The sequence below is a fragment of the Streptomyces sp. NPDC026377 genome, assembly GCF_055567715.1.
In genome coordinates, this window is record NZ_JBVHPV010000010.1 from 53,046 (window position 1) to 107,931 (window position 54,886).

Consider the following 54,886-nt stretch of genomic DNA (forward strand, 5'->3'; position numbering starts at 1 on the left):
AGGTGCCCCGCCGCCTCCAGGAGCTGCGTCTGCGGCTGGCCGGGGCCGTGGAATCGCTCGGCCAGGAGCTGGGGCGCCCGCCGACCACCGCCGAGCTCGCCGACCGGCTCGGGGTGCCGGAGGCCGAGGTCGTCGAGGGAGAGAAGGCGGCCAACGGCTACATGACGCGGTCGCTGGACTTCCCCGACGACGACAGCGGGGCGGCCACCGGCGCCTCGCGCAGGCTGGCGGAGGAGGAGGGTGCCTTCGAGGTCATCGACTCGCTGGAGTCCCTCAAGCCGCTCATCGCGGGCCTCACGGACCGCGAGCGCACCCTGCTGTCGCTGCGTTTCGGCGAAGAGCTGACGCAGGCGGAGATCGGCGCCAGGGTGGGGCTGTCCCAGATGCACGTCTCGCGGCTGCTGGCCCAGATCCTGGACCGGCTGCGCACGGGCCTGCTGGAGGACGCGCCCGCGCCGGACGACGGTGGATAGCCCGCCGGGTTCGCGGACGACTGCGGGTGGCCCGGGTGCGGCGGTGCGCGCGAATCGGGTGGTCCAGGTGCGGTGGGGCACGTGAATCGGGTGGTCCGGGTCCGGCGGTGTGCGTCAGTCGGGTGGTCCGGGGCCGGCGGTGTGCGTAAATGCGGTGCGATCCCGGTGGCTCGGTGGTCCGGCCGGCAGTGGCTTCCCGGCGCCGCCCTGACCTAGGGCGCGGGCGACCCTTCCGCCCACGACGGCAGCGCGACCTCCAGCCACACCACCTTCCCCGCCCCCAGCGGTGTCGAGCCCCACTCCTGGGCCAGGCGGTCCAGCACCATCAGACCGTGGCCACCGGGCAGCGAGGGCGCCCGGGGGCGGCGCGCGGGGGCGAGGGGACTGCCGTCGGCGACCTCCACCCGCAGATGGCCGCCCTCGTGGCGCAGCACCAGTTCTTTCGGGCCCCCCGCGTGCAGGCAGGCGTTGGTGACCACCTCGGAGACCAGCAGGAGCACGTCGTCCACGCGCTCGCGGTTCCCCTCCGGCTCCGCCGTGGTCCACCCCCAGTCGGCCAGGGCCCGCGCGGTGAAGTCGCGGCAGCGCGTCACCACCCCCTTCGTCCCGAAGAGTTCGAGGCGGCGGATCTGGCTCCGCCCGGTCCGGCTCGTGTCGCCCATCCACTCCTCCGCTACCCGGGCGGCCGGCCCGCGAGCGCCTCGTCCAAGTCGGCGTGGACGCGGAACACCGCGGCCGCGCCGGTGATTTCGAACATCCGTGCCACCGGCGGCTGGAGCGCCGCCAGTTCGATGACGGCGCCCTGTCTCTGCGCGACCGACGCCCGCGCGCGCAGCAGCACGTTGAGCCCCGTCGAGTCGCAGAACCGCAGACCCGCGCAGTCGACCACGATCCGGGCCGGGGACGCCGCGATCTGCTCGGCCAGAGTGGTGCGCAGCGGCTCCACCGTGTCGTGGTCCAGCTCGCCGGTGAGCGAGAGCACGGCCGCGTCGCCGGTCCGCCTCGCCGTGACGGCGAACCGTCTGTCCCCGGCGGCGGACCCGTCGTGCCCGTCGCTCGTGTGCGGTCTCATGGGTTCACCCGTCCTTCGCCACTACTAGTGGTGCTCCGCGCGCCGGTGGGGCGCCTGTAGGGAGAGTGCCCAGTGATCGGCGCTCTAGTGCCGCCGCGGGCGACGTCGGTGCCCGGGCGGGACGTGCTCGTGGCCGCCCCCATCGTCCCCGGCCGGTTCCGCTTCCGCGATCCGTGCGGCAGCCGGGTGAGCACCGGCCCGCACCCCGTTTGAGCCGCTCTCCCAGGGTGACCCGGAAGACAGCGTGAGAAACCCGCGGATCGAGAGAGAGGCACCGATGGGCATCAGCGACAGTGCGGCCAGGCTCGCGGCCGAGGCGGACATGAAGCAACGCGCCGAGGGGGCCACGCGCCGGACGGGCTCGGCGGCGTCCGGGGCCCAGCGGGCGGTCGGGCAGGCGGGCCGCGCGGCCCGGGACCTCACCCCGGCGCCCGTACGCCGGGCGGCGACGGTGGCGGCGATGGCCGTGCGCGTTCGCCCGGGGCAGCTCGTCACGGCCGCGGTGGCCGTGACGGCGGTGCTCTTCGTGCTGGGGCGCCGGAGCGGCCGAAGGAAGTGACCGAGGGCGGCAGGGAGCCGCCCCCCGCGCCGGAGCCCCACCGTTCGGCGCAATCGGGCCGGAGGCCCCCGGGGCCGTACCCCGAGCGGCATCGAGGGCGCCTTCGGCCCCCGCCGGCCCCACCGACGGCCCCCGCCCGGTCGCACGCCCGGGCGTCGGAGCGCAGCATGGAAGGCGGAAAGTCGTGCCGATCGGCCTGGACCTGGTCAGCGGGCGTGACCCGCGCAGGGGCGTACGGGTGAGGAGGCCGGTGATGGCTGATGCGCAGTCCTTCCCGGCCCGTGCGGGGGCGAGAGACCCGTCGCTGGTGGCGGGCGGCCTGCTGGACGTGCTCGGGGTGGCCGCGGTCGTCCTGGACGACGAGGGCCGCATCCGGCTGTGGAGTCCCGAGGCCAGGCGGGTGTACGGATACACCGCCGAGGAGGCGCTCGGGCAGTACGCCGCGAAGCTGCTGGTCGCCGAGGAGCACCGCCATGTGGTGCTGGAGCTGTTCGGCCAGGTGATGTCCGGCGACGGCACCTGGGCGGGGGTCTTCCCCATACGGCACAAGGACGGCAGTACGCAGCTCGTCGAGTTCCGCAACGTACGCCTGGAGGCCGACAACGGTCGGATGTTCGCGCTCGGCCTGGCCTCCGAACAGGCGACCGTGCGGCGGGTGGAGCGCGATCTGGCGCTGTCGCTGCGGCTCGTGGACCAGTCGCCGATCGGCCTCGCGGTCCTCAACACCGACCTGCGGTACGTGCTGGTGAACGCCGCTCTGGAACGCATCAACGGCATCTCCGCCGAGGAACACCTCGGGCGCCGGATCGTCGACGTCCTGCCGTTCCTGGACGGGGCCGCCGTCGAGGAGCGGATGCGCGAGGTGATGGCGACGGGGCGGCCGGTGCTGGACGAGTTCACCACCGGGCGCACCCCCGCCGACCCCGAGCGCGACCACGCCTGGCTGGTGTCGGTGTACCGCCTCGACGACCAGGCCGGCCACGTCCTGGGGGCCGCGGTGTCCGTCGTCGACGTGACCGAGCAGCACGAGGCCGCCGTCTCCGCCGCCCAGGCCCGGCGCCGCCTCTCGCTGATCGCGGACGCCTCGGTGCGCATCGGCACCACCCTCGACCTGGAGGTGACGGCCCGCGAGCTGGCCGACGTCGCCGTCCCGGAGGTCGCCGACATCGCCGCCGTGGACGTGCTCGACACCGTCCTGGCGGGCCCCCGGCCCGGGGAGGCGGACAACGGCGCCGTGCGGTTCCGCGCGCTCGCCCTCAATGCCGCCTACCCGACCGAGGCCACCTCCGCGGCCGACCCGGTCGGCGATGTGGCCCTGTACGGCCCCACCCGGCTGGTCACCCAGTGCGCCCGCACCGGCCGCCCGGTCCTCGTCCCGAAGGTGCGCCCCCAGGACCTGCCGCGCATCGCCCGCAACGAGGACGCCGTACACCTCCTCGCCGCCGCCGGAGTCCACTCCTACCTGGCCGTCCCCCTCATCGCCCGCGGCCAGGTCCTCGGCGCGCTCGACCTCAAGCGGGCCCGCAACCCCGCGCCCTTCAGCAAGGACGACGTCCTGCTCGCCACCGAACTCGCCGCCCGCGCGGCCGTGTCCATCGACAACGCCCGCTGGTACCAGCGCCAGCGCGACACGGCGCTGACGCTCCAGCGCCATCTGCTGCCCCAGCGCCCCGCCGACCCCCGCGGCCTGGACATCGCCTACCGCTACCAGCCGGCCGCCGCCGACGACGAGACCGGCGGCGACTGGTTCGACGTCATCGCCCTCAGCGGCGACCGTACGGCGCTGGTCGTCGGCGATGTGATGGGCAGCGGCATCAACGCCGCCGCCACCATGGGCCAACTGCGTGCGACGGCCCGCGCCCTGGCCCGGCTCGACCTGGACCCGGCCACCGTACTGACCCATCTGGACGCCGCCACCGCCGACCTGGGGGACGCGACGGCGACCTGTGTGTACGCCCTCTACGACCCGCACACCCACCTGTGCCACATCGCCGTCGCCGGGCACCCGCCGCCGGTGCACCTGCGGCCCGGCCGCGCACCCCGGCTGCTCGACCTGCCCACCGGAGCGCCGCTGGGCGTGGGCGGCGTCCCGTTCTCGACCACCGCCGTCAGCCTCGACCCCGGGGACGACCTCGTCCTGTACACCGACGGCCTGATCGAGACCCGGGACCAGGACATCGACACCCGTCTGGCCACCCTCACCGACCTGCTGACCGGCCCCAGCCGCCCGCTGGAGGACGCCTGCGACTTCCTGCTCGCCGCCCTGCGCCGCCCGGACACGCACGACGACGTGGCCCTGCTCATCGCCCGCGCCCGCCCGCTCGAGGCTTCCTGAGACGGGGCGTCCCGGGGGCCGGGCGGCGCCGCCTCACCTCCGGGCGCCGAAGTCCTGCGTCCACCACGGACCGCCGGGGCCGCTGTGGTCCCCACCCCCAGCTCCTTGAACGCGCAGTTGAGGATGTTCGCGCGGCGCGCCCGGGGCTGTGCATCCAGGAGTTCATGACGCCGGCCGGGGTCTGCTGGCCCCGGGCGATGTTCTCGCCGTAGGTGGACCACTGGTATCCGGCGGCGTGGACGCGCTCGCCCGGGCCCGCCCCGCTCGGGTCGGTGTGGTCGAAGAAGTTCTGGGCCGCCATGTTGTCGGAGTGGCGCTGGGCGGCGGTGGCGGCCCGGGCGTCGTCGGTGACGGGGCCGCAGCCGTTCTTGGCCCGCTCGCTGTTGACCAGGGCGATCACCTGCTCGGCTGGCGAGCCCTGCTGGGTGAGACCGTTCGGTACGGCGGGGTGTGCGGGGCCCGGGGCCGCGCGGCGGCGCCGGGCACGGTCCCGGTCGCGGCGCAGCTCACCCCGGGTGACCGGCTCGGCCGGGGCGTTCCGGCGCCGGGCAGACTGCCGGTGGCGGCCGGGCGCCTGCGGGCGCGCTGCCGTACCCGCCGGCGTGGATGGCGCGTCAGCGTAGGCGATGGGCCCGGCGCCCGGCGCCCGGTGTGCGGACAGGGCCGCGAAGAGACCGGCCGCCGAAGCCACCGGCACCGGCGCGAGCCCCGCGAGCAGCCCTGCCGCCGGTATGAGTCCGTCGGCGAGCCCAGAGCAGCCAGGGCACGCACGTGTGTGCCGGGTGACGCGCTCGCGCCACAGGGCGCAGGGCACACCGTCCCAGACCGAGAGGAGCCCGGTGAGCTCGTGGCAGCGCGGGGCGCCCGCGAGGGCGCGCACCGCCTGGCGTGAGGCGTCGAGCCGCTCCTTCATGCCCTGGACGCGTACGGCGGTGTGCTGGGGGGACAGGTCCAGGGAGCGGCGACTTCGGCGCGGGTCAGATACCCGGCCGTCTCCAGCCACCACAGCGAGAGCAGCCCCCGGGCCGTCCCGGGGCCTTGACCGACTGCTTCTCCGCGGTGGGAGACGGGTGGGGGAGTGGCCGACAACGAAAACCGCGGAAGGTCTTTCCTCCCGGTACGGCTCGGATCGGTCACCGGAGCCGACGAGGGGGTGGACAGGGGCACGGGGCTCGGCGGACGGGGTGCTGTCCGCCGGGCTCCGTGCGGCTGGTGCCGTACGGCGAGAAAGTCGTCGACCCGGTCCGACCCCGGCGGATGAGGAGTGTCAGGCTGTGACGGGGACGGCGTCGGCGGCGGGTGTCCCGGCGGTGCCCTTGGCGGGCGCGGTGTAGAAGACGGAGCCCTGCTTGCGCTCGCGCTCCAACTCGCCCTTGGCGACGAGGGCTTCGAGGGTGTTGCGGACCACCTGGGGGCTGGTCTTGCGGTCCGGGTGGGCGGTGGTCAGTTCGGTGAGGATGTCCGCGACCGTACGCGGCTCCTGGTGGCCCGCGAAGAGGCCGAGGACGACGTCCCGCAGGGTGGGGCCGGAGGTCTCCGTCCTGCCCCGGGACGCGGTCTTCGCCGGGGCGGTGTTCCCGCGCGGGGTGCGGGCGGGCTTGGACACGGGCTTGGCGGCCGACTTGGCCGTGGCGGTGACCTCGGACGTGACCCCGGTCTTCTTCGAGCGGGGGGTGGGCACCTTGGCCGGTGCGGCCGTCTTCGCCGACGTGCCGGAGGTGGCCTTCGTCGTCACGGTCCTCGCGTTCGCGGTTTTCCCGGTGTCGGCCTTCGGGGTGCCGGCCTTAGGGGTGTCGGCCTTCGACGACGTGGCCTTCGACGAGGTGGCCTTTGAGGAGGCGGACTTCGAGGAAGCGGACTTCGCGGGGGTGCGCTTGCCCGCGGTGGCCGTCCTCCCCGCCGCGGCGGAGGCGCCGGTGAGGGTGTGGTGCATGGTCTGGAGCAGGCCGTGGTCCCGCTCCAGGGCTTCGAGGCGGCCCTTGAGGGCGTCGAGTTCGGCGCGGATACGGGACTGGTCCTGCTGGTTGGCTTCCAGATCGGCGGTGACCCGCGCCGCGTACTGGTCCTTGATGGTGGTGGTGTCCGGCTCGTCCGCCATGGGATTCCGCTTTCCTCGTGCTGAATGGTGCCGCCGGATGCCGGCCCTTGCTGCGGGCACAGCACAGGCGAGTAGGCAAAAGATACACACCTTACCCAAACAACCGCAGCCCGTCTGAATCGCCTGCACACTAAAGAGTTGGTGAGAGAAACTCCCATATCCCCCTGCGGGCCGGTTCGGTGGCCGCCGGGGGAGTCGGCGGACATGGGTGAGTGGGATCACAGGGTGTTCCGGGGAACGACATGGCCCCTGTGCGCATCTGTTCGCCCGGAGCGGGGATTTCGATCGGCGTGTGTGCGGAGGTACGGCGCGGGTGGCTCTTTCCCGTCCGGTGCCGTCCTGTGCGGCGCAGTGCCCATCGAATTCGGAGTTGGTGTATGAAGCGCCCGTCCACGGCACCGGTTGCGGTGCTCGCTCTCTGCTCGGCCCTGTTGCTCGCCGGCTGTTCCGACGAAAGCGACCCGGTGAGCTTCGGCGACCAGACCGCGAAGCCGACGAGCCGCAGTCAGGCGCCCAGGAACAGCAAGGTGCAGTTGCCGACCAACCCGCGCGAGTGGAGTGTGCAGCGGGAACTCGCCGACGGCACCAAGGTGGTGCGTACGACGCTGAAGGGCCGGAAGTCGGGCTTCGAGGGGAAGGTGTGGGCGTGGGCCCCGAAGCAGTACTTCGAGGAGAAGTACAGGAACAGCGCCTTTCCCGTGCTGATCGCGCTCCCCGGCAGCAACGGGTATCCCAGCAACTACTGGTACGGCGCCGACCTCAAGCTCCAGGAAACCATCGCGGAGCAGTCGCGGCAGGGCCGGAGCCTGCCGTTCGTGGTGGTGATGCCGGTGCTGAACGCGGACAAGAAGAACTACTACGACGGCAGTGACATACCCGGCCAGCCGAAGATGGGCACCTGGATGTCGGACGACGTCCCAGATCTGGTCCGGGAGAACTTCCGTACGTTCAAGGACCCCAGGGGCTGGGGTTTCTTCGGCTCCTCCTCGGGCGGTTACGTCGGGATGAAGATGATGCTGCAATACCCCCGCCGGTTCGGCGCCGCGATCGCCGGCGGCCCCGACACCCGCCCGGACTCCCCGCTGTGGAAGGGGCACGAGAAGGAGCAGCAGGCCAACAACCCGGAGCAGCTCGCCCAGGATCTGATCAACCAGGGCGGTCCCACGGTGAACCTTTCGATCATGCTGGGCACCAAGGAGTCGGGTCAGCGCAAGGTGAAGGATTTCCTCGCCAAGTACGGCAAGGGTCCGGTCAAGACGAATCTGTATATGATCCAGAACGGTCACCACAGCGGACGGCAGTACGCGAAGTCCCTCGGCGACGGTCCTCTGGAGTGGATCAGCAAACGGATGCTCGCACCCTCCTCGTAACGGCCGCCGCCTGTCACGCCGGTGTGACGGGCATCACCAGCATGATCCCGGTACCTCAGGGCACCTGGAACCCAAGGCCCCGTCGCGTCCCCCGTCGCGACGGGGCCGCCCCTGGCGAAAGCGAGGGGATTGACGTGTGGGAACCCTGGGCAGGTGCGCAGGGGCTAGTGCGGGCGGTTGCGCATGCGGGACGGGGGCAGTGACGTGAGCGAGGAAACGGCTCCGATGTGGAGGACCGGTCTGGTCCCGGTCGACGCCGCGGAGGCGCGCAGGCGTGTGACGGACCTGCTGGGCGCCGCGCTGGAGCGGGCGTCGACGCGGGACCCGGCGGTGGCGGACGCGCTCCTGGTGACTTCGGAGCTGGTGACGAACGCGCTGCGGCACGCCGGCGGTGTGACCGCCTTCGAGGCGATGGCGGACCGCGTGGGCCTGCGGCTGGTGGTCGAGGACGCGAGTGACGCGCTTCCCACCACGAAGGAACCCAGCGAGGACTTCACCCCCGGCGGTTACGGATGGCCGATGATCTGCCGTCTGGCGACCAGCGTCACCGTGAGCCTGCTGCCTGCCGGAGGCAAGCGCATCCAGGTCTTCCTCCCGCTGTGAGCGGCGCCGTAACCGTCTTCGCGCTGCCGCGCCCCCGGCTCTTCCTCCGGTGACGTCCGGGCCCCGGGACCGTCGCCCCTTCTTCCTGAGTGAGCCGAGCCCTTCCTGAGTGAGCCGAGCGATCGGGTACCGATCGGTGTGATCCGAGCGACCGGGCACCGACGCGAGCGAGCCGGCGTCAGGACGCTCGGTTGCGTCCTGACGCCGGCTCGCTCGTGGTATCACGCCGGTGGTGCGGCACGGCGCCGGAGCGCCGACGGGATCATCAGGCGATGACGCCCATGCCGGTACGGAGCTTGGTGAGGATCCGGCGCAGGATGCGGGAGACCTGCATCTGCGAGACGCCGAGCGTCTCACCGATCTCCGCCTGGGTGCGCTCCTCCACGAACCGCAGATGCACGACGAAGCGCTCGCGCTCGGTCAGCGTGTCCATCGCGGGTGCGAGGGCCTGGAAGTCCTCGACCAGCTCCATGGCCGGGTCCTCGCAGCCGATGATGTCGGCGAGGGCCGCCTCCCCCTCCTCCTCGTTGCCGGACAGAGCCGCGTCGAGGGACGAGGAGTGGTAGCCGTTGGCGGCCAGCTGGGCCTCCAGGACCTCCTCCTCGCTGATGTCCATCAGCGCGGCCAGTTCCTTGACCGTGGGGGAGCGGTCGAGGCGGCTCTCCAGCTCGGCCCGCGCCTTGCCCAGCTCCGTGCGGCGCTCCTGGAGGCGGCGCGGAACGTGCACGGCCCAGGTGGTGTCACGGAAGAAGCGCTTCATCTCGCCGACCACATAGGGCACCGCGAACGTGGCGAACTGCGTCTCGCGCGACAGCTCGAACCGGTCGATGGCCTTGATCAGTCCGATCATGCCGACCTGGACGACGTCCTCGATCTCGTCCGCGTACTGGCGGAAGCGCCGGGCGGCGAAGCGCACGAGCGACATGTTCATCTCAATGAGCGTGTTGCGCGCGTACTGGTAGGCGGGCGTGCCCTCCTCCAGAACCGCGAGCTGCTCGAAGAAGAGGCGCGACAGCTCCCGTGCGTCCCGCGGCGCGAGCTTGTCGGGGCACTCCACCAGGGGCAGCTCGGGCGCCACCTGGCTCCGCGGACCCGCCATGGTGCTGACCTCGACCGTCGTCATGATCTCTCCCTCGATCGACCTGTACAAGCTTCCAACGCGTACCAACGCGAGGAGCGTGTACCCGGGATCTCACCTCCCACACGGTCCTTTTTCCGATCCGCTGGAAAATGTCGCCAAGGGCGGCGCCCCGGCGTGGAGAATCATGACCACGCTCTCGGGTGAGGCCCGCCGCCCTGCCTCCCCGGGCAGCTGCGCGGGCCCCTGTCCGTCGGCTCAGAACTTGCGCCAGCGGGCCATCGCGAAGGAGAACAGCCCGAAGAGTGCCAGGCCCGCGGCCACCACCATCAGGAGCCAGGGGCCGACCGGGGTGTGGGTGAAGGAGCGCAGGGTGTCGTCCATACCCTTGGCCCGCCCGGGGTCGAACTCGAGCGCCGCCCACAGGGCGAAACCGCCCGCGGTGGTGAAGACGGCGCCCCGCGCGATCCCGCCCGCCACACCGGTGCAGTCCACCACCCGGCGGGTGCGCTCCGACATCTCGTCCAGCCGCATCCGGCCGTGGTACTTGCGCAGCGCCGCGCGGCCCGCGATCCACACCCCGACCACGATCGCCACGACCCCGGCGGCGCCGACCATCCACCGCCCGCCCGGCAGATCGAGCAGCCGGGCCGTGACGTCCTGGGAGGCGCGGTCGCTGGAGCCGCCCTCGCTCCGGCGGTCACTGAGCGCGTACGTGGAGACGGTGTACGCGACGAAGCCGTAGAAGACGCAGCGCGCCGCGGAGAGCAGACGCTTGCGCGCCTTGCGCCCGTCGGTTCCGGCGGCGCCGAAGACCGCCTCGGACAGGCGCCACAAAGCCATACCCGCGAGCGCCACCGCCAGCGCCCACAGGAGGAACGTCCCCATCGGCCGGTGGCCTATCTCCGCGAGCGCCCCCTCCCGGTCGGCCTGCCGGCCACGGTCGCTGCCGCTGGCCACCCGGGCGGCCAGCAGCCCCACCAGCAGGTAAATGACCCCACGCGCCACGAACCCGGCCCGCGCGGCGCCCTCGACCACCGGACCCCGAGCCGCCTTTCGCGCCCGCATCCGACCGGACGCCGTCACCGCTCCCACCTCCACGACCCACCTCCCGATGTGCGAGTGCCCCGGCCCGCCCCCGGCAACCCCCCGCCACCCGCCCGGGACCGGGTGCGCGCCTGACGGCGACCGCCGCGCGCCCGCACACGGTCGTGCGCCGCGTGCCTCCCGGTCAGACGAACATCGCCGCGTGGTCGGCCGCCCACCGCGCGAACGGCAGCGGCGGCCGCCGCAGCACCCGCCGCGCGGTCCCGGTCGCCGGGGAGCCGCCCCGGGCGGCCGCGGTGACGAACTGCACGATCGAAGCCGCGATCTCGGGCGACCCGAACCGCGCGAACTCGCGGCGCGCCTGTGCCTCGCTGAGCTCCTCGACGCGGATGCGCCGCCCCGCGGCCTCGCCGATGAGCTCCACCTGGCGGCGCTGCGACAGCAGCTCGCCGCCCGTGAGCAGGTCGCTGAGCCCGGCCGCCGGGACACCGGTCAGCGCCGCGACGGCGGTGGCCGCCACATCGCGCTCATGGATGGGCGCCATCACCGCCTCCGGTTGCAGGAGCCGGACCACACCCTCGGTACGGATCGAGGACGACCAGGTCAGCGCGTTGTTGGCGAGGACGAGCGGCCGGATCGGGGTCCAGCACACCCCCGAGGCGGCGAGTGCCGCCTCCATCGCCCGGTGCTCCTCGGCGATCGCGTTGCCGCGTGCGTACGGCAGGAGGACGCTCCCGGAGGAGAGGGCCACCACGTGCTCGACGCCCTCGGCACGGGCGGCGGCCGCGAAGTCCGCCATGCCCGCGCCGGTCGCGTACACGAACACCTGGCGTACGCCCCTGAGGGCGGCCGGAAGCGTCGACGGTCTGTCGAGGTCGGCCGCGACCACCGGCACCCCCGCGGGCAGGTCCGCCTTCCGCGGGTCGCGCGCCGAGGCCCGGACCGGTTCCCCCAGGGCGAGGAGCTGGTCGAGCACGTGCCGTCCCACGCTTCCGCGCGCTCCGATCACCAGGGTGGTCATCCGCGTCCTCCTAGGTCGGGAGCAGTGTGGGCGGGGATGTCCGACAGGGCAAGGAGGCCAGAGCGGACTCGCCGGGTCGGACAGCCATGAACAGTCATAAAATGCAGGTACCGACCAGTCCGCTTCCGAGGGAGGCCTCGATGCGAGCGACCGAGGGTGACCAGCTGGTGCAGCACGGCAGGGTCGTGGGCCAGCACGACCGTACGGGCGAGATCGTCCAGATCCTGGGGGACGACGGCACACCGCCCTACCGCGTCCGCTTCCCCGACGGCCATGAGTCGATCATGTCGCCGGGTCCCGACTGCGCGGTGCGGTCGGGGAGTGAGCGGAGGGAGGGATACCGGTAGGAGGGATTCCGGCAGCGGGGGCGTCGGCTCGTGCCCCGAGTGGGGGAGGTCGTCCTGAAATCGCCCCCGCACAAGCCCACTTGAAGAATTTTCTCGTACGCCCGTTCCCCTCTTACGGGAACCTTTCCCGGCGGGAACCTGTCATCCATGGGAAGGTGTCGATCTCCCTGGAGTGACGGGTGGGGCACCGGGGGTGGACGAGTGAAGGGGGCACGCCGGTGGGCGGGGAGCACGGGGTCGATCTGAGCGGCAGCGGAGCGGAGCCGCTCGCGCCGGACGACCCTCGGCGGATCGGCTCGTTCCCGCTCGTCGGAAGGCTGGGCTCCGGGGGGATGGGACGGGTGTACCTCGGGGTGGCCTCGGGCCGGTACACCGCCGTGAAGCAGGTCCTGCCGCTCCTGGCCGAAGACCAGGACTTCCTGCGCCACTTCGGGCACGAACTCGACAACCTGGGCAGGCTGCCCACCGGTGTCAGCGCCGCGCTCCTCGCCACCGACCGCACCGCGCGGCCTCCGTGGTTCGCCACCGAATACGTTCCCGGACTGACCCTGGACGCCGCGCTGGGGCTCAACGGCGGTCCACTGCCCCGCGAGGCGCTCTGGTGGCTGCTGGCGGAGATGGCGTCCAGTCTGGGGGCCGTGCACTCGCGCGACATCGTGCACCGGGACCTCAAGCCCTCCAACGTCATGCTGACCCTGGACGGGCTCACCCTGATCGACTTCGGGATCGCGCGCGCCGCGGACCAGAGCAGGCTCACCCGGACCGGCATGGTCATCGGCACGCTCGCCTACATGGCACCCGAACAGGCCGCGGGGAGCGTCCGGTTGACGGGGGCCGCCGATGTGTTCTCCCTCGGCTGCCTGCTGGTGTACGCGGCGACCGGGCGGCCTCCCTTCGGCGAGGGGGCCGGGCACGCCCAGCTCTACCGCATCGTGCACGAGGAGCCCGACCTCGAACCGGTGCGACGCGTCGACGCCGAGCTGGCGGCGCTGCTCGAAACCTGTCTGGCGAAGAACCCGGCCGCCCGGCCCGCCGCGGCCGACCTGGCCCAACTAGCCCGCGAGAAGGGGCCGTCCGGTTCCCCGACGTGGCCGCCGGTCGTCGCCGAGCGGCTGGCGGAGCGGGCCGCCTTCGCCGCGAAGGTGCCGGACCCGGCCGAGTTCACCCGTTCGACGGTCACCCTCCGCCCCGCCGCCGGGCCGGAGGCGGGCCTGGTCCGGGACGCGCCCGCCCCGAAGAGGCCTCGGGAGCGCCGCCGTGTGCTGCTCGCCGTGGTCCCGGCCGTGGTCGTCGTGAGCGGTACGGTCATCGGCGTCAGGCTCCTGCCGTACGAATCGTCCCCGCACGACGCGGCCGGGCCCTCCACCGGGGCGTCGGCCCCCGCCGCGCACTCCGCCGGACCGTCCCGGGCTGCCTCCACCGGGCAGGCGACCCGCTCGGGCGCCCCCTCGTCGGCCGCCCCCGCCGCCTCGCCGGGCGCCGCCTCCCCGGGCCCCGGGGGAGCTTCGGCGGCCCCGGGCACGACCGCCGCGCCCCCGGCGGGCCGGCAGCGCCCGGGAAGCGCGGCAGGAGGCGGCGGCGGGAGCGGCTCGGGCGGAGGCAAGGCGGGTGGCGGGGGCACTCGCACGGACCGGCCGCCGGCCGACCCGCCGGCCCAGACCGGCGGCGCGATCGGCTCGCCCGGCACCTTCCGCGTCAAGAACGTCTCCAACGGCCAGTGCCTGAGCAGCGGCGGCACCAGTGCGTCGTACGGACCCTGCGCGCCCACCGCCTCGTACGCCTGGACCTTCTCGTACGCCTCCGACGGCACCTTCCGGCTGGTCAACCGCTCCAGCGGCTACTGTCTGGTGGGAGGCAGCGACTTCGGCGGCGGTGACGAGTTCACCGGCTACGCCACCGCCTTCCCCTGCGGCCAGACGGCCGGCGGCCAGCACTGGCGCATCGGCGCCCGCACGGCGTCCGGCGCCACCATCAAGAACACCTCGAGCGGCGCGTGCCTGGAAGCGGGCGGCAACGGAGCGATGGTGACCCGGTGCGACTCCGGCCAGCACGCCCAGCTGTGGGTCAACGGCGGTGCGGCTTCATGACGCACACGAATCGGGGGCAGCGCGCCGGGGAAGAGTCCCGGGCGTGACCGACTCGGCCCTCTGGATCTCGTCGCTGACCGCGGGCACGGCGGTGCTCGCCAGCTGGGTCACCAGCCGCGGCACGGCCCGCGCCGCCCAGATCCAGGCCGCCGCCACCGAGCGCACCCAGCGCACCCTCCGCGTCGGCGAGGCGCGGCGGTCGGCGTATGTGAGCCTGATCGAGCAGGCGCACAGGATGGCGGAGCTGTACTGGACTGTGTCGGACATCCACAAGTCGGGTGGCACCCACGCCGAACAGCTTCCGGCGCTGAGGGAGGTGCAGGCCAGTCTGAGGGTGGAGTACGGCAGGCTCCGCCACTTCATCTGGGTGATCAACCTGGAGGGTCCGGACAACGTGGCCGCGGCTGCCGAGAGACTTCGGCTCGCGACGCGCCCTCCGCACCGCGCACTTGGCGCGTCGATCGAGGGCGAGCCGGACGCCGCGGCGCTGTTCGACCAGTGCTACGACCCCTTCTGGGAGTCGGTCCTCGCCTTCGTCTCCGCCGCGCGCACGGCCGTGCACGACCTCTGAACCGCCTCGCGGGCCGGGGCGTCACCGGGGTCGGCGCGTCCGTAACGCCCGGGTGAGGTGGGAAGCCCGAGTCCCGGTGGGCCGGGGGAAATTGAGGGGACTCGGCGCCCGCCCGCGTACTACCCTCCCCGGATGCCTGAACTCCCCGGTGACAAGTCCGTGTCGGCCCGTTCGCGTTCGCTCTGGCGTGACCGTGACTTCGGTGTCTTCTGGGCCGCGCAGACCCTCTCCGTCGTCGGTGACTCGTTCGCCCTGGTCGCGCTCCCGCTGCTGGTGCTGCACGCGACGGGCTCGGTCGCGCAGATGGGCCTGCTGACCGGCGCCGCGGGCGTGGCAGCGGTCGGCACGGGAGTGTTCGCCGGGGTCGTCGTCGACCGGCTGGACCGCAGGAAACTCCTCATCGCCTCCGACCTGGTGCGGCTGGTGCTGTACGCGCTGATCCCGGTGGCCTGGGCCTTCGGACCGCAGATCTGGCTGCTGTACGTGGTCCTGCCGCTGGCCGAGGCCGTCGGGATGTTCTTCTCCGTCACCTACGTCACCGTCGTACGGTCCCTGGTGCCGGGCGACCGCATCACCGAGGCCAACGGGAGGCTGAACGCGACGGCCGCCGCGGCCGGCGTCGTCGGCCCGCTGCTCGCGGGGGTGGTGGCGGCCTGGCTGGGTCCGGCGGCGGCCGTCGCCGTGGACGCGGCGAGCTTCGGGGTGTCGGCGGCCTGCCTCTGCTTCGTACGGTTCACCGGGCGCGCCGGGTCCGGTGACGCGGGGGCGCGGGAGCGGCGGCGGGAGTCGATGGGCAAGGAGCTGGCAGCCGGAGTGTCGTTCCTGCGGAGCCATCCGGTGCTGCGCAGCCTGACGATCCTGCTGTCCGTCGTCAGCTTCCTGACGCTCGGTCTCAACGACCTGATCATCTATCACCTCAAGCACGACCTCGGGCAGGGCGACGGCGCGGTCGGCACCGTCTTCGCGGTCGGGGCACTGGGCACGGTCGCCGGGGCGCTGTTCGTCGCCCCCGTCCGCCACCGGCTCGGCTTCGGGGTGACCTGGACCGGCGGGGTCGCGGTCTGCGGACTCGCCCTCGCGGCGGTCGGCTCGGTCGGGACCGTGGCGGGGGTCGCGGCCCTGACCGCCGTGTTCCTGGGGTGCGTGAGCGTCTCCGGAACCTGCTCGATGTCGTTGCGGCAGGAGGTGACCCCGGACCATCTGCTCGGCCGGGTCACCTCGGCCTTCTGGACCGTCCACTACTCGGCGGCGCCCATCGGCGCGGCCGTCCTCACCTGGGCCGCGCAGCGGTACGGCACGGGACCGGTGTGCTTCTCCGCCGGGGTGTGCTGTCTGCTCGTCGCGGTGCTGGCGCTGTTCACGCCGGTCCGCGCGAGCCGTCCCGAGCAGACCGGGCCGGTCGCGGCCGGGCCCGTCCCGAGCGGCTCCGGCCAGGAGCGGGCCCGCAGCGGCTCGTGCCAGGACGACTGAACGCGCCCGCCGCCGCACGACGACGGACCCCGGCCCGGCGCCCGCGCGCGGCCACGCTCGTATCCGATGGGCGGGCCGGGAGCGGCTCAGGCCGTCTGGGGAGCGGGCTTGAGGATGGCGAAGGGCGCGCCGTGGGGGTCGGAGAGCCAGGCGATCCGTCCGACGCCCGGCACGTCCGCCGGGGGCATCAGCACCGAGCCGCCCCGCTCCCGCGCCCGGGCGGTCGTGGCGTCGGCGTCGGCCACCGCGAAGTACGGGATCCACCGCGGCTCCATGCCCTCCTGGGCCGCGGCGAGGCCGCCGAAGGTGGCGTCCTGCTGGTCGCCCTCGGCGGTGGAGAGCACGGTGTAGGTCATGCCCGGCGCCTCCATCTCCTGGGAGCGCCAGCCGAACAGCGAGCGGTAGAAGGACAGCGCGGCCGGTACGTCCCTGGCGTGCAGCTCGGCCCAGCACAGCGAGTCCTCCTGGGACGTCCGCTCCAGGCCCTGGTTGCTGCCGGGCTGCCAGACGGAGAACTCGGCGCCGCCCGGATCGGTCAGGCACGCCATCCGGCCCGCCTCCATGACGTCGAAGGGCTCCGCCCGTACGGTCCCCCCGGCCTGCTCGACCGCCTTCGCGGTGGCGTCCGCGTCGGTGGTCCTGAAGTAGACCGTCCAGGCCGGGCTCGCGCCCTCCTCGGTGAGCGGGCCCAGCGCGGCGACCGTCCTGCCGCCCTTCTGGAAGAAGCCGTACCCGCCGGCCTCGGGACCCGCGGACTGGAACTCCCAGTCGAAGACACCGCTGTAGAAGTCCGCGGAGGCGGCCGTGTCGGGGCTGCCGAGATCGAGCCAGTTGGGTGAGCCGGTGACGAAGTCGGTACCGAGCATGGGTTGTGTGCCTGCCTCTCGCGGATCCGGCCGTACGGGCGGGGGAGGCCGCGGCCGGGCCGGTGTCCTCCCGAGGGCGAACCAGCCCATAACGGATCGTAGTGACAGCGCGGCGCGGCGGGCACGCGGAAGGGCGGAACGGGTGAAGGCCGGGCGGATCCGCCTCCTGAAGCCCGGCGCACGCTGATCGGCCTCGTACGGGCACGGAGCGCAAGGGCCCCCCGTCCGTACGAGGCCGCGGTGCTCAGCGGCGCGGCTCCGCCGGCCGCCGCACGCCGAAGCGCCACGGACGGTGCGTGCGGACCCGCTTGACCTCGTCCTCCTCGCGCCGCGACTCCCCGAGGTGGTGGAAGCCGCGCCCCATGCGGCGGCCCAGCAGCAGATAGCCGAGCAGCGCCCCGGTGGTGTTGAGCAGCACGTCGTCCACGTCGAAGGCGCGGCCCTCGACGAGCGCCCCCTGCACCAGCTCGACGAAGACCATCACGACGACCGTGTACAGCAGCACGCGTACCGCCCGCAGCCGCCGGCGCACCAGCACCGGCAGGATCAGCCCGAAGGGCACGCCCAGCAGCAGGTTGCCGCCGACCTGGCGACAGGCGGCGAGGAAGGTGTAGTCGTCGGCGTACTCGCGCAGCGAGTGCCCGGGCCGCAGGTTCGCCCCCGCGATGTCCCGCGAGGCGGGCGAGGGGGTGAGGGTCAGCTCGGCGAGCACGACGGAGAACGCCACCAGCGCCGCGAACGCCACCAGCATGATCAGGACGCGAACCGCCGTGATACGCCTGTCCGTTCGCGCCTGTGCGCGGTCGGCTTGAGTGGTCATGCCGAGCGGATTCCCCGGAACGCCGACGGTACGCCCCGGCGCGCGGGGCACGTCTCACGCGAGCAGGCTGAGGGCCCCCGGCAGGACGCGCGCGGTGACCGGAAGGACGGCCTCGACCTCGCCGTCCGCCCCGTACGGCAGCGGCCGGTCCGCCTCGATGCGCACCTCCCGGCCGCGCAGGACCTCCACCTGCGGACGGCGGACGTGGCTGCCGTCCTGCAGCTCCTTCATCACGGTGAAGAACAGCCTGCGGGGCGAGTCGTGGAGGATGACCACGTCCAGCAGCCCGTCGTCCACGGCCGCGCCCGGCGCGATGCGCCGGCCGAAGCCGTAGAACCCGGAGTTGGCGGCGACGACGGTGTAGCCGCTGCGCTCGTGGACCGTGCCGTCGACCGTGACGCGGTAGTGGGCGGTGCGCCAGCCGAGTACCGCGCGCAGTCCGCCCATGTAGTACGAGGCGGCGCCGCGCAGCAGCCGCGAGGCGTTGGCGTGCCGGTTGGCCACCGCGTCGACCCCGGCGTAGACGCTGCCGAGGACGGCGACCTTGTCGTGCGCGGCCGACTCGACCTCGATGGCGTCGACTTTCCTCGGCTTCCCGCGCAGCAGGATCCCGGCCAGCGCGGCGGGCTCCGAGGGCAGTTCGAGGGCACGGGCGAAGTCGTTGCCGCGGCCGGCGGGCACGATGCCCACCAGGGCCTCGGTCCCGGCCAGCGCCCCCGCCACGCATCCGGCCATGCCGTCGCCGCCGACCCCGAGCACCACACGGCCCCGCTCGGCGGCCCGGCGGGCGAGCGTGCGCGCGTGATCGAGGCCGCGGCTGTACTCGACCTCCAGCTCGGCGCCTCCTTCGCGCAGCAGCCGGGCCAGCGGGATCAGGGCGGCGGCGCCCTGCGACCCGCCCGCGGTGGGGTTGACGACGGCCGTGAACTGTCGCATGGCTACGCTCCGATGGGCGACGACGGTGTGCTTGCGGGCGGGGGAGTGGGGTGCCGCGCGCCTCAGCGGGCGGGCGGCAGCAGGATGCCGGGGTTGAGGATGCCTGCCGGGTCGAGCCGGTCCTTGACCGCGCGCAGGACCTCGACGCCCAGCGGGCCGATCTCCCGGGCGTACCAGTCGCGGTGGTCGGTGCCGACGCCGTGGTGGTGGCTGATGGTGCCGCCCGCGGCGAGGATGGCGTCGTTGGCCGCCCGCTTGGCCGGGGCCCAGTGCGCCACCGCGTCCTCGCCCTGGGCGCTGACCACCGTGAAGTACAGGGAGGCGCCCGCCGGGTAGACGTGCGAGACGTGGCACATCACCAGCGGCGGGGTGCCCGCGTCGGTGAGCGTCCGGGTGAGGGCGGTCCGTACGGCCTCGTACAGGGCCGGGACGTCGGACCAGAAGGCGGCCGTCTCCAGCGTCTCGGCGAAGGCGCCCGCGTCGAGCAGAGCGTCGCGCAGGTAGGGCGCGTTGTAGCGGCCGTGGGCCCAGCCGGTGCCGGGATCCTCGCCGAGCGGCTCGCCCTGAGCCGCGCTCAGGGCCGCGTGCACGCGCGCCCTGCGATGGGCGACGTCCTCGGCGGTGCCCTCGTACCCGACGATCGCCAGGCAGCCCGCGTCAAAGGAGTCACCGCTGCCGATGGCGTCCGGCTTGGCCAGCCCGATCATGGTCTCGGTCTCGTCGGAGAGCCGCAGCACCGTGGGCAGCGGTCCGTCCTGGGCGAGGGCGCGCAGGGCGGCCTGCCCCTGGGCGAAGGAGGTGAAGCGCCAGCCCTCGTAGACCTTGGTCGCGGCGGTCGGGTGGATCCGTACGGTCACCGAGGTGATGACGCCGAACGCCCCCTCGGAGCCGAGGACGAGCTGGCGCAGGTCCGGCCCGGCGGCCGAGCGCGGAGCTCGGCCGAGGTCCAGGGTGCCGCGCGGGGTGGCCACCCGAAGGGCCGTCACCATGTCGTCGAAGCGGCCGAAGCCGGCCGAGGCCTGGCCGCTGGAGCGGGCGGCCGCGAACCCGCCGACGGTGGCCCACTCGAAGGACTGCGGGAAGTGGCCCAGCGTGTAACCCCGTTCGGCGAGCAGCGCCTCCGCCTCGGGGCCGCGCAGACCGGGTTGCAGGGTGGCGGTGCGCGAGACCTCGTCGAGGGCGAGCAGGCGGTTCATCCGGCGCAGATCGAGGGCGACGAACGCGGTGTGTCCGCCGCCGGGGGCCCGCGGGGTCAGACCGCCGACGACGGAGGTACCGCCGCCGAAGGGGACGACGGCCACGCGGTGCTCGGTGCAGGCCGCGAGGACGGCCAGTACCTCGTCGTGGTCGGCGGGCAGGACCACTGCGTCGGGCGCGTCGGAGACCTCGCCCGAGCGGATGCGCAGCAGGTCGGGGGTGGACTTGCCGCGGGTGTGGCGCACCCGGGTCTCGTCGTCGCCGCGGACGTGCGCCTCGCCGACCGCCTCCCGCAGAGCGGCCAGGGCCGCCCCGCTCAGCCGGGAGGGGCCGGGGGCGACGGCCGCCAGCTCCTTCGCCGGGGCGTCCGCCGGGCGCACGCCCAGCAGGTCCCGCAGCAGACCCGTCACGTCCCCGGGCAGTGGCGCCGCCTTGGCCGGATCGCCCCAGCCGCTCCACAGCATGTCCACCGAACCCACCTGATCACCCGCTTCGTCGCGCAGTTGTTCCGGTCCCACGGCGTGGGGGGGCGGCTTGCCGTCGCCCGTTCCGTCGTTACACTGTGACAGATGAAGCCCATTCGTCACAACCGTCGGGACGACGAGGCGGTGCTCGACGCCGCCCGGGACTGCGTGCTCGCCGTCGGCGTCCGCCGGACGACCCTGACCGACGTCGCACGCCGGGCCGGGGTCTCCCGGATGACCCTCTACCGGCGCTGGCCCGACGTGCGCACCCTGGTGGGCGACGTCATGACACGGGAGTGGGTGTCCGTCACCGTCGGGGACACCCCGCGCACCGACACCACCCGCCCCGTGCGCGAGCAGCTGGTCGACGGGCTCGTGACGGGGCTGCGCGCCTTCCGGGCCCACCCCCTGCTCCGCAAGATCCTCGACGTCGACCCGGAACTGCTGCTGCCGTACCTCTTCGACCGGCGCGGCGCCAGCCAGGACGCGCTGCTCGCCTACGTCCAGGAGGCGCTCGAACAGGGGCACGCCGACGGATCCGTCCGCGCGGACCACCCGAGGCGCCAGGCACGGTCGCTCTTCCTGGTCATCCAGTCCTTCGCGCTCTCGCTCCAGACCATGGCCGACGCGGCGGACCCCGACCTCGCCGACGAAGCGTTCTACGACGAGCTCCGGCACATCCTCGAGAGGACCCTCGCCCCATGAGCCGTACCGAACCCCGCTCGGACTCCTTCTCCCTCACCGCCGCCCGCCGCTCCCGCGACCTCGACCGGCTCGCCGCCGGGACGGCCGTCGACGTCCTGGTCGTCGGCCTCGGCGCGACCGGCGCGGGAGCCGCCCTCGACGCCGCCTCGCGCGGACTGTCGGTCGCCGCGATCGACGCGTACGACCTGGCGTTCGGCACCTCCCGCTGGAGCTCCAAACTCATCCACGGCGGACTGCGCTACCTCGCCTCCGGACAGCTCGGCGTCGCCCACGAGAGCGCGGTGGAGCGCGGGGTGCTGATGGAGCGCACCGCCCCCCACCTGGTACGCGCGCAGCCGTTCGTGCTGCCGCTGACCTCGCTCACCTCGCGGCGCAACGCCGCACTCGCCCAGGCCGGACTGCGCGCCGGCGACCTGCTGCGCGTCTCGGCGGGCACCGCTCGGCGCACCCTGCCCGGCCCGCGCCGCCTCTCGGCCGTCGAGACCCTGCGCAGCGCGCCCGGCCTGCGCCCGCACGGCCTCTACGGGGGGCTGCTCTCCTGGGACGGCCAACTGGCCGACGACGCCCGACTGGTGACCGCCGTCGCCCGCACCGCCGCAGGCCACGGCGCGCGCATCCTGACCCGCACCCGCGCCCTGTCCCTCACCGGCTCCGGCGCCCTCGTACGCGACGAGCTGACCGGGCAGGAGCTGACCATCCGGGCCCGGGCGGTCGTCAACGCCACCGGCGTCTGGGCCGACCGGCTCGTCGACGGCGTCACCCTGCGCCCCTCGCGCGGCACCCATCTGGTGCTGCGCGGCACCACCCTGCCCGGTCTGACCGCCGGACTGCACATCCCCGTGCCCGGCGAGAGCAGCCGCTTCGTCCTGGTCCTGCCGCAGGGCGACGGCCGGGTGTACGTCGGGCTCACGGACGAGCCCGTCGACGGGCCCGTCCAGGACGAGCCCACACCCCCCGAGTCCGACATCGGCTTCCTGCTCGACATCCTCAACACGGCCCTGGACACCCCGGTCCACCGCGACGACGTGGTGGGCGCCTTCGCCGGGCTGCGGCCGCTCCTGGACGACGCCCCGGGCCGGGCGGCGGGCGGCCGCACCGCCGACATCTCCCGGCGGCACGCGGTGCTGACGTCGAGCGAGGGCGTCGTGACCGTCGTAGGCGGCAAACTGACCACCTACCGGCGCATGGCGCAGGACGCCCTCGACGCCGCGCTGGCCGCCCGGGGCATGGAGGCCGCGCCCTGCCGCACCGCACGGCTGCCCCTGGTCGGCGCCGCGGCTCCCGCGCAGCTCGCCGCCCTGCCCGTACCGCGCAGACTGCTGGCCCGGTACGGCACCGAGGCCACCGCCCTGCACGCGCTCGGCGAGGCCGACCCCCGGATGCGGGAGCCGGTGGCCGACGGGGTGGAGACCACTCGCGCCGAACTGTGGTGGGCGGTTCGGCACGAGGGCGCGCTCGACGCTTCCGATCTGCTGGACCGGCGCACCCGGGTCGGCCTGGTGCCCGTCGACCGCGCCGCCGCCCTCGACGCGGCGCGCGAGGCGCTGGACGCGGCGGCGCACGAGCCCGCGGGGCCCTGAGCCTCCTCCTGGAGGACCCGGGAGCCGCGCGCGCGGGCGGACCTGGGCCGGATGGAGCAGCGCGAAGGCGTGCGGCGGTCCGGCGTCTGATGCTGGGTCAGGGGAGACGGGCGAGCCGGACCCGGCCGCCGCCATGCCTTCAGGAGGTACCCACGTGGTCGCACACCCGCCCGGACGCCGTGCCCGGCTGCCGCTGGCCGTAGCCGCTCTTCTCGCCGCCGCGTCGGCCGGCGCGCTCGTCCCGCCCGCCGGGGCCGCGCAGACGCCTCCCGCCCCGCACGACCGTACGCTCCAGCGGGACCTCGACCGGCTCGTGGGCGCGCCCGGCGGCCCGCCCGGCGCCATCGCGGTCCTCACCCGCGGCGACCGGGCCGAGGTCTACCGGGCCGGGGTGGCGGACATCCGGACCGGACAGCCGCCCCGCGCCACCGACCACATGCGGATCGCCAGCATCGCCAAGGCGTTCAGCGGGGCCGTGGCGCTGCGCCTGGTGGACCAGGGGCGGCTCAGGCTGGAGACCACCCTCGGCAGCCGCCTGCCGGAGCTGCCCGCCGCCTGGCACCAGGTCACCCTGCGCCAGCTGCTCCACCACACCAGCGGACTCCCCGACTTCACCGCCTCGCCCGAATTCCGCGCGATCCTGACCGAGGACCCCCACCACGTCTTCGACTCGCGCCGGCTGCTGGAGTTCGCCGCCGGGGAGCCGCTCGCCTTCCGGCCGGGCACCCGCTACCAGTACTCCAACTCCGACAACATCGCCGTGGCGCTCATGGCCGAGGCGGCGACGGGCCGCCGCTACGAGGAGCTGCTCAAGCACCTGGTGTACCGGCCGCTGGGCCTGGAGCACACCAGCCTGCCCCACGGCTACCGGCTGCCCCGCCCCTCCCTGCACGGCTACGCGGTCGACCCGCCCGCCCCGCCCGAGGACGTCACCGGACTCTTCGACACCTCGGGCGTCTGGGCCTCCGGCGCCGTCGTGTCCACACCGAAGGACCTGGGCCGCTTCATCCGCGGCTACGCAGGAGGCGGCCTCTTCTCCGCGCACACCCGCAAGGAGCAGCTGAGGTTCCGCCCCGGCGCGGCCTCCGAACCGGCGGGCCCGGGCGTCAACTCCGCCGGACTCGCCCTGTTCCGTTACGCCACCCGCTGCGGAGTGCTCTACGGCCACACCGGCAACACCGCCGGATACACCCAGCTGGCCGCCGCCACACCGGACGGCAGGAGGTCCCTCACCTTCTCGATCACGACCCAGACCAGCAAGAGCGTCAAGCCCGCCCTCCTGGCCCAGCTGCGCCGGGCCCAGGAGGACTTCGCGTGCGCGCTGCTGCGCCGCTGAGGAGTCGGCCGAGGCGCGGGGCGGCGGCCGGCGCGGGCGGCGGAAGGTCAGGCCCGGCCTCCTCCCCGACCCGCCTTCTTCGCCGCCCCCGCGTCCGCGTCCAGCACCGACACCGCGTGCGCCGCCGACGCCAGCGTCACATGGCGGTGCCAGCCCGCGTACGAGCGGCCGGTGAAGTCCCGGATGCCCAGACGGTCGGTGGTCTCGCGGAAGTCGTGGTCGGCGCGCCGGACGAGCCGGGTCAACCGCATCAGGGTGGGCAGCCGGGTCTCCGTCATATCGGTGAGCCACAGCTCCACCGGCCCCTGCCTGCGGCCCTCCGCGACGCCCAGGAGGGCCAGGTCGCCGGGCCCCGCCAACTGCCGTACGGCGGGGGAGGGGCGGACGCCGATCCTGGTGGTGAGGTGCATCGGCCGGTCGCTGCGGAGGTCGTGTCCCGGCAGCGGGGCCGGGCGCATCCGGTCCCGGGCGGCGGTCATGATCTGAACCGCCTGCCGGACCTCCGGGGCACGCCCGTGCAGCGCCGGGTCGGTCACGGTGAGCTGGACCGCGCCGTTGATCCGGGCGAGGAAGGGGACGCCCGCGGCCCGGAACGCGGCGACGGTGGAGGCCAGGTCCATGTGCCGGGCGTCCAGCACGACCGGGCGCCGCGGCAGCCCCCACGTGCTCGCCGTCTCCACGGCCGCCTCCACCGCCCAGTCGCCCAGGGTGCGGTCGCCCAGGTCGTCGGGGATGGACGCCTGGCGGCGCCGGATGCGGTCGTCGAGCCAGGAGGGCGACAGGTGCAGTCGCCAGTTGAGGGGCACGCTCATGTGCTCGTTGGCGGACCACACCCCCACCGCCTGCTGGGCGTTGACGAGCTGGCCCAGCTCGGAGACGAACTGGCGGTCCACACCGACGGAGTTCTCCCCGGTCTTGGGGATGACCATGGGCCGCACCACGTACGCCAGCGGCGGGTCGAGGCGGGTGATGTGACGGGCCAGGGAGCGCCGCACCGGGACCCAGTCCCAGGTCGAGTCGCTCACGAAGTGGTGCAGGCTCTGCTCGGTGGCCGAACCACCCAGCAGGGCAGCCATGTTGCGGATCGAGCGGCGCCCCTCCGCGCCGAGCAGGCCGCGCAGATACGCGAGGCCCCGCAGCCGTTGGTCACTGCGGCGCAGGGACGCGAACAGCACGGTGCTCACTTCGGTGAGCACCCGCTCGTCCCAGCCCGCGGGTGCGGCGCGTTGATGGCAGTCGTCGTCCGGCGGACAGTTCTCCAGTGTCTGGGCAGCGGCGTTCATCGAGTCCCCCGTGGACTTTGGAATGAGTGGGAAGGAGGCCCGCCCGGCGGGGCGAACCACTTGATTCCGGCTCCAACGATGCTCTGGGCGCACTCGCGTGCCAAGGGTGAGGGGGCACCCTCTGACCACCCCCGGGCGGGGGGTGACCCCCCTACCGCCGCTCCCAATCTTCCGGCCCCCGCTTCCTGTCGGAGACACATGTCACACGTGGTGGTCCGAGGGGGTGGCGGACACCACGGGAAACGGCATGTTCCGGTAAAGGACCGGTCGACCGGCCCGTTCCGGCCCGCGAACCGCCTGGTCGGACCGGTGCGCCGGCGGTGACGGGGTGCGGTGGATGTGTGGTCCGCCCACACAGGACGCACGGCGCGGCAGGGGCGGAGTGGCCGTGCGCCCGTTACCAGGGGTTCGGCCGCGGCACGCGGCGCGGGCCCCCCGGCCGGGCGGGGACACCCCGGCGCGGACACGCGAAAGCCCGGCCGCGCAGACCATGGGGTCTTCGCGGCCGGGCGTTCCGGCTGCCGGCCACCCGGGAGGGGTGTTCCGCATCCGGTCAGGCCGAGCGGGCTCCGCTGTGGGCGAGCAGATCCAGCGAGAGCAGCGGGACGGTCTCGCGGGGCGCGTCGATCACCGGGTCACAAGCCAGCACCGCCTGATGGAGGCGGTTCATCCGCGGCGACGGTTCGAGCCCGAGCTCCTCGCCGAGCGTTCTGCGCAGGCGCTGGACGACCTCCAGTGCCTGGGTGCGCCGGCCCGAACGGCTCAGCGCCAGCATGAACTGGGCATGCAGATTCTCGTGGGTCGGATACGAGGCGCACAGCCCGCTCAGTTCACCGAGAAGATCATGGTGCCTGCCGAGCCGGAGATCCGCGTCGATACGCTGTTCCTGGACGCTGATCCGTGTTTCCTCCAGACCCGCCAGATGAATACGCAGAACGGGGCCGGCCTGAACGTCGGAGAGCGCGGAACCCTGCCACAAATCCAGTGCCGCGGAAAGCAGTTCGGAAGCGGCGGCGTCGTTCCTGCCGAGTTCCGCCCGGCCCTGTCGTACGAGATCGTGAAATCGGTCGGCATCGAGTCCGCCGGGGTGCACGGTGAGCAGATATCCGCCGTCCCGGGTCTGCAGCGATTCACGTGCCGCCTTGAGGCTGCCGATACGCGGCACACGCTTCAGGATGCGCCTGAGCTGCAGAACGTACGACTGGAGAGTGGAAAGCCCGGTATCCGGAGGACTTTCTCCCCACAGCTCCTCGATACACGTGCCGACCGTGACGACCTGATTGGCGTTGAAGACGAGCAGCGCGAGGAGCTGACGCTGCTTGGGCGCCGTGGGGGCGTAATCCTGACCGTTTTCCCGCACCCGCAGCGAACCGAGCACCGAGAATTCCATGACGACCTCCCGTTGGTTCTGCCGGATCGACGAAACCGCCGACAACCGGTGGTCCCGTTGTTCAGCGAGACTATCCCCGGGGCCCGGCCGGACCTCCCAGGAGAGTTCAGGATCCGTCAACTCGCTCCATCGCGGCCCCCCATCGGGAGTTCAGCCAGCCTCCCTCGGGATTCCGTACCGTCGGAGCCCGTCGACACGATCCCCGAGGAGGCACACGTGCGACTCGCAGGGAAGGTCGCCATCGTCACCGGTGGCACCAAAGGCCTGGGGTACGCGATCGCCCAGGCATACGCCAAGGAAGGGTGCCGCGTCGTCTGCGCCGCCCGCGAGCCCGACGAGGGGCGCGAACTGCCGCCGGTGGGTGAGGGCGACCTCGCCTACCACCCCGTCGACGTCCGCGACCCGGACTCGGTGGAGGAGCTGATGCGCGGCACCTACGAGGCGTACGGCCGCCTCGACGTCCTGGTGGCGGGTGCGGGCGTCAGCCGGGCAGGCCCGGCCGAGCGGCTGGACGCCGCGCACTGGGCCGATGTCATCTCCACCAACCTCAACGGCACGTTCCTGTCCGTGCGTTCGGCGCTTCCGTACCTGGCGCGCGACGGCGGCGGCCGTGTCATCACCCTGTCGTCGGCGCTCGCGACCCGGGTGGCCCCGGGCTCGTCGGCGTACGCGGCGTCGAAGGCGGGGATCGAGATGCTCACCCGTGTCGTCGCCGTCGAGATGGCGGGCCGCCCCATCACGGTGAACTGCCTGAGCCCGGGCTTCATCGACGAGGGAATGGGACGCCAACTGGCCCGCAACGAAGCCGTCTGGGACTACTACCGCGGCAAGATCGCGGCCGGGCGCGCCGGGCGGGCCGACGAGGTCGCCGACGCGGCCCTCTTCCTCGCCGACGACGGCTCCGACTACGTCAACGGCCATGTCCTGGAGGTCAACGGCGGTCTGCGGTGGTGACCGACGGGCACCCGGGCCACGAGCTCGCGCACACCCGCACCACATCCCCGGCAGCAGTCCCCTCTCACCGAAGGAGAGCGACACCCATGTCCCCATGGACCCCGGCGAAGCGGGCGGAGGCCTCGTGAAGGCACTCGTCTGCGGTGACTCCGCCCTGCGCCTCGCATCGGTCGCCGAACCCGGACCGCGCCCCGACCAGGCGCTCGTGGAGGTGCGCGCGGTCGCCGTCAACCGCGGGGAGCTCGCCCTGATGGGCCGGCTCCCGCCCGGCTCCCGGCTCGGCTGGGACGTGGCGGGCACGGTCCTGCGCGCCGCCGCCGACGGCAGCGGCCCCGAGGCCGGCACCCGCGTCACGGCGCTCGCCGAACGCGACGGCTGGGCCGAGCGCATAGCCCTCTCGCCCACCCGGCTGGCCCCCGTGCCGGCCGACCTGGACTGGCCCGCCGCTGCCGCCCTGCCGGTGGCCGGACTGACCGCGCTGTACGCCCTGGAGTACGCAGGTCCCCTGCTCGGCAGATCCGTGCTGGTCACCGGTGCGGGCGGGGGAGTGGGCCGGATGCTGGTGCAGCTCGCCGCCGCCGCGGGCGCCGAGGTGATCGCCCAGGTCGGCTCCCCGGGCCGCGCGGAGGGGCTGCGGGCGCTGGGCGCCCACACCGTCGAGACGTACGAGGAGGGCGCCACCGGCGGTGTGGTGGACGTCCTCGTCGACAGCGTCGGCGGCCAGGTGCTCACCGGCGCCTTCGGGCGCGTACGGCCGGGCGGCACGGTCGTGTGCTACGGCAACACCGTGCGCGAGGAGCTGCGGCTGCCGCTGGACTGGGGCCATGCCCGCCCCGGACTGCGGATCTCCTACCTCCACCTCTTCGACGAGGTGACCCGGCGCGACGTCGCGCGTGACCTCGCCTCACTCGTCCGGCTGGTGGCCCAGGGGCGGCTCACCCCCGAGGTCGCGGCGGTCGGCTCCTGGAGCGATCCCGGCCCCGCGCTCGACGCGCTGCGCGGGCGGCAGGCCAACGGCAAGGTCGTCCTCACCCTCTGAGGCCTTCCTCCCCGGGCCCGGCGGTGTGTGCGGACCGCCGGGCCCTTCGGGCTGCCGCCCCACGGTCCGGGTCTCTCCGCCTGCCGCGCCCCGGTCCGGGCCCTTCGGGCTGCCGCCCCACGGCCCCGGCCCCTCCAGCCACCGATCATCGGCGCACCTGCCGTCCTCCAGGGGCCGCGGCCACCGTGGAGGGCATGAGCCTGCCATCCACGACGCCCCACGACAGCCGCCCCTCCCGGGTACCGCCGCCCCGCGTGGAGGAGGTGGCCGACCGGATCTTCGCGTACGTCCAGCCCGACGGGGGCTGGTGCCTGAACAATGCCGGGATCCTCGCCGGCCCCCACTCGGTGGCCCTCGTGGACACCGCGGCCACCGAGGCCAGGGCCCGCGCCCTGCGCGCCGCCGCCCTCGAACGCGGCGGTGCCGAGCCGCGGACCGTCCTGAACACCCACCACCACGGCGACCACACCTTCGGCAACGCCGTCGCCGCCCCGTACGCCACCGTCGTCGCCCACACCCTGACCCGCGCCGAGATGGCCGAGAAGGGCGAGGGCCTCAAACACGTCTGGCCCGCCACGCCCTGGGGCGACCTCGGTGACCTCGCCCGCTCCCTGCCGACCGTGACGTTCGAGGACCGGCTGACGGTGTATGTGGACGAGCTGGCCGTCGAGCTGATGTACGTGGGTCCGGCGCACTCCGGCAACGACGTGGTGGTGTGGGTGCCGGAGCACCGGGTGCTGTTCGCGGGCGACGTCCTGATGCCGGGCTGCACACCGTTCCTGCTGGCGGGCTCGGTCGTGGGCTCCCTGGAGGCGATCGCGCGGCTGCGGGCGCTGGGCCCCCGTACCGTCGTGGGCGGACACGGGCCGGTGGCCGGGTCCGAGGCGCTGGACGAGGCCGAGGCGTATCTGCGGTGGCTCCAGAAGACCGCCGCCCAGGGGATCGACGCGGGACTCACCCCGTTCGAGACGGCCCGCGACACTCCGCTGGGCGAGTACGCGCGGCTGCGTGACCCGGAGCGGCTGGTGGCCAATCTGCACCGCGCCTACTCCGAGGCGCTCGGCCGTCCGCTGGACACCCAGATCCGCTCGGCGCCGGTGATGGGCGAGATGGCCCGCCTCAACGGCGGTGACGTGCCGGCCTGTCTGGCCTGAGCGTACGTGTGCGACGCCGCCCCGCCGGTCCGACCGGCGGGGCGGCGTCGCACACGTACGGCCGCTACGGGGTGACCTCGCCCGAGGGGGCGACGGTGTGCAGGGCTCCGCGGTGGAAGACCAGCGGCGGGCGCGCCGCGTCCACCCCCAGGCCCACCACCTCGGCGACGGCGAAGAAGTGGTCGCCGAGCCGCTGTACCTGGCGCACCAGGCAGTCCAGCCAAGCGGTGGTGCCGGGCAGTACCGGGTTGCCGTGTGGCGACTCCCACCACGTCAGACCGGCGAACTTGCCCGAGGTGTCACCGGATCCGCCACTCTTGGCGAAGCGGGCGCACAGCTCCTGCTGGTCGTGGGCGAGGATGTTGACGGTGAAGGAACCCGCCTCGCTCATCGGCGGCCAGCTCACGGACTTCTCGTCGATGAAGATCCCCACGAGCGGTGGTTCCAGCGACACCGACACGAACGACCCCACCACGAGACCGGCGGGCCCGGCCGCCGTCGCGGCGGTGACCACGGTGACGGGACTCGGAACGTGGCCGAGTATGTGCCGGAACAGCTGCGGCTCCACGAACGCGCCCACAGGCGGTGCCCAGGACATGTCGACCTCCCCAAACGGTGTTCTGCGGTCACCGGCCATGCTGGCGGCCTCGGTTGGGGAACCGGTCTCAGACCGATGCAGCGCCGCCGATGACCGCGTCGGGCCGGGTCCGGCCGCGCCGTGATCCTCCATCCGGTCCCCATCGGCCCCCTCGACGATGGGGGACACCCGTATATGGATGGAGGAGCCGGCCATGCCCGTGCCCCAGCAACGTGATCCGGAACTCACCCGAAAACAGCTGACGACCTGGCTCGCCGAGCGGCTGCCGCAGGCGCCGGACCTCCAGGTCCGCGTCGAGGTGCCCGAGGGCCTCGGCTTCTCCCACGAGACGCTGCTGGTGGACACCAAGTGGGGCCCGGCGGGCGCCGAGCGCCACCGCCGCCTGGTCGTCCGGGTGGCGCCCACCCGCTACCGGGTGATGCCGGGCTCCCGGCTGGAGGAGGAGTACCGCGTCCTGCGCGCGCTGGGCGGCACCGATGTGCCGGTGCCGGGCGTCCTCGGCTTCGAGGCCGACCCCGGACTGCTCGGCGCGCCCTTCTACGCCATGGACCGTGTCGAGGGCTGGGTCCCGCCGGACCTGCCCTCGTACCACCGCGACGGCGGCCCTGTGGCCGCGCTCGACGAGGCCGGCCGCGCGGCGGTGTGGTGGGGCGGGGTGGAGGCACTGCACCGCGTCCACCGCCTCGACGTGGCGGCCCTCGGCCTGGACGACCTGCGCCGCTCGGTGCACGGGCCGTACGGACTCGGCGCCCAACTCGACTATTACGAGGCCCATATGGACCACTTCGGCGGCGCGGACAGCGCCCCGGTCCGGGAGGCGCTGGCACTGCTGCGGGACGGGCTGCCGCCCGAGGCGGAGCCGCCGAGCCTGCTGTGGGGCGACGCGCGTCTGGGCAACCTGATGTTCTCCGGGGTGACCCCCGTGGCCGTACTGGACTGGGAGATGACCTTCCTGGGCCCCGGCGAGGCCGACCTCGGCTGGTACCTCTACCTCGACCGGCACCTCAGCGAGGGCGTCGGCGCACCCCGGCTGCCGGGGCTGCCCGGCCGCGCGGAGACGATCCGGCGCTACGAGGAGCTGGCGGGGCGGTCCGTCGCGGCGCACATGGACTGGTACGAGGTGTTCGCGGGTCTCCGATTCGCCCTGATCGCCTCCCGGGTCGGCCGGCTCCTGGTCGAGCACGGCCTGGTCGCCGCCGAGGCGGACGTCCCGCTCGCCCGCAACGCCGCCAACCTGCTGGCCCGCACCCTGCGCCCGCTGACCTGACCCCCGCACATGTCCCACCCACCCCGCACATCTTCCGACCCGTTGAGAGAGGCCGTCCCATGGAAACCCATCAGCACCGCACCGACGCCCTGGTCGTCGGCAGCGGTTACGCCGGATCGATCGCGGCCCTGCGGCTCGCCGAGGCCGGGGTCGCCACGATCGTGCTGGAGCGCGGCCGCCGCTGGCAGGTCGGCGCCGACGGCGACACCTTCGCCACCCAGCACCGGCCGGACGGCCGCGCGTCCTGGCTGAGCCCGAAGTCCCCGCTCACCGACAAGACGCTCGACATCTACCCCGGCGTCCTGGAATCCCTGGAGGGCGAAGGCCTGACGATGATCGCCGCGGCCGGCGTCGGCGGTGCCTCACTGCTCAGCAACGGCACCATGGCCGAACCCTCGCCCGAGCTCTTCCGCCGGGCCTTCGGGGACTTCCTCGACCAGCGCGAGATGCACGACGTCTGGTATCCCCAGGCCCGGGAGCTGATCGGCTGCTCCCCGATACCCAAGGACGTCCTGGACTCGGACTTCTACCGCTCCTCGCGCGACTTCATGGACCAGCTGGAGCGCGCGGGCATCCCCTACGACCTGGTCGACCTGGCCGTCGACTGGGACGTGATCCGCGAGGAGATGGCCGGGCGCCGCGCCGCCTCGCACATCGCCGGGCTCAACGTCTTCGGGGTGAACAGCGGCGCCCAGCGCAGCATGGACCGCACCGTGCTGGCCCGCGCCGAGGCGACCGGCCATGCCGAGGTGCGTCCGCTGAGCGTGGTCACCGGCATCCGTCCGCACGGCGACGGCCATCTGGTGAGCTACGACGAACTGGACGAGCGGGGTGTGCCGGTGGCCCGGCACGAGGTGCGCACCACCCATCTGGTCCTGGCGGCGGGCACGCTGGGCACGACCCGGCTGCTGCTGCGCGCGAAGGCCGAGGGGTGGCTGCCGGGGCTCGACGCCTCGGTGGGCACCCGGGTCGGCAACAGTGAGGTCATCACCGCCCGGACGGGCATGGCGCCCAACAACCCGGCGCAGGGCGGCCCGTGCTCGGTCATCGTCAAGGACTGGCAGGACAACCCCCACGCCCCCGTGACCCTGCTCAACTTCCCCTGGGTGGACGCCCCCTGCGACGAGGGGTGGATCACCACGATCGGCGCCTCGCCGACCGAACCGCTCGGTTCCTTCCGCCACGACGCCGCCCGGGACGACGTCGTCCTGAACTGGCCCGTGGAGGACCCCCGCGCGGTGCGGGCCACCCACGCGGTCCAGCACACCCTGGACCGGCTCAACGCCGCCACCCCCGGCACCAGGACCGCCTTCAACCGCATCGGCACCACGGGCGGGAATGTGGTGGGCGGTGTGCCGCTGGGCCTGGCCACCGAGGCCGACGGCAGTGTGCGCGGCGCGCGCAACCTGTACGTCGTCGACAGCTCGCTGCTGCACGGCTCCTCCGGCGCCGTGCCGCCGGCGCTGACCGTCTCGGCGGTCGCCGCGCGCGTGGCCTCGCTCCTGGTGGCCTCCGTGACCGGCGCCTGACGCGCCACCCGTCCGGACGCGGACGGACGAGAGGGGCTCCCCCGATGAACTCGGGGGAGCCCCTTCCTCGTGCCGCGCGCTGTGCGAAGAGCCTTACCTCTAGCGGAAGTTGGGGATGACGTGCTCGGCGAAGAGACGGGCGGTGCGGGCCGTCTCCTCGTAGGGCGGGTTACCGGAGATCATCTGGAGGCTGATGGTGACGTCGCCGTACCACTCGCGGATGGTACGCAGTCGCTCGGTGACCTCGTCCGGGGTGCCGACCAGCGTCTTGTTCTCGGCCACCGACTTGTCGAAGTCCGACTTCTTGATCTTGTCGACGATGGCCTCGTACCCGGCGTACCCCTCGCTGCGCCGGGTGCCCCACGCGGCGACCGCGTCGACCATCACGGCGTTGGTGCGCTGGGAGTACTCCCGGCCCTTGGCGCGGGCCTCGGCGGAGTCCTCGGCGAGGTAACAGCCGTAGCTCAGGTGCACCTCGTCGCCGCCCGGCGCGTGGCCCGCCTCCGCGTACGCCTTGCGGTACAGGGTGAGCATCTCCTGCACCTTCTCGCGCTTGGAGATGGACGGCACCAGCAGCAGCCCGTGGCCGTCGTGGCCGGCCTGCTCGCAGGAGGAGGGGGTGATGGCCGCGGCCACCAGGATCCTGGGGTGCGGGCGCTGGTAGGGCCGCGGGAGCAGGGTGACCGGGCCGAACTTGTAGAACTCGCTGTCCCAGACCACGTTCTCCTGTGCCCACAGCTTCTGGCAGGCCCGCAGGCCGTCCAGGAAGCGCGGCCGGCTCTCGTCCATGGCCAGCTCGAAGGCGTCGAACTCGTCGGGCAGGAAGGCCCGGCCGAAGCCCACCTGGAGGCGGCCCTTGGAGATGTTGTCCAGCATGGCGAGCTTGCCGGCCAGCTTCAGCGGGTGGGTGAAGGCGGGGATCACGGCGCCGGTCACCAGCTTGATGCGGCTGGTGCGGGCGGCCGCGGCCGCGAGGAAGGTGACCGGGTCGGGGCTGTAGCCGCCGTACTTGAAGAAGTAGTGCTCGACGGTCTTGACGTGGTCGTAGCCGAGCTCCTCGGCGAGTTCCACGAGCCGCAGGGCCTCGTCGAAGTACACGTCGGCGGGCTTCTCTTCGGGGCCGACGGTGGGGAAGAAGTTGATGCCGAATTCCATTGCTACTCCGTGACGTTGGGGTGTGCGGTCAGAACACGACTCCGGCGCCGCCGTCCACCGGCAGCACCAGGCCGGTGGCGAAGGACGCCTCGGGGCGGGCGAGGTGGACCAGCCACCAGGCGATCTCCTCGGGCTGCCCCACCCGGCCGAGCGGAACCCGGGCGCGCTGGCGCTCGCGCATCCGCTCCACGCCGGCTGCGTCGAGCCCGGCGTGCTCGCCGATGGGGGTCTCCACGGGCCCGGGCGCCACGGCGGCGACCCGGATGCCGCGCGGCGCGAGTTCGAGCGCCCAGGTGCGGGTGAGGAAGTCCAGCGCCGCCTTCGTGGCGCCGTAGACGGAATGGCCGGGCCAGCCCCGCTGGTTGCCGGCGGTGGTGACATTGAGGACGGTGCCCTTCGCCGCTTCCAGGTGGGGCAGCGCCTCCTGGGTGAGGAAGAGGGGTGCGAGCAGGTTGGTGGCCACCTGGCGGTGGGTGTCGTCCGCCTCGATGGCGCCGAGCGGGGCCGAGCGCATGGTGACCGCGTTGTTCACCAGCACGTCGAGCCCGCCCAGTTCGCGCACGGCCGCCTCGACGACCAGGCGCGGCCCCTGCGGCGCCGAGATGTCGGCGGCGAACGGGTGGATCCCGGGCCGCCCGGCCGCGGTGTCCGCGAGCCGGGTGGCGCCGCGCCCCACCACCAGCACCCGGGCGCCCTCGTCGGCGAAGGCGTGCGCCACCGCCCGCCCGATGCCGGTGCCGGCCCCGGTGACGACGACGCGCCGCCCGGCCAGGCCCTGGTCCGGGCCCGTGGCGGTGCCGGTCACAGCTCCGTGCGCTCTCCGTCGGTGCCCACCGGCGACCACCACAGGTTGCCGCGCGTGACACCGTCGGCGAACAGGGCGCTGCGGCCCTCGACGATCCGGCCGTTCTCCCAGCGCAGCATGTGCACGCCCTCGACCTGGAGCCGCTCGTACGGAGAGACGGTGCCCTCCTCGGCGTGGGCGCGGTAACCGTCGAGGCGGTAGATGTCGACGGAGACGCCCTCCGCCTCGTTGATCAGGATGTGCTGCGTCTCCGCCTCGATACGGCCGCCGCACGCCTCGCCCAGCTTGCCCATCTTCTGGAGGTAGTCGTCCAGGCCGTTGAACCAGCCGGCGAACTGGTGGTTGCCCGGCATCTGGAAGCGCAGGTCCTCGGACCAGTATTCGGTGATCTTGGCGCGGTCGCCGGTCATGAGGGCCGCGTAGGCGGCCTTCACCCGCTCAACGGTCAGATCGGCCATGGTGTTCCTCCTGCTCGGAGCCGGTGTGCGAACCGGCGACGCTGTCATGGGAGTTGACCCGGTGCCGGACGAGCCAGCCGTCGTCGTGACGGACCAGCTCGTCCCGCCCGGTGGTGCTCAGATGGAGCTCGCAGCGCCCGCCGCGCGGTGTCTGGACGAGCACCGCGTCGTAACGGGTGTGCACGACGCCGTCCGGTGCCGGGCGCACGGTCAGCATCCCGATCAGATACCGCCGCACCCGCCCGTCCGCCCGGCGCTCGCCCACGGCCCCCCGGGCCGCCGCGGCGATCGCGGGGCGCCCGGTGCGTACGGGCGGCGCGTTCCCGGCGAATACCTTGTCCGCCGGGGCCTCCTGCTCGAAGACGGCGTCCTCGGTGAAGGTGAGCGCCCAGCGCTCCACGTCGCCCTCGCCGAGGAGGCGCACCTGGCGGGCGTAGAACCGCTGGATCTCGGCGTAGAGACGGCCGTCGGCGGTCCGCGGCGGTGGGGGCGCCACCGGTTCAGGCCCCGTCGTGGGCGATGTCGCGGTGCTTGATCATCCACCGCCCGGCCCGCCTGACCAGCACGTCCTCGCCGGTGGTGCTCAGATACACCGAGGCCTTGCCGCCGCGCGGGGTCTCGAAGACCACCGCGTAGTAGTGGGTGCGGACCGCCTCCTCGTCTCCCGCCCGCGCGCTCTCGGGGGTGGCGACCACCATGGAGAACCAGTGGCGGCGCTGGACGTCGCGCCCCGCGAGCCGGTCGACGCCGCGCCGCATCGAGGTGGCGATGTGGAGACGGCCCTTCCACGGCTCGGGTTTGACGTTCTGCGCGAACACCCCGTCCTCGGTGAACCCCTCGGCCCACTCCTCCGCCTCACCCGCGTCGAGCAACTGCATATGGCGGGCGTAGAACTGGAGGATCTGGGCGTAGGTGTCCGCCGAGACGGCGGGCACATGGGTGCCGGCGTTCGCCATCACCGCCGCGACATCGGGGGTCACCGGGTGGCTCCGGCCTCACGGGCCACGCCTTCGACCACGACGTCGCTCAGGTGCGGCTCGCCCTTGATGACGGTGCCGAGCGCCTTGAGGCGGGCCCGGAACTCGGGCTCGGCCAGCGCCGTGTCGAAGGACTCCTTGCTGTCCCACTCCGCCACGTTGAAGTAGACGCCCGGGTCCTTCTGGGAGCGGATCAGCTGGTAGCGGATCAGACCGGGCTGCTCCTCCATGAACTCGGCGACGTGCGCGTAGATCCGCTCCAGCTCCTCGGGCTTGCCGATGAGCGTCAGCTTGTTGACGAAGACGACCACGAAGACTCCTCGTTAGGACGAACGGTGGCACCCGGCCACCGGTGGTGGCCCCGGGGGCGTTCTCCAATCTCCGCCGCGCCGCTGATGCCTGGTTGGTGGTTCGTTGGTGGCACGACGGCGCCGCACGGCCACGACCGGGCCCCCAGCCCCTCGGCATCACGCCCCGATCCGGTCACCGCCCCGGCTGCCGATGCTGGAGGCACCGTCTTGTCCACCGAACCCGGGAGTGCCCGTGTCCGAGGCATCCGTGCCCGTCCTCATCGCCGGCGGAGGTCTGTCAGGCCTGTCCACCGCGCTCTTCCTCGGTCTGCACGGCGTCCGGCCGCTGCTGGTCGAGAAACACCCTGGCACCTCCGTCGTGATGAAGGCGCGCGGGCAGTACCCGCACACCATGGAGGCGCTGCGCATCGGCGGGGTGGCCGACCGGATCACCGCCGCCTCGCCGGGCGGCACCGGCGACTTCTACATGGCGCTCGCCGAGACCCTCTCCGGCCCGGTGCTGCGGGGCATCATGACGCAGGGCGAGATGAGCATGGGCCATGTCTCGCCCGAGGACTGGGCCATGGCCAGCCAGGAGCTCACCGAGGTCATCCTCGCCGAGCGGGCCCGCGAGCTCGGCGCCGAACTCGCCTTCGGCACCGAGCTGGTCTCCTTCACCCAGGACGCCGACGGGGTGACGGCCCTCCTGCGCGACGTGGCCACCGGCGCCGAACGCACCGTACGTGCCCGGCAGATGGTCGCGGCGGACGGCCGCAAGAGCCCGGCCCGCCGGGCGCTGGGCATCGGCGTCCACGGGCGGGGCCGTCTGGGGGAGGTCTTCCGGGTCTTCTTCGACGCGGACATGAGCGGCCCCCTGGCGGGGCTCGCGGGCGGGGTGACCGAGGGCCGCAGGTTCGCCCTGTTCCACCTTCTGCACCCGGTGCCGGGCGTCTTCTACACCACGGACATCCCGGGCCGGTACGGCTACATCCACGGCATGACCAGGGACCAGCCCGATTTCAGCGGCTACACCGAGGAGCAGTGCGCCGCCCTCGTCCGCACCGGTCTGGGCATGCCGGGGCTGGAGCTGACGGTGGCCGGTTCTGGCCGCACCGAGATCGTCAGCGAGGTCGCGGACCGGTTCACCGCGGGGCGGGTGCACCTGGTGGGCGACGCGGCCAAGGTGGTGCCCGCGCCGGGCGGCCTCGGCGGAAACACGGCCATCATGGACGGGTTCTACCTCGCGTGGAAGCTGGCCATGACCGTCCGCGGCCAGGCCGGTCCCGGGCTGCTCGCCAGCCACGACGCGGAGCGCAGGCCGGTCTCCGACATGATCGCGGAGCAGCAGTTCGCCAACACGGTCGAGCGCCTGGGCCCCGACCTCGACGACGGTACGGCGGCCGCGCCCATCGACCCGGTGATCCAGGTCTTCGGCTACCGCTGCGCCCAGGGCGCCGTGGTCCTGGAGTCCGGCGACGAGGGCGAACTCCTGGAGGACCCCACGGCCCCCACCGGCCGCCCCGGCTCGCGGGCGCCGTATGTGCCGCTCGACGGGGGCGGCTCCACCACCGCCCTGTTCGGCCGCTCCTTCGTCCTGCTCGCCGGGGCCGACGCCACGGGGTGGGAGGCCGCGGCCAAGAGCGCCGCCGGCCGGCTCGGCATCGACCTCGCCGTCCACCGGGCGAGCGGCTGGGAGAAGAGCTACGGCGTGACGTCCTCGGGCGCGGCCCTGGTGCGGCCCGACCGCTTCATCGCCTGGCGCGCCGCGGACGACTCGGCCACGGACGGCCTGGAGGCCGCCCTGCGGACGGTCCTGGACCGCCCGAACGACTGACCACACCGCTGCCCACCCACTGACCACATCCCGTCCCACCTGCTGAAACGGAGACTGCGACCATGACCATCCTGGTGACCGGGGCGACCGGCAACGTCGGCGGCAAGGTGCTGGCGCGCCTGCACGCGGCGGGCCGTTCCGTACGGGCCCTGACCCGCGACCCCGCCCGTGCCCAGCTGCCCGCCGGTGTCGAGGTGGTGGGCGCCGACATGGGCCTGCCCGACACCCTGCCGGACGCGCTCGACGGCGTACGCGAGGTCTTCCTCATGTCGCTCGGCCACAACAAGCGCACCCACGACGCCAACCTGGTGGCCGTCGCGCGCAAGGCGGGGGTGGAGCGCGTCGTGCAGTTGTCCACGCTCGGGGTCGCGGAGGTGGAGGAGGAGAACGACACCCCGCTGGGCCTGTGGCACCGCCAGGCCGAGAAGGCGCTCATGGAGTCGGGCCTCGCCTGGACGGTCCTGCGGCCCAACGGCTTCATGTCGCACGCCCTGGGCTGGGCGGAGGCGGCGCGCGGGGACGGTGTGGTGCGCAGCCCCGTCGCCGATCTGCCCGAGGCGCTGGTCGACCCGGAGGACATCGCGGACGTGGCGGTGCGCGCGCTGACCGAGCCGGGCCACGAGGGCCGCGTCTACGCGCTCACCGGTCCCGAGGCACTGACGGCCCGTCAGCAGGTCGCGGTCCTCGGCTCGGTGATCGGCCGGGAGCTTCGCTTCGAGCGGATACCGATCGAGGAGCACCGCGCGATCATGGCGGGGCTGTACGGGGAGGCGACCGCGGACGGCGTGGTGGCGGCGCTGCGCAAGGCCCTGGAGTCGGGCGACGACTTCCGCGGGCGGCTCTTCCCGGATGTGCGCGACGTGCTGGGCCGGCCCGCGCGCGGCTTCCGGGACTGGGCCGAGGCGCACCGGGCCGACTTCGTCTGATCCGGGGTCGGCCCGAACCGGCCCCGCTCGTCACATCACGGTGCCCGGCGTCCACCTGGGGGACGCCGGGCACCGTCGTGCTCCCCGCGCGCGGGCGGGCCGCCAGGTCAGGCCGCGGCCCGCGAGAAGGCCCGGGTGCGCTTCTCGTAGCGCGGACGCCAGACGGCCTTGAAGAGGAGGCGCACGGGCGGCGGCACCACCGCGAGCGCGGTGCGCCGCGTCTCCTCGGAGGCGCCGTCGAGCACCCAGGGGAAGTACAGGGCGCCGCCCTTGACCCCCAGCATCCGTCGCTGCTCCGCGCCGAAGGTGTCGTACTCCTGGGCGCTGAGCACCTCCAGGACGAGGGGCAGGGCCGCTCGCTCCTCGTGGTCGAGGTGGTGGACCAGCTTGTCGCCCACCTGGGAGACCAGCGCGGGCAGCCGCTCCTGCCGCCCCTGGGCCAGCACGTCCTCGACGGCCTCGATGAGCGGGTCGAGCCCCTCGTGCTCGGCGTCCATCTCGTCGAGCATCCTCAGCTGGGCCGGGCTGTCGGCGAGCTTGGCGCGCATCAGGGGCCACAGCACCTTGTCCTCGGCGGTGTGGTGGATCGTCAGGAACGTCCGGAAGGTCTCCCACCCGGTCCGGAACGCGGAGCCGGGGGCGGTGCCGTTGTCCCGGGCGGTGGCGCCGAGCAGGGCCAGGTCACGCCGGAAGGCGTCGTGGGTCGCGTACATCAGCGTCAGGTCGGGCTGAGTGCGGCCCTCGGTGGCGGTCATGACAGAAGTCCTCTCGCATGCGGGGTCGGACCGCGCCGCGGTCTGCGCGGCGGCGGGGGCGACGCCGGGTGGGCACTCGACGGTGCACGGTGTCCCGTACCTGTGGAACAGCATGCCCCACACCGAGATGTGGGGCAAGTTGTCCCACAGTCCGGATCGGTGCAGACTGTCGGCAGCGGGCCCCGGGAGGGCTCCGGCGGCGGGCCGGGCCGCCGCACCGGCGCACGTGACCTGCGCGTACGCCACCGCGATACCCGACCGCGCGCCCTACACTCGTCCCACCACGACGACAGGACGGAGCCGGATGTCCGCCCCCACCGAGCCGAGCCCCACCTCCGGCGCGCCGGGCCGCGGGCCCGATCCACGGGCCGAGCGCAGCCGCGCCGCCGCGCTGGCCGCCGCCCGCGATCTCCTCATCGAGCAGGGCTGGTCGGCGGTGACCCATGTCGCCGTCGCCGCCCGCAGCGGCGTGGGCCGTACGACCCTCTACCGCCACTGGCCCGACGCCTCGGGTCTGGTCCGGGACGTCATCGCCGAGCGGATCTCCACCGCGCACACTCCGCCGACCGGCGTCCTGCGCGAGGACCTGATCCGCGAACTCGACGGGCTGCGACGGCTGCTGCACGACCCGGTGAGCGACCGGGGGCTGCGCGCCGTCATCGAACGCGCCGGGGTCGACCCGGTCTTCGCCCAGCTCAAGGAGGCGCTCTACCGCGAGGGCTCGCGCGTCTTCCGTACCGTCCTCGACGCCGCGAAGGCCCGCGGCGAACTGGCCGCGGACCTCGACCCGGATCTGGCCGTCGACCAGCTCGCGGGCCCGCTGATGTACCGCCGGCTGCTGGCCGGGCGCCAGGTCACCGCCGCGTACGTGGAGCGCGTGGTCGACGACTTCCTGGTGGCGCACGCCCCCGTCTGACCCCGGGCCCGCCCCGGCGCATCCACCGGGGCGGGCGCTCGGTGCGGTGGGTCAGCGCGCCCCCTGCCCGGCCTCCGCGCGGCCCCGCAGGGACGCGCTGACCTTGGACAGGCGCAGTGCCAGCTGGATCTCCAGGGCCGGGCCCGGCTGCTGCCACTCGGGGCCCAGGAGCTGTGAGACGCGCTCCAGGCGCCGGGCCACCGTGTTGGTGTGCACCCGCAGCGCCTCGGCCGCGTACGTCGGACTGGCGCCCGCCGCGAAGTACGCCTCCAGGGTCGCCGCGAGATTGGTGGAGCGCCGCTCGTCGTAGGTGAGGATCGGTCCGAGCGTCTGCTCGATGAACCCGCCGATGTCCCGGCTGCCGCCCAGCAGCATGCCGACGAAGCCGAGTTCGTCCGCCATCGCCGGGGTGTCGGCGTCCTCCTTGCCGAGGATCGTCAGGACGTCCAGACAGGCGGCGGCCTCCTGGTATGCGGCGAGCAGCTCCTCCGGACCGCCGCAGGCCGAGGCCGCGCCGACCGCCACCGGCCGCCCCAGGGTCTTGGCCAGGCGCTGCTTCACGTCGTTGGCGGCCTCGCGGGCGTCCGCGTGCGGCAGCAGGATCACCAGATGGCCGTTGCGGACCGTTCTGGCGCCCCCGCGGAGCCAGACGAAGGTCGAGGTCCAGGTCGACAGGGCGTGCCCCTCGCCGGCCGGGAACCGGGTGACGATCACGGCGTGCCGGCGGCTCAGATCGAGGCCGAGCCCCTTGAGCCGGCGCTGGCAGCGGCGGCTGAAGGGAACACCGTCGAGCAGCCGGTCCAGCGCCTCGTCGCGGAACTTGCGGTCGGCGGACTCGGCGCCGCGGTTGAGCGTGACCAGGATCGCCGCCGCCTGGACCGCGTACCGCACCAGGTCGGCGTCGGGTGTACGGCCCGCCCGGCAGCGCAGGACGAACGCGCCCCTGTCCTCCTCACCGGCCCGCAGGGGCGCGACCAGGGTGCCGTCGTCCAGCTGGACGACGCGCTGCTCGGCGCGGGCGGTGAAGGTGGCGGCGGCCAGCTCCTGCTCGTCCTCCCACCGGCCCTTCTCGCGCGCCATGGTGTCGTCGTTCTCGTCGCGCAGCCAGACCGAACCGCCCAGGACCTGGCCCGCCGTGACCGTGAACGCCTTCACGTCGGCTCCGCCGAGGGCGAGTTCGACGAGCCGTCCGCCGTCCTGCGCGGTCTGCCGCCGCGCCTTCTCCCGGGCGCGCAGCCGGTCGACCTCGGCGCCGAGGTCGGCGGCGCGGCCTCGGGCGCGCTCCAGGGCCTGGACCGACCGCACGGCGGCGACGGCGTAGGTGGCGACGGTCGACAGCGTCGCCACCTCGTCCGCGGTGTACGAGCGGGCCACCCGGTCGCCGCCGAAGAGCACGCCGATCACCTTGCCCTCGCTGCGCAGCGGCACCGCGAGCAGCGCCGTCAGCCCCTCTTCGAGGACGACCGCCTCGATGTGTTCGGAGCGCGGGATGGTGTCGCCCCGGTGGCAGTCGGCCGTCCACACGGGCGACTGCCCGACCGCGTCGATGGCGTTCATTCCGTGCCGGACGGGGACGCGGGCGACTCCGCCGAGCACGGCGATCGCCCCGTCGGCCGCGCGGACGCAGGAGCCGTCCTCGCTGTCGAGGAGCAGCACCCAGGCCATGTCCACGTGCAGGAGCAACCGGGTGCGGCGTACGAGGGTGGTGAGCAGCGAGTCGAGGTCGCCCTGCTCGGCCAGGGCGCGGGTGGTGTCCATGAGCAGGGCGAGTTCGTTCTTGCGCCGCTCCAGGTCCGCCATCTGCTGCTCGACCCCGAGGGCCAGTTGCTCGGCCCGTTCGAGGTCGTCCACGACGTGCGGGGGAGCGCCTCCCCGCCGCGCGTGGAGCACCGGTTGGCTGAAGGCGCCGCGGGAGGCCCGCATGGCCAGGAGTTCCAGATAGGTGACGGCACCGCTGAGGGTGGCCGTGTCTTCGGACATCTCACTCCGTACTGTGTGCAGGGGGACGCTCCGCCCACCGGTCGCGCCGACGCGACGGAGCGCCTGGGGGTGATGGGGGGTGTCCTGTCCTCGCCGGTCCGTCCGTGGCGGAGGGAGAACCGGCGCCCGGACGCGGGCCCCGGCCGGCGAACCGCCCGGCGGAGCGGCCGTGGCACCGCTGACCTGCTCTTCGGCTCTGCGGCTGCTTTCTTCGTCACCACGAAAGGACCCCCCGCCCGCCATTAGGACTTCATCACGATGGCGCGATCAAGTAATTTCCCGTCTTTTGGCCAGAACTAGGCGCCCCGCGAACATCGGTGCCGGGGGTGCCGCGAGGACGGGGCGGGCCGCGGTCACGCGGTTCGCTTCCCGGGGCCGTTGAGGGATGCGCAACGACATCCGGGCAACAGTTTTACCCATCCCTGATGGCATGCCCAGGTCAAATCTGCCAGGCTTTCCGGCAGCCGTCGGCCCGGACCGCCCCGGGCGGGCGCGTAAGGAAATCTCACCGCAGCCATCGCGCGAGCGATGTGCGCAGTCCGCGGCCGCCTCCGGCGTACCCAGGCCGGCGGGCGGCCATCGAGCATGCCGGAACCCCGGCCGCGTCCAAGGAGTCACGTGTGAGACCCACCCCCCACCATGCCCTCGCGGCGAGCGCGCTGTCCGTCGCGCTGGCCGCCTTCTCGCTCGCGGGCACCGCCGCGGCAACCGCACCGCGGCACGCGCCCCGGGCCGCCGCCGTGTGCACCCCGGCCCAGGTGGTCGCCAACGGCGGCTTCGAGAGCGGCACTTCGCCGTGGAGCCAGTCGCAGACCGGTGTGATCACCAACCGCGCCGGCCAGAGCGCCCACGGCGGCGCCTCCTTCGCATGGCTGAACGGCGTCGGCGCCACCCACACCGACACCCTCTCCCAGAGCGTCACGATCCCCTCGGGCTGCGCCACCGCCACGCTCACCTTCTGGCTCCACATCGACACCGCCGAGACGACCTCCTCCACCCAGTACGACAAGCTGACGGCGAAGATCGGCAGTACGGCCCTCGCGACGTACTCGAACCTGAACAAGAACACCGGTTACGTCCAGAAGTCCCTCGACGTGTCGTCCTTCGCGGGCCAGACCGTCGACGTCGCCTTCACCGGCACCGAGGACTCCAGCCTCCAGACGAGCTTCGTCGTCGACGACGTCGCCCTCAGCACCTCCGGCGGCACCACTCCGCCCGGTGACTCCACCCGTACGCCGGCCTCGCCCGCGTACACCGTCAGCCTCAGCAGCAACACCAGCGGCACGGTCTGGACCGGCCACGAGAGCGCGACCTTCACCAACGCCTCCGCCACCGCGCTCAGCGAGGTGTATCTGAGGCTGTGGGACAACTACCACGGCACCTGCTCCGCCATGCCGATCACGGTCACCAACGTCACCGGCGGCACCGCGGGCTCCCTCTCGGTGGGCTGCACCGCCCTGCCGATAACCCTGCCCACCCCGCTCGCCCAGGGCCAGAGCGCCACGATCGGCTTCGACCTGGGCATCACCGTCCCCAGTGGCGCCGACCGCTTCGGCCACGACGGGGCGTTCAACAACATCGGCAACGCGCTGCCGGTGCTCGCCGTGAGGGACGGGGCCGGCTGGCACCTGGACCCGTACACCAACAACGGCGAGTCGTTCTACTCCCTGGCCGCCGACTTCAAGGTGACCCTCGACCACCCCACCTCACTGCTGGTGCCCGCCACCGGCACCTCGGTCGACACCCCCGGCTCCAGCGGCCGTACGGTCACCACCGCCACCGCCTCCAAGGTCCGCGACTTCGCCTGGGCGGCGGGGCCGTTCAGCAAGATCTCCGGCACCTCGCCCGGCGGAACCGCGATCAACATCTACTCCGTCTCGGGCATCAGCTCCACCGACGCCCAGTCGATGCTGAGCACCGCCAAGAGCGCCGTGGACGCCCACGCGGCCCGCTTCGGCGCGTATCCGTACGGCGAGCTGGACGCGGTGATCGACAACAACTACTGGTTCGGCGGCATGGAGTACCCCGGGTTCGTCCTGGACCTGGTCAGCACCACCGCGCTCACCCACGAGATCGGCCACCAGTGGTTCTACGGCATCGTCGGCGACGACGAGTACACCAGCCCCTGGCTGGACGAGTCCTTCACCGACTACGCCACCGACCTGGCGCTGAACAAGACGGGCAGCGGCTGCTGGAGCAGTGTCTCCTGGGCGTCGTCCGCCGAGAAGATCACCAACTCGATGGCCTACTGGGACGCCCACTCCTCGCGCTACTCCACCGTCGTCTACGGCTACGGCAAGTGCGCCCTGCACGACCTGCGGCGCGTCCTCGGTGACACCGCGATGGCCAAGCTCCTGAAGGACTACGCCACCGCGCACTGGTACGGCGTCTCGACGACCGCCGAGTTCAAGGCGGCGGCCCAGGCCGCCACCACCACGGACCTGACGTCGTTCTGGACCCAGCACCGCATCGACGGCTGACACCGGCCCGACGGCTGACACCGGCCGCGCGGCCCGCGCAGGCCGCTCCCGCCCGTCACGGCAGAGGCTGTGGCGGGCGGGGGCCCGTGTAGTGGGCACTGGGACGCAGGCGCAGGGGGTGTTCCCCGTACTCCTCCAGGGCGTGGGCGATCCAGCCCGCCGTACGGGCCACCGCGAACACCGTCTCGCCCGCCTCGGCGGGCATACCGCACGCCACAGTGAAGACGGCGAGCGCGAGATCGACGTTGGCGTGCAGCTCGGTGTGCCGGGCCGTCGTGGCGATCACGTCCTGGGCGGCGGCCAGCGCCTCCTCGGCCTGCGGAAGCTCCGCGAGCAGCGTGAACAGGGCCCGGGCACGAGGGTCCTCGCCCGGATAGAGCCGGTGACCCAGGCCCGGTACCCGGCGGCCCGAGCGCAGCTGCGCGGCGACCACGGGAGCCGCGCCACCGCGCTCCAGGACCTCGGTGAGCATCTGGTGGGCGAGCCCGCTGGCGGCCCCGTGCAGGGGCCCGTCGAGCGCGCCGAGCCCGGCCGAGACGACCGCGTACGGATGGGCGCGCGCCGAGGCCGCCACCCGGGCGGCGAGCGTGGACGCGGCCAGATCATGGTCGATCAACAGGGCGAGCGCCGTGTCCAGTACGTTGACCGACGCCTCGTCGGGGAGCCTGGGGGTCAGGCGGTGCCACAGCTGCCCGGCGAGCCGTTCGGCGCCGCGGTGCCGTTTGCCCGCCGTGGGCAGCGCTCCGACCAGGGTGGGGATCAGCGTCCGGGCGCAGCCGAGTACCGCCGCGGGCTCCAGGTCGAAGCGGAGCGGATCGGCGGCCGAGACGGCGACGGCGGCGGCCCGCAGCCGGTCCATGGCGCCGCTGTGCGCGGGCAGCGCGCCGACCGCGAGACGTGCCGCGTCGAGGAACGGCCGGGGCGCGGTGAACCGGGCGCCGCGCGGCAGCGTGCCGGTCCACACCCACTCCGCGACCTCCTCGAAGCCATGAGCCCCGGCCAGTTCGACCGCGTCGACCCCGCGGAAGTAGTAGCGGTCCTTGTCGATGAGTGTCAGTTCGGTACGGAAGGCCACCTCGCCGCCGCGCACGGCGGGTTCGCGGCGGGCGCTGCGCCGGGCGAGTGCGTCCACCTCCTTGGCGTCGAAGGTGGAGCCCCGTCCGCCGGGCGCCCGCTCGCTGCTGAGCTGGCCTCGGCTGACGTACGCGTACACCGTCTCCGGCTTCACGCCGAGGCGTTCGGCCGCCTCGCGGGTGGTGAGTCGCGACTGATCCGTCATGGGGTCACCGTATCCAAGTTCGATCAATGTTGATTCAGTCAATATTGACAGCCATCTCGTCAATCCTAGACAGTCGAATCAACATTGAAGGAGGAAGAGACATGTCGACCACCACGGCTGTACCCCGCGGGCTCGCGGGTGTCGTCGTCACGGACACCGCGCTCGGAGACGTCCGCGGGCGCGAGGGCTTCTACCACTACCGCCAGTACTCGGCCGTCGAACTCGCGCAGAGCCGGGGCTTCGAGGACGTCTGGCACCTGATGTTCCACGGCGAACTGCCCGACGCCGCCGCCCGCGCGGAGTTCACCGCCCGCACCGCCGCGCTGCGCCGGCTGCCCCGGGAGGTGAGCGAGGCGCTGCCCGGTATCGCGGCGGCCGGCGCGGCCTCCGGACCGCTCGCCGGCCTGCGCACCGCGCTCTCGCTGCTCGGCGCCGCACAGGGCTTCCGCGCGGTCTACGACCTCGACGCCGGCCGGCGCCGCGAGGACGCGCTCGCCGCCTGCGCCGCCGTCCCGACCCTGCTGACCGCGCTGTACCGGCTCGGCCGTGGCCTCGACCCCGTCGAGCCGCGCGAGGACCTGAGTTACGCCGCCAACTACCTCTACATGATGACGGGTTCACAGCCCGCGCCCGACCGTGTCCGGGCGATCGAGCGGTACCTCATCTCCACCGTCGACCACGGCTTCAACGCCTCGACGTTCACCGCGCGCGTGGTCGCCTCCACCGGCGCGGACATGGCGGCGTCCCTGGTCGCCGCGGTCGGGGCGCTCTCCGGCCCGCTCCACGGCGGCGCCCCCAGCCGCGCCCTGGACACGCTCGACGCCATCGGCTCACCGGAGCGCATCGACGCCTGGGTGCGCGAGCGCGTCCTCGCGGGCGAGCGGATCATGGGCTTCGGCCACCCGGTCTACCGCACCGAGGACCCGCGCTCGCGGATGCTGCGCGCTGTCGCCGAGGGCATCGGGGGCCCGCTGGTCGCCTTCGCCGTCGAGGTGGAGAAGCACGTCGAGGCGATCCTCGCCGAACTGAAGCCCGGCCGGGAGCTGCACACCAACGTGGAGTTCTACGCGGGCGTGGTCATGGAGCTGTGCGGGGTGCCGCGCGAGATGTTCACCCCTACGTTCTGCGCGGCCCGGGTCGTTGGCTGGAGCGCCAACATCCTGGAACAGGCGGAGGACTCGAAGATCATCCGCCCGGCGGCGCGCTATGTGGGCCCGCCCCCGCCCCAGCCGGTGCCCGCCCTGTGAAAGGGTCTGTCCCACTTCGCCCGCGCGGGCCGGAGCCCGGCGGGAGCGCCCGGGGACGCGGTCCCCGGGCGCGTACGGGCGTCAGCGCCAGATCGTCTGGACCGAGTCGAACTGGACCCAGGTGATGGGGTTGCCGGAGTTGCCGCCGAAGATGGTCACCGAACCGGCGGTGTTCACCTCGAAGCGGCAGGAGTTGATGCCCGCGCTGTTGTTGCGCGGCGCGGTGGCGCGGACGTACGAGGTGGGCCTGGCCATGGCGGCGGGCAGGGTGGCCACCTTGGTGTCGGCGGCGAAGTTGCCGTTGATGATGCCGCGGGCCTGGAGGAACTGGGTGCCCGCGATGGTGACGAGGCGGACCTGCGGGGTCGCGCCGGTCTGCGCGGTGACACCGGGCTCCAGGACCAGGTCGGCCCAGTCGCCGGCCTCCACACCGGCGGCGGCCGCGGGGGAGGCGGCGGCGAGGTTGGCGACCGCGACGGCGGCGGGCACGGCGAAGGCGGCACCGAGGATGCTGCGGCGGTTGTAGGACATGGTGGCTGGTCTCCTTGACGAGGCCGGGTGCGAGATGACGGAGCGGACTGCGGGCGCGGTCAGCGCCAGACGGCGCTGAAGCTGTCGAGCTGGACCCAGGTGATGGCGTTGGTGTCCCGCCCGCCGAACAGGCGCAGCGCGCCGTCGGTGCCGGCCTCGACCCGGGCGACGCAGTAGCCGCCGTTGTTGTTGCGCGGGACGTTGCAGCGGGCCGCCACGCTGGGCGTCAGTGCGTCGGGCAGCGTGCCGAGGACGGCGTCGCCGTCGAAGGTACCCTTGACGCCGCCGCTGAGCTGCAAGGTCGTGGTTCCGGCGACGCTGATGAGCCGGCCCCGGGGCGGGTTCACGTCGGCGGTGACACCCGAGGCGAGGGGGATCGGCATCCAGTCGGTCATCACCTTGACGCCGTCGACCTCGGCGGTGTCGGGGATCGTCAGAAGCGTGCAGGTGCGCGGCCCCGGGTCCTCACAGGCGAAACCGAAGTGCAGGTTGGTCACACCGTTACGGGTGTCCACGTGCATGCCCTCGGGCTCGCGCCATTCCAGGCCCGGCGCGGCGGTGATGAACTGCCGGTCCAGCACCTTGCCGGTGGCCCACTCCAGCACGGTGATGTGGGTGTTGCCCGGCGGAGGGTTGCGGGTGGCCGTGCTGGACTCGCCGCTGAGCATGTACACCACGCCCCGGTGCGACGCGTACCCCTGGAACACGCCCAGGTCCGTGGGCAGCTCGATGCGCTGGAGCGGCTCGAAGACACCCGCCGAGGCCTTGGCCAGGTCGTAGCGCTCGAAGTGCGTGGCACCGTCGGAGTAGAACCGGATCACGAGCTCGTTGGAGCTGCGGTCGATGGTGGGGGTGGTGAAGAGCGCGGTCGGCGTGGGGCGGTACGGCTTCGCGTGGAGCGAGGAGCCGTGGTCGAGCACCGAGCCCGAGCGGAAGTCGAAGTTGGTGATGGAGGTGCCGAAGCCCTCGTTCCTGCTGTTGGGCTGCGACGCCGTCTCGGTCCACAGCCGGATGGTGCCGTTGCGGTTCTCGACGCCGAGGTTGACGCCGTGGCCGAAGCCGCGCAGATACATGTATCCGGTGATCGCGCCCGCCCGGTTGAGGCGCGTCACACACATGTCGCCGTTGCGGTTGCGGGTGTCGTAGTCGACCGGCGCGGACTCACCGCTGAGGGTCAGGCCGCCCTGCATCAGCTGGAGCACGAAGATGTCGCCCGACACCGGGTCGGTGTGGAACGACTGCATCACGGTGCTGTTCTTGAGCGGGCGACGGTGCAGCAGCTTGCCCACCGGTCCCGCGATGTCTATCTGTCCTTCAATGGTGACGCTCAACGACGCCGCTCCTTCATGCACGCCTCGGTGCTGCCGTGATCGGAACGGCGTCAGTGTCGCATGGGTGTTCCCGTGGCGGGAGCGGTGGTGCGCCGTTCACGGCCCGGGCTCCGCCCGGCGCACCAGCAAGCCCGACATGTCGGGAACCGCCGTTTGTCACAGGCCGCTCGTCGAACCGGGGTCAGCCGGTCGGCACCGCCTTGGAGCGCATCGCGAGGAAGTTGTTCCGGTAGGCGTCGTGGGTCGCGGCGCCCTCGACGCGCAGCAGTGCCTCGTCGTTCTCCCTGAGCGAGGAGAGGTCGAGGTTGTGGGAGCCGGTGAACGTCCACTTGGTGTCCGGGTGCCCCGCGTAGTTCCCCTCCACCAGCAGGTACTTGGAGTGGACGAACAGGTCGTCCGCCTCGGTGTCGGCGGTACCGTTGTCGAGGTGCAGCCGGTACGGCCTGATTCGCGGGTGGCCGGCGAGGGTCGCGAGCCGGCTCGTGTCGTTGTAGACGACCTCGATCCAGCAGTCCTGGTCGGCCAGCTGCCTCAGCCTGTTCGCCACCTCGGCGCGGGTGAAGGCGTAGGCGGCGACGCGTACGACCGTCTTGTGGGAGGCGGAGCCGACCGTCGTGTTGCCGGTGCAGGAGACGTTGTTCAGTACGTCGACCATGAGGTCACCGGTCGCTTGCGGGAAGAAGTAGTACTTCTCGCCCCCGGACGTGGCGCCCTGCCGGTAGTAGTCGGTGCTGCGCTTCTCCGCCGCGAGGTCGTTGAAGTACGCCGTGTACGCGGTGTAGAGGTCGGTGTTGCCCACCGAGGTGTAGGCGTTGTTCCAGAAGCGGGAGGTGTTCGCCGCGGTCTGGTTGGCGGACGTCTGGATCACCACGTCCTCGGCGACGCCGGCGTCGCCCACCCGGGAGAAGAGGAAGAACTTGTTGTGGTTGATGTGGTTCTTGCTCGGGTCGAGCGTCGTGTCCGCGATGCAGGCGCGGTCCTCGGGGCACACGTGCAGCCAGGACGGCTGGGTCATGTCCGTGCCGAGGGCCGTGGCCAGCTGGGTGGCCGCCGCGGAGGTGGAGTACGAGTGGTCCAGGACGACCCGCACCTGGACGCCCCGGTCGTGGGCGCGCCGGAGCGCGTCGCTGTAGCCGGTGTCGGTCAGCGCGTACATGGCGGCGCGCAGCGTGCGCCCGCTCTGGGTGTTGTCGATCGCCCCGATGATGTGGTCCTTGATCGCGTTCTGCTCCGCCGCGGTGCCCTGCGGGTCGTTGAAGATCGCGCCCGTGGTGGGTATCGGCGCCGGGTCCGCGACGGCGGCCGGGGACGGGACGAGCAGTGCGGCCAGGAGGGACCCCGTGAGCAACGCGGCGGAACATATGCGTCTGATGTCTCTCACTCCTCGACGAAGAAGACTTCGTGAACAAGCCTTGGGGGAAACGTCTCCGGTAAAGATCGTTCCTGCTGTGGGCAGGTGCACGATAGTCCGTCGGCCCTCGCGTCCCGACGGTGCACGGCGCGATCGGTTGCCTCGCATGGTGTGTGTCTTGCGTCACACGTGCCCCGCCCGTTGCGTTGCTGTCGGTTTGCGCAACTTCGCGCCCGTCCCCGGTGCCGATCTCCTCAGCGGCAGGTCAAGGCGTCTCTACCGAGGGTAACCGGCGTGCGTCATCAGGGGAGTTGGGCCGGGGGCACGACACTGCAAACGCACGTTCGCCCGGGGAACGCAAGTGCCCGGCGACCTTTCCGGGATCCGCGGTTGCACATTCCGGCACCGCCGGGCGTCATCTGTTCGAAGGCCCCGCACCGGTGCCTTCCGGGGCCGTCGGGGGGCGGGACGGGCGGGCCCCGTCGTGCACCAGGAAGGAGCCGAAGGTCTCGTGACGATCGATCGGGCAGGCGATGTGGTCCTGGCAGTACTCGCGATGCGGGTGTTCGGCCGCGACGCGGCGCTGTTACTGCGACGGGCGGCCGCCGCCGGCGTCCGCACCGGCGTGAGCGAGTTGCTGCGCACGGACGGCGAGGGAGACCGGTGAGCCAGGACCTCCCGCACCGCGCGCCGGGCAGACCCACGATGACGAACCAGCAACTGCCGGTGGACTTCAGCGCCTTCCACCACATGCACCGGCCCGTCTATCTGCGCTGGGCGCAGACCGTCCTCAACCACCGCGCGGACGCCGAGGAAGCCGTCGACGCCGCCTTCGAACAGCTCCTGATGATCTGGACGGCCGTCCTGTCCAAGGAGAATCCCGCCGCGTACGCCTGGAGCGTGCTGCGCAGCCGCACCCTCGACCTGGCCCGCGCCCGCAGCCGGCGCCCGGCGCTGCTGGAGGAGGCCGCCTTCGACACGGTGGCCCTGGCCCGCACCTCCGACCCGATCGGCCAGCTGGAGGAGAGTCTTGCCCTCTTCCACGCCGTACGCCAGCTCCCGCCGCGCCAGATGGACGTCATGCTCCTGCTCCATCTGCACGGCCTGACCCCCGCCCAGGTCGGCGACCACCTCGGCATCACCGCCGCCGCCGTCCGCTCCACCGCCCGCCACGCCAAGCGCCATCTGCGCCACACCCTCGGCCTGGCGGCCCGGTCCACCGAGGAGGGACACGCTGATGACATCGCCCATTGACCAAGTGCTCGCCCGTGCCCGCCTGTCCCACCGGCCCTGCACCGAGACGGACGTCGAGGCCGCCGAGCAGCGCCTCCTCGCCCGTGTCGGCGCGTCGTCGACCGCCCTCGCGTCCCGGCCGGGACGCTCCCGGCTTGCCGCCTGGCGGGCGCTCCTGTCCGAGCCGGGGCCGCCGCTGGACGAGGTGAGCGCGGCCCAGGACCTGACCGTCGTCTGCGAGATGTTCGTCATCCACCCCGACGCACTCGACGACCTCAAGCTCTTCTTCGCCCGCGCCCTGCCGGAACCGGCCGGCGCCCGCGTCCTGGGCTGCATGCTCCATCTGGCCGGGCGCCCCGAGTCCGCCCGGTTCTGGTGGCAGTACGCGGCCGGTGCGGGGGACGCGGCCGCGACCTTCTGCCTCGGTCTGCACCACCGCGCCCTCGGTGAACACCCCGAGGCCGACTGGTGGCACATCCAGACCGACACCCTCAGCGCCCATCGCGCGAGGGCCGGGGACGTCGACCTGACCACCACCCTGCGCATCCTGCGGGCCCTGCGCACCGGCCCCCTGCCGGTGCCCGACCTGGTCCACGCCGTCCTCGACTACATCCCCGCCGCCCTCAGCTACGTCGACGACGACCTCGACCTGCCCCTGCCCGACCCCGACTTCACCGACCACATCACCGCCCTGACCACGCACGCGGCCACCACCAGCTCCCCCCGCACCTCACTGCGCCGCCCCCCGGCGCCCCTGCCGGAACGCCCCACCCGCGCACGCCGGACGTCCTTCACGACGGGGCGGCGCATCGCGGGCGAGCCGTGACCGTACGGCCTACGGACGGGAGAGGAGGGCGAGGGCGCGCCGGGTGAGCAGCTCCGTCGCCTCCTTCGCATACGAAGGCAGACTGCTGTCGGCGAAGAGGTGCTGCTTGCCGGGGTAGAGGAACAGCTCGGCGTCCGGGACCGACCCGACCAGGGCGCGGGCCGCCTCCACGTCCCCCTCCTCCACGAAGAACTCGTCCTCGTCCATCCCGTGGATCTGGACGGGAACCGCTTGCGGCCACGCCTCGCCGAACTCCGAGACGGGTATGCAGGAGTGGAACAGCAGCGCGCCCCGCGCCCCCGGACGGGTCTGGGCGAGGGCCTGCGCGGGCAGCACGCCAAGGGAGAAGCCCGCGTAGACCAGCTCGGCGGGCAGGTGCTCGGCGGCCGCCCGCCCCCGCTCGACGAACGAGCCGAAGCCCTTCTCCTGCGCGTACGCCGCGCCGTCCGCCAGGTCGTCGAAGACCCGGCCCTCGTACAGATCCGGGACGTGCACGGTGTGACCCTCCGCCCTGAGCGCCTCGGCGAAGGCGCGGACGCCGGAGGTCAGCCCCTGTGCGTGGTGGAACAGCAACACCTCGGCCATGTCGGTCCTTTTCGGTACGGAACGCGGGCGGTTCCCCTGGCACCGAGTATGGACGGGGGCACTGACAATCCGGCCTCGCCCCCGTCGGCCTCCGCTGGTCAGCCGCGCGTCACGTCGGCCCACAGCCCACAGCCCGTCTGGCGCGGCTCAGCGGCATGCGGCGCTGAGGTGCCGGTAGAGCGCCTCGTGTCCCTCGGCCGCCGGGTGCAGACCGTCGACGAGCAGGTCGCTCCTGCCGTGCAGCGGCTCCCACATGTCGACGTGGTCGATGTGGTTCCGCCGGCACCACGTCCGCACCGACTCGCGCAGCTCCAGCGCGCGGGCCTCGGTGAAGCGCAGGCCCGCGTAGTCGCCGGTGCGTTCCTCGTCGAGCCACACCGGTCCCATGACGACGAGCCGGGCGTTGTGCGCGAGGGCCGTGGCCGCGAGCGAGTCGAGACCGTCCGCGATGCGTGCCAGGCCGTCGTGCGCACCCGGCGACGCGGGGGAGAGGGGCACGGCCGAGTCGTTGACACCGGCGGCGACCAGCAGGGTGTCCGGCAGACGGGGACCCAGCAGCGCCGGTGTCTGCTCGCCGACCTCGGCCAGGGTGCTGCCCGGGATGGCCAGGTTGAAGACCCGGTGGTCGGCCTCGTTGGCGGCGATGTGGCTCGCGGCCAGACGCGCCGCCCACCCGCC

Annotated in this window: 53 protein-coding genes (2 of these 53 only partly in view); 25 read left to right on the forward strand and 28 right to left on the reverse strand. The window is 73.1% G+C overall.

Annotation, left to right across the window (positions count from 1 at the left end; all coding sequences use genetic code 11):
* A protein-coding gene (locus ACZ4MU_RS21370) for a SigB/SigF/SigG family RNA polymerase sigma factor (protein WP_467878843.1) crosses the window boundary here: on the forward strand, window positions 1–473 show its 3' portion. Its footprint begins 430 nt before the window's first position; the window shows 473 of its 903 coding nt (coding positions 431–903); its start codon lies beyond the left edge, outside the window; it ends in the stop codon at window positions 471–473.
* A gap of 212 nt (window positions 474–685) precedes the next feature.
* On the opposite strand, the gene ACZ4MU_RS21375 is transcribed toward ACZ4MU_RS21370, so the two are convergent.
* Window positions 686–1,135 (reverse strand): ATP-binding protein, encoded by a 450-nt coding sequence (locus ACZ4MU_RS21375; protein ID WP_467878846.1) that lies wholly within the window; start codon window positions 1,133–1,135, stop codon window positions 686–688.
* 11 nt (window positions 1,136–1,146) lie between these two features.
* Entirely contained in the window at window positions 1,147–1,545 is a 399-nt protein-coding gene (locus ACZ4MU_RS21380; protein WP_467878849.1) for an STAS domain-containing protein, read from the reverse strand.
* Window positions 1,546–1,822: 277 nt separating this feature from the next.
* Here ACZ4MU_RS21380 and ACZ4MU_RS21385 point away from each other — a divergent pair, with 277 nt between their 5' ends.
* Entirely contained in the window at window positions 1,823–2,104 is a 282-nt protein-coding gene (locus tag ACZ4MU_RS21385) for a hypothetical protein (protein WP_467878852.1), read from the forward strand.
* A 253-nt stretch (window positions 2,105–2,357) separates the two neighbouring features.
* Window positions 2,358–4,439 carry a SpoIIE family protein phosphatase gene (locus ACZ4MU_RS21390; RefSeq protein ID WP_467878854.1) on the forward strand — a complete coding sequence of 694 codons (2,082 nt, stop codon included), beginning with the start codon at window positions 2,358–2,360 and terminating at the stop codon, window positions 4,437–4,439.
* Here ACZ4MU_RS21390 and ACZ4MU_RS21395 read toward each other — a convergent pair.
* Together ACZ4MU_RS21395 and ACZ4MU_RS21400 are read right to left on the reverse strand one after the other, a co-directional pair.
* Window positions 4,405–5,352 carry a CAP domain-containing protein gene (locus ACZ4MU_RS21395; protein WP_467878857.1) on the reverse strand — a complete coding sequence of 316 codons (948 nt, stop codon included), beginning with the start codon at window positions 5,350–5,352 and terminating at the stop codon, window positions 4,405–4,407. The two genes, ACZ4MU_RS21390 and ACZ4MU_RS21395, sit on opposite strands and share 35 nt — an antisense overlap.
* A gap of 354 nt (window positions 5,353–5,706) precedes the next feature.
* Window positions 5,707–6,537 carry a hypothetical protein gene (locus tag ACZ4MU_RS21400; RefSeq protein WP_467878859.1) on the reverse strand — a complete coding sequence of 277 codons (831 nt, stop codon included), beginning with the start codon at window positions 6,535–6,537 and terminating at the stop codon, window positions 5,707–5,709.
* Between the two features lie 377 nt (window positions 6,538–6,914).
* Between ACZ4MU_RS21400 and ACZ4MU_RS21405 the strand changes: the two genes are divergently transcribed.
* Both ACZ4MU_RS21405 and ACZ4MU_RS21410 read left to right on the forward strand, forming a co-directional pair.
* Entirely contained in the window at window positions 6,915–7,907 is a 993-nt protein-coding gene (locus tag ACZ4MU_RS21405; protein ID WP_467878862.1) for an alpha/beta hydrolase, read from the forward strand.
* Window positions 7,908–8,111: 204 nt separating this feature from the next.
* The gene (locus tag ACZ4MU_RS21410; RefSeq protein ID WP_467878864.1) at window positions 8,112–8,510 is read left to right on the forward strand and encodes an ATP-binding protein; all 399 of its coding nucleotides are present in this window, start codon (window positions 8,112–8,114) and stop codon (window positions 8,508–8,510) included.
* Between the two features lie 265 nt (window positions 8,511–8,775).
* Here the strand turns inward: ACZ4MU_RS21410 and ACZ4MU_RS21415 are convergent, their stop codons facing one another.
* From ACZ4MU_RS21415 to ACZ4MU_RS21425, 3 genes are all read right to left on the reverse strand, one after another.
* A complete protein-coding gene (locus ACZ4MU_RS21415) occupies window positions 8,776–9,633 on the reverse strand; it encodes a SigB/SigF/SigG family RNA polymerase sigma factor (RefSeq protein ID WP_467878867.1) in 858 nt (285 codons plus the stop codon).
* A 213-nt stretch (window positions 9,634–9,846) separates the two neighbouring features.
* Window positions 9,847–10,689 carry a DUF1206 domain-containing protein gene (locus tag ACZ4MU_RS21420; RefSeq protein ID WP_467878870.1) on the reverse strand — a complete coding sequence of 281 codons (843 nt, stop codon included), beginning with the start codon at window positions 10,687–10,689 and terminating at the stop codon, window positions 9,847–9,849.
* Window positions 10,690–10,819: 130 nt separating this feature from the next.
* Window positions 10,820–11,656, reverse strand: a complete 837-nt coding sequence (locus ACZ4MU_RS21425) for an NAD(P)H-binding protein (protein ID WP_467878873.1) — start codon at window positions 11,654–11,656, stop codon at window positions 10,820–10,822.
* Between the two features lie 140 nt (window positions 11,657–11,796).
* On the opposite strand from ACZ4MU_RS21425, the gene ACZ4MU_RS21430 reads away from it, so the two are divergent.
* From ACZ4MU_RS21430 to ACZ4MU_RS21445, 4 genes are all read left to right on the forward strand, one after another.
* Window positions 11,797–12,003 (forward strand): DUF1918 domain-containing protein, encoded by a 207-nt coding sequence (locus ACZ4MU_RS21430; RefSeq protein ID WP_467878875.1) that lies wholly within the window; start codon window positions 11,797–11,799, stop codon window positions 12,001–12,003.
* A 218-nt stretch (window positions 12,004–12,221) separates the two neighbouring features.
* Window positions 12,222–14,090, forward strand: coding sequence for a protein kinase domain-containing protein (locus ACZ4MU_RS21435; protein ID WP_467878877.1), 1,869 nt, complete (start codon window positions 12,222–12,224; stop codon window positions 14,088–14,090).
* A 43-nt stretch (window positions 14,091–14,133) separates the two neighbouring features.
* Complete coding sequence (locus ACZ4MU_RS21440; protein WP_467878879.1) at window positions 14,134–14,661, forward strand: hypothetical protein; 528 nt, start codon at window positions 14,134–14,136, stop codon at window positions 14,659–14,661.
* A gap of 132 nt (window positions 14,662–14,793) precedes the next feature.
* Window positions 14,794–16,131, forward strand: a complete 1,338-nt coding sequence (locus ACZ4MU_RS21445) for an MFS transporter (protein WP_467878882.1) — start codon at window positions 14,794–14,796, stop codon at window positions 16,129–16,131.
* An 86-nt stretch (window positions 16,132–16,217) separates the two neighbouring features.
* Here ACZ4MU_RS21445 and ACZ4MU_RS21450 read toward each other — a convergent pair whose 3' ends face one another.
* From ACZ4MU_RS21450 to ACZ4MU_RS21465, 4 genes are all read right to left on the reverse strand, one after another.
* Window positions 16,218–16,997 carry a VOC family protein gene (locus ACZ4MU_RS21450; protein ID WP_467878885.1) on the reverse strand — a complete coding sequence of 260 codons (780 nt, stop codon included), beginning with the start codon at window positions 16,995–16,997 and terminating at the stop codon, window positions 16,218–16,220.
* Window positions 16,998–17,241: 244 nt separating this feature from the next.
* On the reverse strand, window positions 17,242–17,817 hold the full coding sequence (locus ACZ4MU_RS21455; protein ID WP_467878887.1) for a VanZ family protein: 576 nt from the start codon (window positions 17,815–17,817) through the stop codon (window positions 17,242–17,244).
* 54 nt (window positions 17,818–17,871) lie between these two features.
* On the reverse strand, window positions 17,872–18,753 hold the full coding sequence (locus ACZ4MU_RS21460; protein ID WP_467878889.1) for a diacylglycerol/lipid kinase family protein: 882 nt from the start codon (window positions 18,751–18,753) through the stop codon (window positions 17,872–17,874).
* Window positions 18,754–18,815: 62 nt separating this feature from the next.
* On the reverse strand, window positions 18,816–20,420 hold the full coding sequence (locus ACZ4MU_RS21465; protein ID WP_467878892.1) for an FAD-binding oxidoreductase: 1,605 nt from the start codon (window positions 20,418–20,420) through the stop codon (window positions 18,816–18,818).
* A 99-nt stretch (window positions 20,421–20,519) separates the two neighbouring features.
* Here ACZ4MU_RS21465 and ACZ4MU_RS21470 point away from each other — a divergent pair, with 99 nt between their 5' ends.
* The 3 genes from ACZ4MU_RS21470 to ACZ4MU_RS21480 all read left to right on the forward strand — a co-directional run bounded on the left by ACZ4MU_RS21470 (window position 20,520) and on the right by ACZ4MU_RS21480 (window position 24,035).
* The gene (locus tag ACZ4MU_RS21470) at window positions 20,520–21,119 is read left to right on the forward strand and encodes a TetR/AcrR family transcriptional regulator (protein ID WP_467878895.1); all 600 of its coding nucleotides are present in this window, start codon (window positions 20,520–20,522) and stop codon (window positions 21,117–21,119) included.
* On the forward strand, window positions 21,116–22,699 hold the full coding sequence (locus ACZ4MU_RS21475; protein ID WP_467878898.1) for a glycerol-3-phosphate dehydrogenase/oxidase: 1,584 nt from the start codon (window positions 21,116–21,118) through the stop codon (window positions 22,697–22,699). The genes ACZ4MU_RS21470 and ACZ4MU_RS21475 overlap by 4 nt, the downstream gene beginning before the upstream one ends.
* A gap of 133 nt (window positions 22,700–22,832) precedes the next feature.
* Window positions 22,833–24,035 carry a serine hydrolase domain-containing protein gene (locus tag ACZ4MU_RS21480; RefSeq protein WP_467878901.1) on the forward strand — a complete coding sequence of 401 codons (1,203 nt, stop codon included), beginning with the start codon at window positions 22,833–22,835 and terminating at the stop codon, window positions 24,033–24,035.
* A 47-nt stretch (window positions 24,036–24,082) separates the two neighbouring features.
* Here the strand turns inward: ACZ4MU_RS21480 and ACZ4MU_RS21485 are convergent, their stop codons facing one another.
* Both ACZ4MU_RS21485 and ACZ4MU_RS21490 read right to left on the reverse strand, forming a co-directional pair.
* A complete protein-coding gene (locus ACZ4MU_RS21485; RefSeq protein ID WP_467878904.1) occupies window positions 24,083–25,318 on the reverse strand; it encodes an IS701 family transposase in 1,236 nt (411 codons plus the stop codon).
* Window positions 25,319–25,871: 553 nt separating this feature from the next.
* Window positions 25,872–26,708 carry an AfsR/SARP family transcriptional regulator gene (locus tag ACZ4MU_RS21490; protein WP_467878906.1) on the reverse strand — a complete coding sequence of 279 codons (837 nt, stop codon included), beginning with the start codon at window positions 26,706–26,708 and terminating at the stop codon, window positions 25,872–25,874.
* 216 nt (window positions 26,709–26,924) lie between these two features.
* Between ACZ4MU_RS21490 and ACZ4MU_RS21495 the strand changes: the two genes are divergently transcribed.
* The 3 genes from ACZ4MU_RS21495 (at window position 26,925) to ACZ4MU_RS21505 (ending at window position 29,855) form a co-directional block, all read left to right on the forward strand.
* The gene (locus tag ACZ4MU_RS21495; protein WP_467878909.1) at window positions 26,925–27,662 is read left to right on the forward strand and encodes an SDR family NAD(P)-dependent oxidoreductase; all 738 of its coding nucleotides are present in this window, start codon (window positions 26,925–26,927) and stop codon (window positions 27,660–27,662) included.
* Window positions 27,663–27,756: 94 nt separating this feature from the next.
* Complete coding sequence (locus tag ACZ4MU_RS21500; protein WP_467878912.1) at window positions 27,757–28,701, forward strand: zinc-binding dehydrogenase; 945 nt, start codon at window positions 27,757–27,759, stop codon at window positions 28,699–28,701.
* 194 nt (window positions 28,702–28,895) lie between these two features.
* Entirely contained in the window at window positions 28,896–29,855 is a 960-nt protein-coding gene (locus ACZ4MU_RS21505) for an MBL fold metallo-hydrolase (RefSeq protein WP_467878914.1), read from the forward strand.
* A 64-nt stretch (window positions 29,856–29,919) separates the two neighbouring features.
* Here ACZ4MU_RS21505 and ACZ4MU_RS21510 read toward each other — a convergent pair whose 3' ends face one another.
* Entirely contained in the window at window positions 29,920–30,453 is a 534-nt protein-coding gene (locus ACZ4MU_RS21510) for a flavin reductase family protein (RefSeq protein ID WP_467878916.1), read from the reverse strand.
* A gap of 193 nt (window positions 30,454–30,646) precedes the next feature.
* Between ACZ4MU_RS21510 and ACZ4MU_RS21515 the strand changes: the two genes are divergently transcribed.
* Both ACZ4MU_RS21515 and ACZ4MU_RS21520 read left to right on the forward strand, forming a co-directional pair.
* On the forward strand, window positions 30,647–31,720 hold the full coding sequence (locus ACZ4MU_RS21515) for a phosphotransferase family protein (protein ID WP_467878918.1): 1,074 nt from the start codon (window positions 30,647–30,649) through the stop codon (window positions 31,718–31,720).
* Window positions 31,721–31,779: 59 nt separating this feature from the next.
* Window positions 31,780–33,249 (forward strand): FAD-binding protein, encoded by a 1,470-nt coding sequence (locus ACZ4MU_RS21520; protein ID WP_467878921.1) that lies wholly within the window; start codon window positions 31,780–31,782, stop codon window positions 33,247–33,249.
* A 99-nt stretch (window positions 33,250–33,348) separates the two neighbouring features.
* Here the strand turns inward: ACZ4MU_RS21520 and ACZ4MU_RS21525 are convergent, their stop codons facing one another.
* Genes ACZ4MU_RS21525 through ACZ4MU_RS21550 form a run of 6 tightly spaced genes read right to left on the reverse strand, consistent with a single transcriptional unit; the run spans window position 33,349 to window position 36,955 of the window.
* Window positions 33,349–34,404, reverse strand: coding sequence for an LLM class flavin-dependent oxidoreductase (locus tag ACZ4MU_RS21525; RefSeq protein ID WP_467878923.1), 1,056 nt, complete (start codon window positions 34,402–34,404; stop codon window positions 33,349–33,351).
* Between the two features lie 28 nt (window positions 34,405–34,432).
* Window positions 34,433–35,209, reverse strand: a complete 777-nt coding sequence (locus ACZ4MU_RS21530) for an SDR family NAD(P)-dependent oxidoreductase (RefSeq protein WP_467878925.1) — start codon at window positions 35,207–35,209, stop codon at window positions 34,433–34,435.
* Window positions 35,206–35,667, reverse strand: coding sequence for a nuclear transport factor 2 family protein (locus tag ACZ4MU_RS21535; protein ID WP_467878927.1), 462 nt, complete (start codon window positions 35,665–35,667; stop codon window positions 35,206–35,208). The genes ACZ4MU_RS21530 and ACZ4MU_RS21535 overlap by 4 nt, the downstream gene beginning before the upstream one ends.
* Window positions 35,648–36,163, reverse strand: a complete 516-nt coding sequence (locus ACZ4MU_RS21540) for a nuclear transport factor 2 family protein (RefSeq protein WP_467878929.1) — start codon at window positions 36,161–36,163, stop codon at window positions 35,648–35,650. The genes ACZ4MU_RS21535 and ACZ4MU_RS21540 overlap by 20 nt, the downstream gene beginning before the upstream one ends.
* A 4-nt stretch (window positions 36,164–36,167) precedes the next feature.
* Entirely contained in the window at window positions 36,168–36,647 is a 480-nt protein-coding gene (locus ACZ4MU_RS21545) for a nuclear transport factor 2 family protein (RefSeq protein ID WP_467878932.1), read from the reverse strand.
* The gene (locus ACZ4MU_RS21550; protein WP_467878934.1) at window positions 36,644–36,955 is read right to left on the reverse strand and encodes an antibiotic biosynthesis monooxygenase family protein; all 312 of its coding nucleotides are present in this window, start codon (window positions 36,953–36,955) and stop codon (window positions 36,644–36,646) included. The genes ACZ4MU_RS21545 and ACZ4MU_RS21550 overlap by 4 nt, the downstream gene beginning before the upstream one ends.
* A 232-nt stretch (window positions 36,956–37,187) precedes the next feature.
* Between ACZ4MU_RS21550 and ACZ4MU_RS21555 the strand changes: the two genes are divergently transcribed.
* Complete coding sequence (locus tag ACZ4MU_RS21555) at window positions 37,188–38,768, forward strand: FAD-dependent monooxygenase (RefSeq protein WP_467878937.1); 1,581 nt, start codon at window positions 37,188–37,190, stop codon at window positions 38,766–38,768.
* Window positions 38,769–38,830: 62 nt separating this feature from the next.
* On the forward strand, window positions 38,831–39,694 hold the full coding sequence (locus ACZ4MU_RS21560; RefSeq protein WP_467878939.1) for an NAD(P)H-binding protein: 864 nt from the start codon (window positions 38,831–38,833) through the stop codon (window positions 39,692–39,694).
* 107 nt (window positions 39,695–39,801) lie between these two features.
* On the opposite strand, the gene ACZ4MU_RS21565 is transcribed toward ACZ4MU_RS21560, so the two are convergent.
* On the reverse strand, window positions 39,802–40,449 hold the full coding sequence (locus tag ACZ4MU_RS21565) for a hemerythrin domain-containing protein (RefSeq protein WP_467878941.1): 648 nt from the start codon (window positions 40,447–40,449) through the stop codon (window positions 39,802–39,804).
* 304 nt (window positions 40,450–40,753) lie between these two features.
* Between ACZ4MU_RS21565 and ACZ4MU_RS21570 the strand changes: the two genes are divergently transcribed.
* Window positions 40,754–41,365 carry a TetR/AcrR family transcriptional regulator gene (locus ACZ4MU_RS21570; RefSeq protein ID WP_467878944.1) on the forward strand — a complete coding sequence of 204 codons (612 nt, stop codon included), beginning with the start codon at window positions 40,754–40,756 and terminating at the stop codon, window positions 41,363–41,365.
* A 51-nt stretch (window positions 41,366–41,416) separates the two neighbouring features.
* On the opposite strand, the gene ACZ4MU_RS21575 is transcribed toward ACZ4MU_RS21570, so the two are convergent.
* Entirely contained in the window at window positions 41,417–43,345 is a 1,929-nt protein-coding gene (locus ACZ4MU_RS21575) for a helix-turn-helix domain-containing protein (RefSeq protein ID WP_467878946.1), read from the reverse strand.
* Window positions 43,346–43,965: 620 nt separating this feature from the next.
* On the opposite strand from ACZ4MU_RS21575, the gene ACZ4MU_RS21580 reads away from it, so the two are divergent.
* Complete coding sequence (locus ACZ4MU_RS21580; protein WP_467878948.1) at window positions 43,966–45,825, forward strand: M1 family metallopeptidase; 1,860 nt, start codon at window positions 43,966–43,968, stop codon at window positions 45,823–45,825.
* Window positions 45,826–45,880: 55 nt separating this feature from the next.
* Here ACZ4MU_RS21580 and ACZ4MU_RS21585 read toward each other — a convergent pair whose 3' ends face one another.
* The gene (locus tag ACZ4MU_RS21585) at window positions 45,881–47,104 is read right to left on the reverse strand and encodes a citrate/2-methylcitrate synthase (protein WP_467878950.1); all 1,224 of its coding nucleotides are present in this window, start codon (window positions 47,102–47,104) and stop codon (window positions 45,881–45,883) included.
* Window positions 47,105–47,205: 101 nt separating this feature from the next.
* On the opposite strand from ACZ4MU_RS21585, the gene ACZ4MU_RS21590 reads away from it, so the two are divergent.
* Complete coding sequence (locus ACZ4MU_RS21590) at window positions 47,206–48,351, forward strand: citrate synthase (RefSeq protein WP_467878952.1); 1,146 nt, start codon at window positions 47,206–47,208, stop codon at window positions 48,349–48,351.
* 81 nt (window positions 48,352–48,432) lie between these two features.
* On the opposite strand, the gene ACZ4MU_RS21595 is transcribed toward ACZ4MU_RS21590, so the two are convergent.
* From ACZ4MU_RS21595 to ACZ4MU_RS21605, 3 genes are all read right to left on the reverse strand, one after another.
* The gene (locus ACZ4MU_RS21595) at window positions 48,433–48,882 is read right to left on the reverse strand and encodes a hypothetical protein (RefSeq protein ID WP_467878954.1); all 450 of its coding nucleotides are present in this window, start codon (window positions 48,880–48,882) and stop codon (window positions 48,433–48,435) included.
* Between the two features lie 59 nt (window positions 48,883–48,941).
* Window positions 48,942–50,213, reverse strand: coding sequence for a phage baseplate protein (locus ACZ4MU_RS21600; protein WP_467878956.1), 1,272 nt, complete (start codon window positions 50,211–50,213; stop codon window positions 48,942–48,944).
* Between the two features lie 181 nt (window positions 50,214–50,394).
* A complete protein-coding gene (locus ACZ4MU_RS21605; protein WP_467878958.1) occupies window positions 50,395–51,561 on the reverse strand; it encodes a phospholipase D-like domain-containing protein in 1,167 nt (388 codons plus the stop codon).
* Window positions 51,562–52,075: 514 nt separating this feature from the next.
* On the opposite strand from ACZ4MU_RS21605, the gene ACZ4MU_RS21610 reads away from it, so the two are divergent.
* The 3 genes from ACZ4MU_RS21610 to ACZ4MU_RS21620 are packed head-to-tail and all read left to right on the forward strand — an operon-like array spanning window position 52,076 to window position 53,623.
* Window positions 52,076–52,231 carry a hypothetical protein gene (locus ACZ4MU_RS21610; protein WP_467878961.1) on the forward strand — a complete coding sequence of 52 codons (156 nt, stop codon included), beginning with the start codon at window positions 52,076–52,078 and terminating at the stop codon, window positions 52,229–52,231.
* Window positions 52,228–52,818 (forward strand): sigma-70 family RNA polymerase sigma factor, encoded by a 591-nt coding sequence (locus ACZ4MU_RS21615; protein ID WP_467878964.1) that lies wholly within the window; start codon window positions 52,228–52,230, stop codon window positions 52,816–52,818. Before ACZ4MU_RS21610 ends, ACZ4MU_RS21615 begins: the two co-directional genes overlap by 4 nt.
* A complete protein-coding gene (locus tag ACZ4MU_RS21620; protein ID WP_467878966.1) occupies window positions 52,802–53,623 on the forward strand; it encodes a hypothetical protein in 822 nt (273 codons plus the stop codon). The genes ACZ4MU_RS21615 and ACZ4MU_RS21620 overlap by 17 nt, the downstream gene beginning before the upstream one ends.
* Before the next feature lie 9 nt (window positions 53,624–53,632).
* Here the strand turns inward: ACZ4MU_RS21620 and ACZ4MU_RS21625 are convergent, their stop codons facing one another.
* Window positions 53,633–54,208 carry a dienelactone hydrolase family protein gene (locus ACZ4MU_RS21625; protein WP_467878968.1) on the reverse strand — a complete coding sequence of 192 codons (576 nt, stop codon included), beginning with the start codon at window positions 54,206–54,208 and terminating at the stop codon, window positions 53,633–53,635.
* Between the two features lie 147 nt (window positions 54,209–54,355).
* Window positions 54,356–54,886 carry the 3' portion of a GDSL-type esterase/lipase family protein gene (locus ACZ4MU_RS21630; RefSeq protein WP_467878970.1) on the reverse strand. 411 nt of this gene lie beyond the right edge of the window, so the window shows 531 of its 942 coding nt (coding positions 412–942); the start codon falls outside the window, past its right edge; the stop codon is at window positions 54,356–54,358.

Excerpts from the sequence above, each read along its gene's own strand:
- ACZ4MU_RS21375 (WP_467878846.1), bottom strand. The coding sequence starts at position 1,135 with ATGGGCGACACGAGCCGGACCGGGCGGAGCCAGATCCGCCGCCTCGAA.
- ACZ4MU_RS21380 (WP_467878849.1), bottom strand. The coding sequence starts at position 1,545 with ATGAGACCGCACACGAGCGACGGGCACGACGGGTCCGCCGCCGGGGAC.
- ACZ4MU_RS21385 (WP_467878852.1), top strand. The coding sequence starts at position 1,823 with ATGGGCATCAGCGACAGTGCGGCCAGGCTCGCGGCCGAGGCGGACATG.
- ACZ4MU_RS21390 (WP_467878854.1), top strand. The coding sequence starts at position 2,358 with ATGGCTGATGCGCAGTCCTTCCCGGCCCGTGCGGGGGCGAGAGACCCG.
- ACZ4MU_RS21395 (WP_467878857.1), bottom strand. The coding sequence starts at position 5,352 with ATGAAGGAGCGGCTCGACGCCTCACGCCAGGCGGTGCGCGCCCTCGCG.
- ACZ4MU_RS21400 (WP_467878859.1), bottom strand. The coding sequence starts at position 6,537 with ATGGCGGACGAGCCGGACACCACCACCATCAAGGACCAGTACGCGGCG.
- ACZ4MU_RS21405 (WP_467878862.1), top strand. The coding sequence starts at position 6,915 with ATGAAGCGCCCGTCCACGGCACCGGTTGCGGTGCTCGCTCTCTGCTCG.
- ACZ4MU_RS21415 (WP_467878867.1), bottom strand. The coding sequence starts at position 9,633 with ATGACGACGGTCGAGGTCAGCACCATGGCGGGTCCGCGGAGCCAGGTG.
- ACZ4MU_RS21425 (WP_467878873.1), bottom strand. The coding sequence starts at position 11,656 with ATGACCACCCTGGTGATCGGAGCGCGCGGAAGCGTGGGACGGCACGTG.
- ACZ4MU_RS21430 (WP_467878875.1), top strand. The coding sequence starts at position 11,797 with ATGCGAGCGACCGAGGGTGACCAGCTGGTGCAGCACGGCAGGGTCGTG.
- ACZ4MU_RS21445 (WP_467878882.1), top strand. The coding sequence starts at position 14,794 with ATGCCTGAACTCCCCGGTGACAAGTCCGTGTCGGCCCGTTCGCGTTCG.
- ACZ4MU_RS21450 (WP_467878885.1), bottom strand. The coding sequence starts at position 16,997 with ATGCTCGGTACCGACTTCGTCACCGGCTCACCCAACTGGCTCGATCTC.
- ACZ4MU_RS21455 (WP_467878887.1), bottom strand. The coding sequence starts at position 17,817 with ATGACCACTCAAGCCGACCGCGCACAGGCGCGAACGGACAGGCGTATC.
- ACZ4MU_RS21460 (WP_467878889.1), bottom strand. The coding sequence starts at position 18,753 with ATGCGACAGTTCACGGCCGTCGTCAACCCCACCGCGGGCGGGTCGCAG.
- ACZ4MU_RS21470 (WP_467878895.1), top strand. The coding sequence starts at position 20,520 with ATGAAGCCCATTCGTCACAACCGTCGGGACGACGAGGCGGTGCTCGAC.
- ACZ4MU_RS21475 (WP_467878898.1), top strand. The coding sequence starts at position 21,116 with ATGAGCCGTACCGAACCCCGCTCGGACTCCTTCTCCCTCACCGCCGCC.
- ACZ4MU_RS21480 (WP_467878901.1), top strand. The coding sequence starts at position 22,833 with ATGCCTTCAGGAGGTACCCACGTGGTCGCACACCCGCCCGGACGCCGT.
- ACZ4MU_RS21485 (WP_467878904.1), bottom strand. The coding sequence starts at position 25,318 with ATGAACGCCGCTGCCCAGACACTGGAGAACTGTCCGCCGGACGACGAC.
- ACZ4MU_RS21490 (WP_467878906.1), bottom strand. The coding sequence starts at position 26,708 with ATGGAATTCTCGGTGCTCGGTTCGCTGCGGGTGCGGGAAAACGGTCAG.
- ACZ4MU_RS21500 (WP_467878912.1), top strand. The coding sequence starts at position 27,757 with ATGGACCCCGGCGAAGCGGGCGGAGGCCTCGTGAAGGCACTCGTCTGC.
- ACZ4MU_RS21505 (WP_467878914.1), top strand. The coding sequence starts at position 28,896 with ATGAGCCTGCCATCCACGACGCCCCACGACAGCCGCCCCTCCCGGGTA.
- ACZ4MU_RS21510 (WP_467878916.1), bottom strand. The coding sequence starts at position 30,453 with ATGTCCTGGGCACCGCCTGTGGGCGCGTTCGTGGAGCCGCAGCTGTTC.
- ACZ4MU_RS21515 (WP_467878918.1), top strand. The coding sequence starts at position 30,647 with ATGCCCGTGCCCCAGCAACGTGATCCGGAACTCACCCGAAAACAGCTG.
- ACZ4MU_RS21520 (WP_467878921.1), top strand. The coding sequence starts at position 31,780 with ATGGAAACCCATCAGCACCGCACCGACGCCCTGGTCGTCGGCAGCGGT.
- ACZ4MU_RS21525 (WP_467878923.1), bottom strand. The coding sequence starts at position 34,404 with ATGGAATTCGGCATCAACTTCTTCCCCACCGTCGGCCCCGAAGAGAAG.
- ACZ4MU_RS21535 (WP_467878927.1), bottom strand. The coding sequence starts at position 35,667 with ATGGCCGATCTGACCGTTGAGCGGGTGAAGGCCGCCTACGCGGCCCTC.
- ACZ4MU_RS21560 (WP_467878939.1), top strand. The coding sequence starts at position 38,831 with ATGACCATCCTGGTGACCGGGGCGACCGGCAACGTCGGCGGCAAGGTG.
- ACZ4MU_RS21565 (WP_467878941.1), bottom strand. The coding sequence starts at position 40,449 with ATGACCGCCACCGAGGGCCGCACTCAGCCCGACCTGACGCTGATGTAC.
- ACZ4MU_RS21570 (WP_467878944.1), top strand. The coding sequence starts at position 40,754 with ATGTCCGCCCCCACCGAGCCGAGCCCCACCTCCGGCGCGCCGGGCCGC.
- ACZ4MU_RS21575 (WP_467878946.1), bottom strand. The coding sequence starts at position 43,345 with ATGTCCGAAGACACGGCCACCCTCAGCGGTGCCGTCACCTATCTGGAA.
- ACZ4MU_RS21585 (WP_467878950.1), bottom strand. The coding sequence starts at position 47,104 with ATGACGGATCAGTCGCGACTCACCACCCGCGAGGCGGCCGAACGCCTC.
- ACZ4MU_RS21590 (WP_467878952.1), top strand. The coding sequence starts at position 47,206 with ATGTCGACCACCACGGCTGTACCCCGCGGGCTCGCGGGTGTCGTCGTC.
- ACZ4MU_RS21595 (WP_467878954.1), bottom strand. The coding sequence starts at position 48,882 with ATGTCCTACAACCGCCGCAGCATCCTCGGTGCCGCCTTCGCCGTGCCC.
- ACZ4MU_RS21620 (WP_467878966.1), top strand. The coding sequence starts at position 52,802 with ATGACATCGCCCATTGACCAAGTGCTCGCCCGTGCCCGCCTGTCCCAC.
- ACZ4MU_RS21625 (WP_467878968.1), bottom strand. The coding sequence starts at position 54,208 with ATGGCCGAGGTGTTGCTGTTCCACCACGCACAGGGGCTGACCTCCGGC.